General features: G+C 61.4%; 44 protein-coding genes, 3 tRNA genes and 1 riboswitch (1 of these 48 cut by a window edge). Of the genes, 21 read left to right on the plus strand and 26 right to left on the minus strand.

What is annotated here, in order from left to right:
* The first annotated feature begins 237 nt into the window (after nt 1-237).
* Both ACYVGC_RS15330 and ACYVGC_RS15335 read left to right on the plus strand, forming a co-directional pair.
* Entirely contained in the window at nt 238-1,407 is a 1,170-nt protein-coding gene (locus ACYVGC_RS15330; protein ID WP_460584717.1) for a pyridoxal phosphate-dependent aspartate aminotransferase family protein, read from the plus strand.
* Between the two features lie 90 nt (nt 1,408-1,497).
* The gene (locus ACYVGC_RS15335) at nt 1,498-2,295 is read left to right on the plus strand and encodes a nitrilase family protein (RefSeq protein WP_460584718.1); all 798 of its coding nucleotides are present in this window, start codon (nt 1,498-1,500) and stop codon (nt 2,293-2,295) included.
* Nucleotides 2,296-2,508: 213 nt separating this feature from the next.
* On the opposite strand, the gene ACYVGC_RS15340 is transcribed toward ACYVGC_RS15335, so the two are convergent.
* Nucleotides 2,509-4,854: a T9SS type A sorting domain-containing protein gene (locus ACYVGC_RS15340; RefSeq protein ID WP_460584719.1), complete on the minus strand. Its 2,346-nt coding sequence runs from the start codon at nt 4,852-4,854 to the stop codon at nt 2,509-2,511.
* A gap of 236 nt (nt 4,855-5,090) precedes the next feature.
* Here ACYVGC_RS15340 and ACYVGC_RS15345 point away from each other — a divergent pair, with 236 nt between their 5' ends.
* Entirely contained in the window at nt 5,091-6,380 is a 1,290-nt protein-coding gene (locus ACYVGC_RS15345; RefSeq protein ID WP_460584720.1) for a UDP-N-acetylmuramoyl-tripeptide--D-alanyl-D-alanine ligase, read from the plus strand.
* A 75-nt stretch (nt 6,381-6,455) separates the two neighbouring features.
* Here the strand turns inward: ACYVGC_RS15345 and rfbC are convergent, their stop codons facing one another.
* Both rfbC and ACYVGC_RS15355 read right to left on the minus strand, forming a co-directional pair.
* Nucleotides 6,456-7,004: a dTDP-4-dehydrorhamnose 3,5-epimerase gene (gene rfbC / locus ACYVGC_RS15350; protein WP_460584721.1), complete on the minus strand. Its 549-nt coding sequence runs from the start codon at nt 7,002-7,004 to the stop codon at nt 6,456-6,458.
* Between the two features lie 84 nt (nt 7,005-7,088).
* A complete protein-coding gene (locus ACYVGC_RS15355) occupies nt 7,089-8,222 on the minus strand; it encodes a glycosyltransferase family 4 protein (RefSeq protein WP_460584722.1) in 1,134 nt (377 codons plus the stop codon).
* A gap of 173 nt (nt 8,223-8,395) precedes the next feature.
* On the opposite strand from ACYVGC_RS15355, the gene ACYVGC_RS15360 reads away from it, so the two are divergent.
* Both ACYVGC_RS15360 and hflX read left to right on the plus strand, forming a co-directional pair.
* A complete protein-coding gene (locus tag ACYVGC_RS15360; RefSeq protein ID WP_460584723.1) occupies nt 8,396-8,710 on the plus strand; it encodes a c-type cytochrome in 315 nt (104 codons plus the stop codon).
* A gap of 17 nt (nt 8,711-8,727) precedes the next feature.
* On the plus strand, nt 8,728-10,095 hold the full coding sequence (hflX, locus tag ACYVGC_RS15365; RefSeq protein WP_460584724.1) for an HflX GTPase family protein: 1,368 nt from the start codon (nt 8,728-8,730) through the stop codon (nt 10,093-10,095).
* A gap of 337 nt (nt 10,096-10,432) precedes the next feature.
* Here the strand turns inward: hflX and ACYVGC_RS15370 are convergent, their stop codons facing one another.
* Nucleotides 10,433-11,599 (minus strand): redoxin domain-containing protein, encoded by a 1,167-nt coding sequence (locus ACYVGC_RS15370; protein ID WP_460584725.1) that lies wholly within the window; start codon nt 11,597-11,599, stop codon nt 10,433-10,435.
* A 173-nt stretch (nt 11,600-11,772) separates the two neighbouring features.
* Between ACYVGC_RS15370 and ACYVGC_RS15375 the strand changes: the two genes are divergently transcribed.
* Together ACYVGC_RS15375 and ppk1 are read left to right on the plus strand one after the other, a co-directional pair.
* Entirely contained in the window at nt 11,773-12,267 is a 495-nt protein-coding gene (locus ACYVGC_RS15375) for a SixA phosphatase family protein (RefSeq protein ID WP_460584726.1), read from the plus strand.
* 159 nt (nt 12,268-12,426) lie between these two features.
* The gene (gene ppk1, locus ACYVGC_RS15380; RefSeq protein WP_460584727.1) at nt 12,427-14,523 is read left to right on the plus strand and encodes a polyphosphate kinase; all 2,097 of its coding nucleotides are present in this window, start codon (nt 12,427-12,429) and stop codon (nt 14,521-14,523) included.
* Nucleotides 14,524-14,653: 130 nt separating this feature from the next.
* On the opposite strand, the gene ACYVGC_RS15385 is transcribed toward ppk1, so the two are convergent.
* The gene (locus ACYVGC_RS15385; RefSeq protein WP_460584728.1) at nt 14,654-15,784 is read right to left on the minus strand and encodes a DUF6268 family outer membrane beta-barrel protein; all 1,131 of its coding nucleotides are present in this window, start codon (nt 15,782-15,784) and stop codon (nt 14,654-14,656) included.
* Between the two features lie 309 nt (nt 15,785-16,093).
* Between ACYVGC_RS15385 and ACYVGC_RS15390 the strand changes: the two genes are divergently transcribed.
* The 5 genes from ACYVGC_RS15390 (at nt 16,094) to ACYVGC_RS15410 (ending at nt 22,569) form a co-directional block, all read left to right on the plus strand.
* Nucleotides 16,094-17,158 carry a Fic family protein gene (locus ACYVGC_RS15390; protein ID WP_460584729.1) on the plus strand — a complete coding sequence of 355 codons (1,065 nt, stop codon included), beginning with the start codon at nt 16,094-16,096 and terminating at the stop codon, nt 17,156-17,158.
* A gap of 64 nt (nt 17,159-17,222) precedes the next feature.
* Entirely contained in the window at nt 17,223-17,972 is a 750-nt protein-coding gene (locus tag ACYVGC_RS15395; RefSeq protein WP_460584730.1) for a toll/interleukin-1 receptor domain-containing protein, read from the plus strand.
* Between the two features lie 9 nt (nt 17,973-17,981).
* Nucleotides 17,982-18,299 carry a hypothetical protein gene (locus ACYVGC_RS15400; RefSeq protein WP_460584731.1) on the plus strand — a complete coding sequence of 106 codons (318 nt, stop codon included), beginning with the start codon at nt 17,982-17,984 and terminating at the stop codon, nt 18,297-18,299.
* Nucleotides 18,241-19,965, plus strand: a complete 1,725-nt coding sequence (locus ACYVGC_RS15405; RefSeq protein WP_460584732.1) for a DNA methyltransferase — start codon at nt 18,241-18,243, stop codon at nt 19,963-19,965. Before ACYVGC_RS15400 ends, ACYVGC_RS15405 begins: the two co-directional genes overlap by 59 nt.
* Nucleotides 19,966-19,968: 3 nt before the next feature.
* On the plus strand, nt 19,969-22,569 hold the full coding sequence (locus ACYVGC_RS15410) for a DEAD/DEAH box helicase family protein (protein ID WP_460584733.1): 2,601 nt from the start codon (nt 19,969-19,971) through the stop codon (nt 22,567-22,569).
* A gap of 130 nt (nt 22,570-22,699) precedes the next feature.
* On the opposite strand, the gene ACYVGC_RS15415 is transcribed toward ACYVGC_RS15410, so the two are convergent.
* Entirely contained in the window at nt 22,700-26,743 is a 4,044-nt protein-coding gene (locus ACYVGC_RS15415) for a metallophosphoesterase (RefSeq protein ID WP_460584734.1), read from the minus strand.
* A 171-nt stretch (nt 26,744-26,914) separates the two neighbouring features.
* On the opposite strand from ACYVGC_RS15415, the gene ACYVGC_RS15420 reads away from it, so the two are divergent.
* Together ACYVGC_RS15420 and ACYVGC_RS15425 are read left to right on the plus strand one after the other, a co-directional pair.
* Nucleotides 26,915-28,231, plus strand: a complete 1,317-nt coding sequence (locus ACYVGC_RS15420) for a Pycsar system effector family protein (RefSeq protein WP_460584735.1) — start codon at nt 26,915-26,917, stop codon at nt 28,229-28,231.
* 31 nt (nt 28,232-28,262) lie between these two features.
* Nucleotides 28,263-28,336, plus strand: a tRNA-Arg gene (locus ACYVGC_RS15425).
* Here ACYVGC_RS15425 and ACYVGC_RS15430 read toward each other — a convergent pair.
* Nucleotides 28,305-28,805 (minus strand): HNH endonuclease, encoded by a 501-nt coding sequence (locus tag ACYVGC_RS15430; RefSeq protein WP_460584901.1) that lies wholly within the window; start codon nt 28,803-28,805, stop codon nt 28,305-28,307. The genes ACYVGC_RS15425 and ACYVGC_RS15430 overlap by 32 nt on opposite strands.
* A gap of 256 nt (nt 28,806-29,061) precedes the next feature.
* Here ACYVGC_RS15430 and ACYVGC_RS15435 point away from each other — a divergent pair, with 256 nt between their 5' ends.
* Nucleotides 29,062-30,510 (plus strand): hydrolase, encoded by a 1,449-nt coding sequence (locus ACYVGC_RS15435; protein ID WP_460584736.1) that lies wholly within the window; start codon nt 29,062-29,064, stop codon nt 30,508-30,510.
* An 87-nt stretch (nt 30,511-30,597) separates the two neighbouring features.
* On the opposite strand, the gene ACYVGC_RS15440 is transcribed toward ACYVGC_RS15435, so the two are convergent.
* The 5 genes from ACYVGC_RS15440 to ACYVGC_RS15460 all read right to left on the minus strand — a co-directional run bounded on the left by ACYVGC_RS15440 (nt 30,598) and on the right by ACYVGC_RS15460 (nt 38,163).
* Nucleotides 30,598-33,192 (minus strand): DUF5686 and carboxypeptidase-like regulatory domain-containing protein, encoded by a 2,595-nt coding sequence (locus ACYVGC_RS15440; protein WP_460584737.1) that lies wholly within the window; start codon nt 33,190-33,192, stop codon nt 30,598-30,600.
* A 238-nt stretch (nt 33,193-33,430) separates the two neighbouring features.
* Complete coding sequence (locus ACYVGC_RS15445; protein ID WP_460584738.1) at nt 33,431-34,765, minus strand: family 1 glycosylhydrolase; 1,335 nt, start codon at nt 34,763-34,765, stop codon at nt 33,431-33,433.
* Between the two features lie 70 nt (nt 34,766-34,835).
* A complete protein-coding gene (locus ACYVGC_RS15450) occupies nt 34,836-36,512 on the minus strand; it encodes a GMC family oxidoreductase (RefSeq protein ID WP_460584739.1) in 1,677 nt (558 codons plus the stop codon).
* 105 nt (nt 36,513-36,617) lie between these two features.
* Nucleotides 36,618-37,187 carry a gluconate 2-dehydrogenase subunit 3 family protein gene (locus ACYVGC_RS15455; RefSeq protein ID WP_460584740.1) on the minus strand — a complete coding sequence of 190 codons (570 nt, stop codon included), beginning with the start codon at nt 37,185-37,187 and terminating at the stop codon, nt 36,618-36,620.
* Nucleotides 37,188-37,269: 82 nt separating this feature from the next.
* Nucleotides 37,270-38,163: a Rossmann-fold NAD(P)-binding domain-containing protein gene (locus ACYVGC_RS15460; RefSeq protein WP_460584741.1), complete on the minus strand. Its 894-nt coding sequence runs from the start codon at nt 38,161-38,163 to the stop codon at nt 37,270-37,272.
* 253 nt (nt 38,164-38,416) lie between these two features.
* Between ACYVGC_RS15460 and ACYVGC_RS15465 the strand changes: the two genes are divergently transcribed.
* Nucleotides 38,417-39,910 carry an alpha/beta hydrolase family protein gene (locus ACYVGC_RS15465; RefSeq protein ID WP_460584742.1) on the plus strand — a complete coding sequence of 498 codons (1,494 nt, stop codon included), beginning with the start codon at nt 38,417-38,419 and terminating at the stop codon, nt 39,908-39,910.
* 110 nt (nt 39,911-40,020) lie between these two features.
* Here the strand turns inward: ACYVGC_RS15465 and ACYVGC_RS15470 are convergent, their stop codons facing one another.
* The 5 genes from ACYVGC_RS15470 to ACYVGC_RS15490 all read right to left on the minus strand — a co-directional run bounded on the left by ACYVGC_RS15470 (nt 40,021) and on the right by ACYVGC_RS15490 (nt 43,163).
* Nucleotides 40,021-40,737, minus strand: coding sequence for an SDR family oxidoreductase (locus ACYVGC_RS15470; protein WP_460584743.1), 717 nt, complete (start codon nt 40,735-40,737; stop codon nt 40,021-40,023).
* Between the two features lie 52 nt (nt 40,738-40,789).
* The gene (locus tag ACYVGC_RS15475) at nt 40,790-41,242 is read right to left on the minus strand and encodes a putative signal transducing protein (protein ID WP_460584744.1); all 453 of its coding nucleotides are present in this window, start codon (nt 41,240-41,242) and stop codon (nt 40,790-40,792) included.
* A 72-nt stretch (nt 41,243-41,314) separates the two neighbouring features.
* Complete coding sequence (locus tag ACYVGC_RS15480; protein WP_460584745.1) at nt 41,315-41,848, minus strand: hypothetical protein; 534 nt, start codon at nt 41,846-41,848, stop codon at nt 41,315-41,317.
* 27 nt (nt 41,849-41,875) lie between these two features.
* Nucleotides 41,876-42,412, minus strand: coding sequence for an energy transducer TonB (locus tag ACYVGC_RS15485; protein ID WP_460584746.1), 537 nt, complete (start codon nt 42,410-42,412; stop codon nt 41,876-41,878).
* Between the two features lie 187 nt (nt 42,413-42,599).
* A complete protein-coding gene (locus tag ACYVGC_RS15490; protein WP_460584747.1) occupies nt 42,600-43,163 on the minus strand; it encodes a fasciclin domain-containing protein in 564 nt (187 codons plus the stop codon).
* A gap of 310 nt (nt 43,164-43,473) precedes the next feature.
* On the opposite strand from ACYVGC_RS15490, the gene ACYVGC_RS15495 reads away from it, so the two are divergent.
* From ACYVGC_RS15495 to ACYVGC_RS15505, 3 genes are all read left to right on the plus strand, one after another.
* Nucleotides 43,474-43,549, plus strand: a tRNA-Gly gene (locus ACYVGC_RS15495).
* A 50-nt stretch (nt 43,550-43,599) separates the two neighbouring features.
* Entirely contained in the window at nt 43,600-44,046 is a 447-nt protein-coding gene (locus tag ACYVGC_RS15500; protein ID WP_460584748.1) for an HNH endonuclease, read from the plus strand.
* Between the two features lie 39 nt (nt 44,047-44,085).
* Nucleotides 44,086-44,168 (plus strand) — tRNA-Leu (locus tag ACYVGC_RS15505).
* A gap of 54 nt (nt 44,169-44,222) precedes the next feature.
* Here ACYVGC_RS15505 and ACYVGC_RS15510 read toward each other — a convergent pair.
* The 3 genes from ACYVGC_RS15510 to crtD form a co-directional block, all read right to left on the minus strand.
* On the minus strand, nt 44,223-44,807 hold the full coding sequence (locus tag ACYVGC_RS15510) for an arylesterase (RefSeq protein WP_460584749.1): 585 nt from the start codon (nt 44,805-44,807) through the stop codon (nt 44,223-44,225).
* Nucleotides 44,808-44,964: 157 nt separating this feature from the next.
* On the minus strand, nt 44,965-45,633 hold the full coding sequence (locus tag ACYVGC_RS15515; protein ID WP_460584750.1) for a carotenoid biosynthesis protein: 669 nt from the start codon (nt 45,631-45,633) through the stop codon (nt 44,965-44,967).
* An 87-nt stretch (nt 45,634-45,720) separates the two neighbouring features.
* Nucleotides 45,721-47,220 (minus strand): phytoene desaturase family protein, encoded by a 1,500-nt coding sequence (crtD, locus tag ACYVGC_RS15520; protein WP_460584751.1) that lies wholly within the window; start codon nt 47,218-47,220, stop codon nt 45,721-45,723.
* 96 nt (nt 47,221-47,316) lie between these two features.
* A riboswitch (cobalamin riboswitch) is annotated at nt 47,317-47,514 on the plus strand.
* Between the two features lie 167 nt (nt 47,515-47,681).
* Between crtD and ACYVGC_RS15525 the strand changes: the two genes are divergently transcribed.
* Complete coding sequence (locus tag ACYVGC_RS15525; RefSeq protein ID WP_460584752.1) at nt 47,682-48,086, plus strand: acyl-CoA thioesterase; 405 nt, start codon at nt 47,682-47,684, stop codon at nt 48,084-48,086.
* Nucleotides 48,087-48,214: 128 nt separating this feature from the next.
* Here ACYVGC_RS15525 and ACYVGC_RS15530 read toward each other — a convergent pair whose 3' ends face one another.
* Together ACYVGC_RS15530 and ACYVGC_RS15535 are read right to left on the minus strand one after the other, a co-directional pair.
* Nucleotides 48,215-49,408, minus strand: a complete 1,194-nt coding sequence (locus ACYVGC_RS15530; RefSeq protein WP_460584753.1) for a class I SAM-dependent rRNA methyltransferase — start codon at nt 49,406-49,408, stop codon at nt 48,215-48,217.
* Between the two features lie 147 nt (nt 49,409-49,555).
* Nucleotides 49,556-49,996, minus strand: coding sequence for an SRPBCC family protein (locus ACYVGC_RS15535; RefSeq protein WP_460584754.1), 441 nt, complete (start codon nt 49,994-49,996; stop codon nt 49,556-49,558).
* 121 nt (nt 49,997-50,117) lie between these two features.
* Here ACYVGC_RS15535 and ACYVGC_RS15540 point away from each other — a divergent pair, with 121 nt between their 5' ends.
* Nucleotides 50,118-51,485 carry a hypothetical protein gene (locus ACYVGC_RS15540; RefSeq protein ID WP_460584755.1) on the plus strand — a complete coding sequence of 456 codons (1,368 nt, stop codon included), beginning with the start codon at nt 50,118-50,120 and terminating at the stop codon, nt 51,483-51,485.
* Between the two features lie 89 nt (nt 51,486-51,574).
* On the opposite strand, the gene ACYVGC_RS15545 is transcribed toward ACYVGC_RS15540, so the two are convergent.
* The 4 genes in view from ACYVGC_RS15545 to ACYVGC_RS15560 are tightly spaced (at most 18 nt apart) and all read right to left on the minus strand, a layout consistent with a single transcriptional unit that may run on beyond the window.
* On the minus strand, nt 51,575-52,243 hold the full coding sequence (locus ACYVGC_RS15545; RefSeq protein ID WP_460584757.1) for an OmpA family protein: 669 nt from the start codon (nt 52,241-52,243) through the stop codon (nt 51,575-51,577).
* 18 nt (nt 52,244-52,261) lie between these two features.
* On the minus strand, nt 52,262-53,680 hold the full coding sequence (locus tag ACYVGC_RS15550; RefSeq protein ID WP_460584758.1) for a hypothetical protein: 1,419 nt from the start codon (nt 53,678-53,680) through the stop codon (nt 52,262-52,264).
* Nucleotides 53,681-53,689: 9 nt separating this feature from the next.
* Nucleotides 53,690-55,087 carry a hypothetical protein gene (locus ACYVGC_RS15555; RefSeq protein WP_460584759.1) on the minus strand — a complete coding sequence of 466 codons (1,398 nt, stop codon included), beginning with the start codon at nt 55,085-55,087 and terminating at the stop codon, nt 53,690-53,692.
* On the minus strand, nt 55,068-57,055 hold the 3' portion of the coding sequence (locus ACYVGC_RS15560) for a hypothetical protein (protein ID WP_460584760.1). Its footprint extends 1,573 nt past the window's final position; only the last 1,988 of its 3,561 coding nucleotides appear in the window; the start codon falls outside the window, past its right edge; its stop codon occupies nt 55,068-55,070. The genes ACYVGC_RS15555 and ACYVGC_RS15560 overlap by 20 nt, the downstream gene beginning before the upstream one ends.

A 57,055-nucleotide genomic window follows, 5' to 3' on the forward strand; every position in this document is an offset into this window, starting at 1 on the left:
CCCGAAAACTACCTCGCCATGCTCCATTTTGCCTGCGCTCGAATCACTTGGTATAATTGCCTATTTGGATAGCCTCTTAATAAATGAAGTACGGTAGATAACAGGCATACGCAGAATAAAAGGAGCCCCGAAAGGAGGCGGATAGGTACTTTCCCCAAAATTACCATCCGAGTCGTGAATTCTTCGTTAAATACAAACAGTAATCTGCACTGAGTATCACGCTCTTTCTCCTTTTCCATGCTGCAATCCAAGCTGCCCGATGTGGGCGTCAGCATCTTTTCGCAAATGACTTCGCTGGCCCAGCAAACCGGGGCCATCAACCTGGCCCAGGGCTTTCCGGACTATGACCCGCCGCTGGCCCTGCGCGAGGCGCTGGCCCGGCACGCGCTGGCCCCCGGCAGCCACCAGTACGCACCCATGCCGGGGCTGCCGCGCCTGCGGGCGGCCGTGGCGGCGCAGGTGGGCCGCCTGCAACCCGATGCCCCCGCGCCCGACCCCGATACGGAGGTGACCATCACGGCCGGGGCCACCGAGGCGCTGTATGGGGTGCTGGCAGCCGTGGTGCAACCCGGCGACGAGGTCATCATCCTGGAGCCGGCCTACGACCTTTACGGGCCGGCCGTGCGGCTGCAAGGCGGCGTGCCGCGCTACGTGCGCCTGCCGGCCCCCGGCTTCCGGCCCGACTGGGCGGCGGTGCGGGCGGCGATGTCGCCGCGCACCCGGCTCATTATGGTCAACTCGCCGCACAACCCCAGCGGGGCCGTGTTCAGCGCTGCCGATTGGGATGCCCTGGCCACGCTCGTGGAGGGCACCGACGTGCTGGTGCTGTCCGACGAAGTGTATGAGCACCTGGTGTTTGACGGGGTGCCGCCGCGCAGTGCGCGCCAGCACCCAGCGCTGCGGGCGCGCAGCTTCGTGCTCTCCTCATTTGGCAAAACCTACCACGCCACCGGCTGGAAGGTGGGCTACTGCCTGGCCCCGCCGGCCCTGAGCACCGAGCTGCGCCGGGTGCACCAGTTCGTGACGTTTGCCGTGAGCACACCCACCCAGCACGCGCTGGCCGACGTGCTCGAAGCCGACACCACTGACGCTCACGCCCGCGGGCTGGCCGGCTTTTACCAAGCCAAGCGCGACGAGTTTGCGGGCCTGCTAGCCGGCACTGGCTGGGACTTGCTGCCCGTGCCCGGTGGCTATTTCCAGCTGGCCGGCTACGAACGGCTCTCTACCAAGGGCGACCTACATCTGGCGGAGGAATTAGCTCGTACGTGGGGGGTGGCGGTAGTGCCGGTATCGGCCTTCTACCACGATGGCTACGACGCGGGCCTGGTTCGTTTTTGCTTTGCCAAAGGCTCCGCTACCCTGCGGGCGGCGGCGGCTTGCCTGGGCCAGCTGCCGGTTCAGCTGTGAAAAAGGTGATTGGCAAGTAGCCGTAGTAGTACTAAATTAGCCCACCAAGCTGCTGGTAGATTTTGGTAACAAACGATTTATTAGCAATTTATGACCAGAGATTTTACCGTTTCGTTGGTGCAGGCCAATTTACATTGGCATGACCCGGCCGCCAACCTGGTGCAGCTTACCGACCTATTGGCCTCGGGCCTGCCGGGCCCCGGCCTCACCGACCTCATCGTGCTGCCCGAGATGTTTACCACCGGCTTCAGCATGGAGGCCGCCGCCCAGGCCGAGGTGTACCCCGGCCCCACCCTGGCCTGGATGCAGGCGCAGTCCGCCCACTACGACGCCGTGGTGACGGGCAGCGTGCTCACCCAGGATGGCGCCGGCTACTACAACCGCCTGCTGTGGGTGCGCCCCGATGGCACGCACAGCAGCTACGACAAGCGCCACCTGTTTCGGCTGGCTGGCGAGCATGAAGTGTACACCGCCGGCACCGGGCGGCTGCTGGAGGAGTGGCGCGGCTGGCGGATCCGGCCGCTCATCTGCTACGATTTGCGCTTTCCGGTTTGGAGCCGCAACGACCAGCACGACCCCTACGACCTGCTCCTCTACGTGGCCAACTGGCCCCAGGTGCGGGCCGAAATCTGGAAGGCGCTGCTGCGCGCCCGCGGCATCGAAAACCTGGCCTACGTGGCTGGCGTCAACCGCCTGGGTACCGATGGTCTGGGCCACGATTACGCCGGCCACTCGGCCCTGCTCAATATGTATGGCGAGTACGTGGCCCAGGCCGGCAACATGCAAACCGTGCTCACCCACACCCTGCAAGCCGCCCCTCTGCTAGCCTGCCGTGAGAAAATGCCTTTCTTGCAGGATGCGGATGAGTTTAGCCTAATAAAATGTTGATTGATAGGTATTAAAGGGTAGGGGGGTAGGGGGGTAGGAGGGTAGGAAGGTAGGAAGAACGTCATGCTCATCTGTCGGCCACGCAGTGAAGCATCTCGCTTACATCGTTGGATGGGGTTGGTAACCCACGCGAGATGCTTCACTGCGTGGCCGACAGATGAGCATGACGTTCTTCCTACCCTCCTACCCCTTACCCTCCTACCCCTTACCCTCCTATAACCCACTCACCGCCAGTCGCTGGCTGGTGGCGGTGCCATCGGCGGCGGTGGCCTGCACCACGTAGAGGCCGGGCGCCAGGCCGCTCAGGTCGAGGCTGTGGGTGCGCAGCAGGGCGCTTTCAGTCCGCACCAGGCGGCCGGCCAGGTCAAACACCCGCACGCGGGTGGGCTGGGCAGTTTGGGCGGTGGCGGTTTGGGCGGCGGGGTTGGGGTAGAGACTGAGGGCCAGCGTGCTAGCCGCGCTGGGGCGAGCGGCCAGCACCGTGCGGTTGCGGCCCAGGAAGCTGATGACGCCCCCCGTTTCGGTGCCAATGTAGAGCTCGGGGCTGCCGTCCTGGTTGAGGTCGGCGGCGGCGGCGGCAAAGCGCAGTACGTAGCCGTGGCCTAGCCGCGCCGGCTCGTACTGGCTGCTGAACGCATTGTAGAACAGCTCATTACTGCCAATGAAGGTGCCGCCCTGCGCGCGAAAATCGTTGTAGAAGCTCACCGTGCCGCGGCCCGTGAGGGTCAGCAAATCGGGGCGGCCGTCGCCGTTGAAGTCGGCCACCACCGGGGCCAGGTAGGGCGGGCGGCTGCCCTGGTCCAGCAGCCGGCCGTAGTCGGCATTGGCCAGCACAAACAGGTTGTCCACGTTGCCACCCGCCGCCGGGCCCTGGTTGCGGAAGTAGCGCAGGCTGCCGCCCGCCTCCGCCAGGTCGTTGGTGCCCAGTAGCAGGTCCACGTAGCCATCGCCGTCCACGTCAAAAAAGCACGGTGTGTCGCCCTGCCGGGCCGGTAGCACGCCACTACCCGCCGCGCCCTGCGGCTTGAAGTAGCTGGCCCGGGCCGGGCTAAAGCTAGCCGTTTGGTTGGCTAATGAGCTGTTTAAAATGTAGTTAAGTCGATTAGTGGTGCCATTGTACACCGAGTATACCAGGTCGAGGGCGCCGTCGCGGTTGAGGTCGACCAGCGCCGGGCGCAGGCTCTCAAACCGGATGCTCGGCGTGCGGGCCGCCGCGGCGGCCAAACCCAGGTAGTCGTCGGTCACGAGCCGAAACACTGGGCGGCGGGCCGTGCCCACGTTGCGGTAGTAGTAAAGGCTGGCGCGGTAGTAGCCGCCCACCAGGTCGCCCTGGTTGCCCACCAGCATGTCGGCCAGGCCATCGCCGTCGAGGTCGCCGAAGGCCGGCGCGCTGCCCTCGCTGGCGTCGAGCATGTCGCCTTGCAAAAAACTGTCGTTGACGAGGCTGAAGCTGGGCACTGCCGTGGCGTTGGCCGCCGCGTTCTGATACAGCCGGATGCTGCGCCGCATGCTCACCAAGTCGAGCGAGTTGTCGCTCATGTTGGGGGCCACCACCAGGTCGGGCACGCCGTCGAAGTTGGCATCGAACGAATAGGCGGCCGGAAACACCGGCAAATTTACCGGCGCGGCCGCCGACGGAAACGCGCTGCTGGCTCCGTTGGCTATCAGCTGCGCATCGGTGGTGGAGGTGCCCGTGTTGAGTAAACGGCTGAGCTGCGGGCAGTTATCGCGCCCATCGAGCAGGTCGAGCTTGCCGTCGCCGTTGAGGTCGATGAGTAGCACGTTGTGGCCCATGCTGTGCAGCGGGCGGTAGGCCTGGCAGGCCGAGGTGCCCGCCAGCTGGTACGAGGCGCAGTCGGTGCAGGCCACCAGCTGGCCCCAGAAGTTGGAGCTTTGGGCGAACGAAGCCACGCCGCCGCAACTGCCGGGGCTGGAGTTGAGGTAGAGCTGGAGCGTAGTATTGCCCACAAAATCGTAGGTCAGGATATCGAGCTTGCCATCGCCATTGACGTCCTGAATGGACGGCGTATTATACGAGCCGATGTTGAGGTTGCTGATGTAGCCGTTGCTAATCGGAAAGCTCAACTGGTTGTTAGCCAGCGTAAAAGAAGGCCGGCCCGCCGCATCGGCCACGTTGCGAAACACCCGGATGTCGCCGCCGTTGGCAAACGTGAACAGGTCGGCGCGGCCGTCGCAGTCGTAGTCGCGCAGCAGCACCCAGCTGGCCAGGTCGCTGGGGAAAAGCGCCTCGTAGTCGGGCGCGTACTGCCAGCGCCGCCCCGCGCCGCCCGCGCCCGCCACGCTCAAAAAGGTGTAGCTGCGCGCCGTTTCGCGGTCGAAGGCGTAGAGGTCGGCTTGCCCGTCGCCGTTGAGGTCGATAGTGCTGAACTGCGGCGTGTTGAGGCCGCCCGCCCAGGCCTGGGTGAGGGTATCGGTGCCCTGCACAATTTTGGCCACGCTCCCGAAGGCAAAGCCAAACTGCGCGCCCGGCGTTTGGGCCCGCGCTGTACCTAGCGCTACCCATAACCCGCACATTACCAAGAGAAAACAACGCCGCATAAGCTAAATCAGGAAAGTCAGTACCCGCTAACAACGCCGGCCCGACCGTAAGTTGCACACGTAATTATTAATGAGCCATAAGCTAATTAGTGATGAACACATCCCGGTTGTCATTGCGAGCATAGCGAAGCAATCGCACTAGAACGAGTCGTGCGGCTATCGTATCAAGTGCGATTGCTTCGCTGGGCTCGCAATGACAATCGCGGAGCCCACCTGATGCTTGATACTTGAAAAAGATGTCCCTCTACGACCACTACCTCGCCGCCCACGGCCAGGTGAGCACCGATTCGCGCCAACCCCAGCCCGGCACCCTGTTTTTCGCCCTCAACGGCCCCAGCTTCCGCGGGGCTGATTTTGCCGCCGGCGCGCTGGCCGCTGGGGCCCGCCACGCCGTGGTAGACGATGAAAAGCTAGCTGCCCAGGACCCCGCCCGCTACACCTACGCCCCCGACCCGCTGGCCGCCTTGCAAGCCCTGGCCCAGGAGCACCGCGGCCACTTCCGCGGGCCCGTGCTAGCCGTCACGGGTTCCAACGGCAAAACCACTACCAAGGAACTGCTGACGGTGGTATTAGCGCAGAAATACAAGGTGTTAGCCACCATCGGTAACCTCAACAACCACATTGGGGTGCCGCTCACGCTGCTACGCCTGCGGCCCGAGGAGCACGACTTTGCCGTGATTGAGATGGGGGCCAACCACCGGGGCGAAATCGCCGATTACTGCCAGTGGGCTGCCCCCACGCACGGCCTCATCACCAATATCGGCAAGGCCCACCTCGAAGGCTTTGGCGGCGAAGAGGGTATTGCGCTGGGCAAAGGCGAACTATTTGACTACTTGCAATTTAACAACGGAGTCGTTTTTGTCAATAGCCTTGATGCTAAGCTCCCGGCCCTGGCCGCCGCCGTGGCGCAGCGTATCAATTACCCTGGCCCCGACGACACGTACCCCGCCACGCTCCTCGCCGCCGACCCCCAGCTGCACCTGCGCCTCTGGGACGGCACCGCGGTAGCCGCCCAACTCACCGGCGAGTATAATTTTCCCAACATGGCTGCCGCCGCCGCCGTGGGGGCTTTTTTTGGGGTGCCCGCCGCCCAGGTGGCTGCTGCGCTGGCCAGCTACAACCCCCAAAATAACCGCTCGCAGCTCGTGCGCACCGCCCACGGCAACGACCTGATTCTGGACGCCTACAACGCCAACCCCAGTAGCATGGCCGCTGCCCTACGCAGCTTCGCGCAGCGGCCCGAAGCGCACAAGCTAGTGGTGCTGGGCGACATGTTTGAGTTGGGTGAAACCGCCGCCGCCGAGCACCAAGCCATCGGGGAACTGCTGGTTGAGTTGGGGCTGCACAACGCCTTGCTCATTGGCTCGCTGATGCAGGCCGCCGCCGCCGCGCAGCCGGCCGCCCACTACTGCGCCGACAAGGCCGCCGCCGCCGACTGGCTGGCCCAGCACCCAGTAGCCGGGCAGCTGGTACTATTGAAAGGCTCGCGCGGCATGGGCCTGGAAACGCTGTTGCCGCTGCTGTAGCTGCTTCTAAATCAAAAAAAGAACGTCATGCTGAACGCAGTGAAGCATGACGTTCTTTTTACCTAAACCTCTGGCTTAAAACGGATTCTCCAGCTCCGCCAGCGTGGGTAGAATCTCGTCTTTGGGCGACACCAGCGCCTCGCCCGCAAAGTCCCAGTCGATGCCCAGCGCTGGGTCGTTCCAGCGCACGCCGCCTTCGGCGACCGGCGTGTAGTAGTCCGAGCACTTGTAGAGAAACAGCGTGTTATCCTCCAGCGCCACGAAGCCGTGGGCGAAGCCTTCGGGCACGTAGAACGCGTTGCCCAGCTCGGCGGTGAGCAGCACTTTGGCGTGCTGGCCGAAGGTGGGCGAGCGGTGGCGCAGGTCCACTACCACGTCGAGGGCGCGGCCCTGGGCCACGCGCACCAGCTTGGCTTGGGCGTGGGGCGGGCGCTGAAAGTGCAGCCCGCGTAGCGTGCCAGCCTTAGAGTTGCTCTGGTTGTCCTGCACCCAGTGGTGGCGGGGCAAGCCAAGGCCTTCCATGGTGCGGGCGCTGAACGACTCAAAAAAGGCACCGCGGGGGTCACCAAAAATGCGGGGCCGAAACTCAAGGAGGCCCGGTAGGGCGTGGGTAATTATTTCCATAGGGCAAATGAGTGAAATGGCAAATGAGTAGGTGAGTAAATGAGTAGGTGGGTAAATGAGTAAAGTGCTCATTTACCCACCTACTCATTTACCAGTTTCTCCAGCCTCGGCCACGGCGGCCAAGTACTGGCGCAGCACTAGTTGCTCGTCAAACTTTTCGGTGGCCAGTTCGCGGCTGGCGGCCCCCAGGGCGGCCAGGCGGGCGGGGGGCAATTGGGCCATGGTGAGGAGCTTATCGGCCAGGTCGGCGGCGTCGCGCACCTGGCAAAGGTAACCGTTGCGGCCGTTTTGCACGGTTTCGCGGCAGCCGGGTACATCGGTGGTTATCAGGGGTTTACCGCAGGCGGCCGCTTCGAGTAGGGTTTTGGGGGTGCCTTCGCGGTAGCTGGGTAGCACTACGCAGTCGGCGCGGTGCAGGTGGGCGGCCACGTCGTCGGAGGTGCCCAAGTAGTCGATGTTGCCCTCCTTCAACCACTGCTCGAAGGTGGCGCGGGGCACGCCCACGCCGCCGGCTTCGTCGAGGCCACCCAGCAGCTGAAAGCGTATTTGCCCCGTCGGCAGCGCCGCCCGCACCTGCCGCGCCGCCTCAAAGTATTCGACAATGCCCTTCTCGTAGAGCACCCGCGCCACCATCAGAAACGTGAAGGGCTCGCCGAGTGCCTTTCCGGCGGCCGGCTGGGGCCGGAAGCGCGCCAAATCGACGCCCGAGCCGGGCACCAGGCCCGTGAGCGCCGGCTTGATGAGCCCGTAGCGGATAAATAATTCGCGGTCGTCGTTGTTCTGAAAAAATACCTTGTGCGGAAACCGAAACGCCAGCCGGTACAGCCCGCGCGCCACCTTGCTCACCAGGTTTTCCACAATGAACACCGTGCCCAGCCCGCTCACGTTGTTGATGCTGGGCACGCCCGCCAGCCGCGCCGCCAGCGTGCCATAAATGTTGGGCTTAATGGTAAAGTGCAGCACCACATCGGGCCGCTCGCGCCGGTACACCGCCACGAAGCGCCGCGTAAGCTGGGCATCCTTAATGGGGTTGGTGCCCTTGTTTTCCATCACGATGGGCACGAAGCGACAGCCCAATTCGCTCTCCAGACGGCTGGAATACGCATCGGGCGGCGCAATAGCCAGCACCTCGTGGCCCGCGGCCTGCAAGGCTGCTACCAGCCCGCGCCGAAAGTTCCAGATGTTCCAGGAGGTATTGATAACTAAGGCAACGCGCACGAGGTAAATGAGTAAGTGAGCAGGTGAGTAAATGAGTGGTAATAAGGGCACATGCAAGAGGAAGGCCCCTTACTCAGCTACTCATTTACTCACTTACCATTCGCAAAGGTCGGGCCGGATGCCGGGCCGCTCGCTATATTAAGTGGGCGCGCCGGTTACTTTCGGGGTGGTTTTTGCGTTATGCTCCCGTAATGAAGCTTTTTAATTCTGCCGGCCTGGCGCTGGCGCTGCTGGCGGCCCCGGGCGCGGCGCGGGCCGCGCCGCCTGCCCCCGGCCAGCTGCTTTTTCAACAAAACTGCCAGCGCTGCCACGGCAAAGACGGCCGCCTGGGCCTCAACGGGGCCCACGACCTCACCAAGAGCAACCTCAATGCCTTTGGGCGCACTTACTTGGTTACCAAGGGGATGCGTAAAATGCCGGCTTTTGCCAAAACCCTCACCGCCGCCCAAATAGAGCAAGTGGTGGGCTACTCTCTCACACTCAAGTAACTGCTGGTTACCTATTTATGTCAAAATCTAAAGACAACAACGGCCAGGGCAGCACCCGCCACATCGGCGCTACCGATAGCACGCCCGCCCGCCGCGATACCAAGCTGCCCAAGCACCTGCTCAAAAACGTGGACAAAACCTACGCCACGGCCAAGGAAATCGAAACCGCCGTGCTCGTGAGCGTGCCCCCGCGTCGGCAGTCCGATGCGCAGACCACCGAGTACCTCGACGAGTTGGCCTTTCTCATTGAAACCGCCGGGGCCCAGGCCACTAAGCGCTTTGTGCAGAAGCTCGACAAGCCCGACCTGCGCAGCTACGTGGGCGAGGGCAAGCTGGCCGAAATCAAGGCCTGGGTGAAGCACGAAAACACCAGCATGGTCGTCTTCGATGATGAGCTGCTGCCCTCGCAGCTCCGCAACCTAGAGGCCGAGCTGGGCGTCAAAATTGTGGACCGGTCGCTGCTTATTCTCGATATTTTTGCGCTGCGGGCCAAGTCGGCCACCTCGCGCACGCAGGTCGAACTAGCTCAGTACCAATACTTACTGCCTCGCCTCACCGGCCTCTGGACCCACTTGGACAAGCAGCGCGGTGGCGTGGGTATGAAGGGCCCCGGCGAGACCGAAATCGAGACCGACCGACGCATCGTGCGCGACCGCATCGCGTTCCTCAAGGAGAAGCTCGAAGACTTGGACAAGCAAGCGCATACCCAGCGCAAAACGCGCCAAAATTCCATTCGGGTGGCGCTGGTGGGCTACACCAACGTGGGCAAAAGCACCATTATGAACCTGCTGGGCAAGGCCGAAGTCTTTGCCGAAAACAAACTCTTCGCCACCGTCGATGCCACTACCCGCAAGGTGGTGCTCGACAACCACGTGCCGTTCCTACTCTCTGATACCGTGGGGTTTATCCGCAAGCTGCCCACCAAGCTCATCGAGAGCTTTAAGAGCACGCTGGACGAAATTAGGGAGGCCGACCTGCTCATTCACGTGGTGGATATTTCGCACCCAGCCTTTGAGGAGCAGATTGAGGTGGTGAACGAAACGCTGCGCGAAATCGGCGCGGCCGATAAGCCCGCGCTGCTGGTTTTCAACAAGATAGACCAGTACAAGCCCGACGTGGACCCGGCCCCCGTGTTCGAAGACGACGACCCGGACGTGGAATTCCCCACCGATTTTGCCGAGCCCGCGCCGCGCCCGCCGCTGGAGCAATTGCAGGAAACCTACATGGCCCGCATGCACGACCCGGTAGTGTTTATTTCGGCCCAGGACAAGGACAATATCGAGGCCCTGCGCGAGCTGCTAGGCCGCCGCGTGGGCGAGTTGGCCGCCAAGCGCTTCCCGCACTTTCAGCACGGCTACGACCAGGAGTACAGCCAGGAGTCTTAGCGTGTTGTGCGGGTGGGCGCCTCACGGGACCCCTATGGGGCTCATGCGCTGGCTGGTACGCACCTACTCCAACCCCGGGTGGGCGCCTCACGGGACCCCTATGGGGCCGGCCCCCTCTCCGAAAAGGAGAGGGGGAGCCATGGCGGATTTAAACCAACCAGTTTTTTAACGCAAAAGGCTGATAAACAAAAGAATAAAAAAGCCAACCCAAAAGGGTTGGCTTTTTTATATGCAGCAAATTATTGTTTAGCTTAAAGTCGACTGGCTCCCCCTCTCCTTTTCGGAGAGGGGGCCGGCCCCATAGGGGTCCCGTGAGGCGCTCGCCAGAACGACGACCCTATTGTGCCCCGCCAGCCACCGGCAACACAGCCGCCAGCTTCTTGCCCAGCTCTTCGCCGCGCACGTTCTTGGCCACAATGCGGCCGTCGGGGCCCACGAGGAAGTTTTGGGGGATGGACTGGATGCCGTAGAGTTGCGCCACGTCGTTTTTCCAGAACTTGAGGTCCGATACCTGGGTCCAGGCTAGGCCGTCGGTGGCAATGGCTTTGAGCCAGGCGTCGCGGCCGTTGGCGCGGTCGAGCGACACGCCCAGCACCGTGAAGTTGCGGCCCTTGTACTGGTTGAAATTGGCGACCACGTTGGGGTTTTCCTGGCGGCAGGGGCCGCACCAGCTGGCCCAGAAATCGACCAGTACGTACTTGCCCCGGAAGTCGCTCAGCTTCACGGGCTTGCCATTGGCATCGTTTTGGGTGAACTCGGGGGCTAGGGCACCCACGCCGGTGAGCTTGGCGGTGGTGATTTTGGCGGCGTACTCCTGGCCGGCTTTGCTGGTGCGCACGGCCGGGACCAGGCCGTTGAAGAGTGGCTCAACTTCATTCGCATCAAGCGAGTAGCCAGCGTAGCGGCTTAGCGCGCTCAGGCTCACTTGGCTTTGGGGCGCAGTTTTGATGAAAGAGGCCAGCACCAGCTTTTGGGCGGCGTCGATGGCTTCCTCCTGTTTGTCGAGGGCATCGCTAAAGGCTTTGTCCTTGCGCTGCTCGGGCGTGGCGGCGCGGTACTTGTCCATCAGCTGGCTCATCTGCGCGGTGGTGGGCAGCAGCATAGCCGTGAGGCGGGTGTTGTCGGCGTTGAGGGGCGTGCCCAGCGCCGTGGCGTGGGTCAGCGAGTCGGGGCTGGCTACCTTGATGGTGCCGGGCTCCAGGTAGAGCCGCACGTTTTGGAGTGGCTTATTGGTGACGAAGTGCCCGGTGGGCTTCACCACAAACAGCGTGGCCACGGTGGGGTCGGCCACGGTGCCCTTGAAGGCGAAGGTGCCGTTTTTGACTACCGCCGAGTCGAGCTTCATATCGTTTCCTACTGGGTAGCGCAGGTAGGCCTTGGCCGGCAGCTTATTGCCGAGGCGGCCCTGCACCGAGTAGGTGCCGCTTTGGGCCCAGGCCAGCGCGGGGCTAAGGAGCAGGGTGAGCGCCACCGGCAGCGGGCGCAAAGAGGCAAGTGCATTCATAACAAAAGGAAGATGTGAAAGGGAACAAGGTTGGTAACTCGCATCTGGCGTGCAAGATAGGCCGCGCCACTGCCGCCGCAATAGTTGGTTTAGATTAAGTGCCGGCCGCCTTGGCAGGGGCCTGCCGCCGCCAGCGACTACCCCCCTAACGCGTAATCGCCTAGCTTCGCGCTATGAAAACGCTGTATCTAATGCGCCACGCCAAGTCGAGCTGGAGCTTCGACGAGCTCAACGACCAGGAGCGCCCGCTCAACGACCGCGGCCGCGACGATGCGCCCCGCATGGGCCAGGCCCTGGCCAAGCGCCAGATTGTGCCCGACCTGCTGGTGAGCTCGCCCGCCGTGCGCGCCCTGAGCACGGCCGTGCTGGTGGCCCGTGAGCTGAAGTACCCGCACGATAAAATTGTGGTGGAGCCCGCCATCTACCAGGCCGACCTCGACACGCTGCTGGCCGTGGTGCGCAACCTGCCCGACGGAGCCAGTGCGGTGGTCCTCACCGGCCACAACCCCACCATCACCGACGTAGCCAACTACCTGCTGCCCACGCCCCTGAGCGGCGAAATGCCCACGGCCGCCGTGCTCTGCCTGCACTTTGCCACCGACCGCTGGGCCGAGGCCGCGCCCACCAACACCGAGTTTTATTTCTACGACTACCCGAAAAGTAATTAGCAATGAGCAGTGAGCAGTTAACAAAGGTATGGTTATTGAAACTGCCCGCCTGGCTTAGCTGCCTACTAGGTTAGGTGCCCGAGAATAGTTAGCTTAAAAACTGACTTTCAAAAGGTTAACCTAAAAATTGCTCATTGCTCACTGTTCCTTGCTAACTGAATGAAGACCCTGCCCCGCGACCTGAGCTGGCTGCGCTTTAACGCCCGCGTGCTGCAAGAAGCGCAGTGCCCTGAGGTGCCGCTGCTGGAACGCCTCAAGTTTCTGGCCATCTTTTCGGCCAACCTGGATGAGTTTTTCAAGGTGCGGGTGGCTACGCTGCGGCGGCTAGTGAAGCTCAAGAAAAAAACCCGCGCCCAGCTGCCCCACGAGCGCCCCAAGCGCCTGCTGGCCGAGGTGCTGGCCGAGGTGCACCGCCAGCAGGAGCTATTCGGGCGCACCTTCCGCGAGCAGGTGCTGCCGGCTTTGCAGGAGGCAGGCATTTGCCTGCTCAGCGCCGAGCAACTCACGGACGACCAGCGCGAATGGACGCAGCACTACTTCGAGAAAAACGTACGCGACCTGCTCTCGCCAGTGGTGCTGGACGATACCTTGCACCAGCTTTTTCTGAAAGACCAGGCCGTGTACCTCACCTTCTGGCTGACCCAGCCCGTGGCCGAGCAGCGGCCCAAGGGCACCAAAAAGAAAACCCACACCGAGCGCGTCGTCATCATGGAACTGCCCACCAAGCGCCACGGCAGCCGCTTTGTGGCGCTGCCTGGCGGCGCGGGCACCCCCACCGACCCCCACTGCGTGCTGTTTCTGGACGATGTGGTGCGGGTGGGCGCACCGGCGCTCTTTCCGGGCTATAAGGAGGTGACGGTCAATGCGATTAAGCTGAGCCGCGATGCGGAGCTGGACATTGAGGAAGAGGTGTCGGGCGACTTGCTGGCCAAGATTCGCAGTAGCCTGGCCAAGCGTGCCACCGGCTACCCGGCCCGCCTGCTCTTCGACCCCGCCACGCCCCAGGAAGTGCTGCGGGCCATCAAGCAAAAAACCGGCATCGCCGATGAGGAGCTGGTGGAGGGCAGCCGCTACCATAATTTCCGCGACTTTTTCGGCTTCCCCACCTTCGGCCGCACCGACCTGCTCAACCCGGCTTGGCCCGAACTGCCGCACCCCACGCTGCCGCGTACCGGGCCACTGCTGCCCGCCATTGCCCGGCGCGACCACCTACTGCACCCGCCCTACCAATCCTTCGACGCCGTGCCGCGCCTGCTGCGCGAGGCCGCCCTCGACCCGCGCGTGAGCGCCATCAGCATCACGCTCTACCGGGTGGCCCCCAAGAGCGCAGTGGCCAAGGCACTCATCAAGGCCGTGAAAAATGGCAAGCAGGTGACGGTAGTAGTGGAGTTGAAAGCCCGTTTCGATGAGGAAAGCAACCTCTATTGGTCCGAAAAATTGCAGCGCGCCGGGGCGCACGTCATCTTCACGCCGCCCGAGCTCAAGTGCCACGCCAAGCTGCTGCTCATCACGCGCCGCGACGAGGATACCGACCAGCCGCGCCGCTACGCCTACCTCAGCTCGGGCAACTTCAACGAAGCCACCGCCGGCCTCTACGCCGACCACGGCCTGTTCACGGCCAACGCCGAGCTCACGGCCGAGGTAGACCAGGTGTTCCGCTACTTCGTGACGGGCGAGGAGCCGGCCAATCTGCACCACTTGCTGGTGGCCCCCTTCACGCTGCGCACCCAGCTGCTGAAGTTGATAGCCACCGAAGCCGCCCACGCCAAAAAAGGCAAGCCGGCATCTATCATTCTTAAAGTGAACTCGTTGGAAGACCCCGGCATGATAGCCGCGCTCTACGCGGCCAGCCAGGCGGGAGTGCACATCGAGCTGCTAATCAGGGGCATTGGCTGCCTAGTGCCGGGCGAGCCGGGCCTAAGCGAAACCATCAGCCAGCGCGGCTTGCTGGACCGCTACCTGGAGCACGCCCGCATCTACGTCTTTGGCCCGCCCGACGCGGAAAAGGTCTACGTATCGTCGGCCGACTGGATGGGCCGCAACCTCGACCGCCGCGTGGAAGTTGCCTTCCCCATCCTCGACGAAGCCATGCGTGCCGAAGTGCGCCACCTGCTCGACCTGGAGCGCGCCGACAACGTGAAGGCCCGCGACTTCGACAATAATTACGTGCAGCCCGCCCCCGGCGAACCGCGCGTGCGGGCGCAAGAGGTCGAATATCAGTATCTTAAGAAGCTGGCGGGGCGGAAGCGGAAGTAGCTGTTCAGCGCGTCTGTCATTGCGAGCACAGCGAAGCAATCGCACCAGAACGTTACCCACGCCGCCGCTTCGTTCTAGTGCGATTGCCGCGCTCCACTGCGTTGCGCTCGCAATGACAGGCTTATTCCTACTACCGCCGCACGCCCGCCTTCTCCATGAGCTTGCGCGGGGGCACGGCAAACAGCTCCAGGCTGGCGTAGGGGGCCAGCGCGAGCTTGGTACGAATGATGCGCTCGCGGTCGGCGTTGGTGCGGTCGAAGGCGTCGAAAGCGTAGTTGTAGCGGTAGCCGGCCTCGGCCCCCAGCCACAGGAAGGAGAGCAGCTCGCGCTCCCAGCGCAGCCGGAATTTCACTTCTACCTCGCGCAGCTCCAGGGTGTTGAGGGGCAGCTTATCGGGCTGGTTTTGGCGCACCAGGGGCACGCGCAGGTTCACGAGGTAGTTGAGGCCATCGACCGAGTAGCCCGCGTAGAAGAGCGAACGCTCGGAGGCGTTGTAGCGCGCCGTTACGCGGGCCGGAAACAGCGCCTCCACGCCCCAGCGGTCGTTAAAGGTGCGGTTGTAGATGATGGCCGGGTAAAAGCTCAGCTTGCCAAACGTGTAGCCGTACTGAAAGCCCACGCCCCACGAAAACCGCGGGCTGCGCTTCCAGCCGTAAAACGCCTCGGCCGACATGCGCAGGTAGTTGGTGCTGCGCAGGTCGCCGCCTGAGTTGTAGTCGCCGGCCAGCTCGCCCTTTACCCGCGCCAGGTACCAGTGCACGGCATCTACGGGCCGGATTACGGCCACCTGCACGCCGGTGCTTTTTAGGCCCTTATTCTCAATGTTATCGAGCAGCGCGTAGTTGTTGGGCACCTGCCGAAACTTGAATTCCTCCCGGTCATAGTTGAGCCCGATAATCACCTTGAGGTGCGGGTGATTGAGGGCCGGAATGTAGCCCTTGATGGTGAGGCGGGCGTTTTTGGTGGCCTCCGTGTCGTAGTTGCCCACACCCGCCACCTTGCCCGTAGCTTGCACGCCAAAGCTGGGCATGCGCTCGTAGCGCACAATAATGCCTTTGCTTGGCCCCATGCCCAGCACCGAAGGGTTGGCAAACTGCTGCTTGTCTTTCAGGTTGGGCGCGCCGCGCGCCGAGTCGATAGCGGTAGGAGCGGGCGCCGGAAAAATGCGCGGCACGTCCTGGGCCCGGACCGTAGCCGCGAGCGTAAGCAGGCCGGGCACCAGGTACTTTTTGGCAGAGAATAGGACAGTGGGTGACCACATAAGCGAGTACAGGGCCAGCTAAAAAAACGGGGCCGGGCTGCTTACGTGAATTTCTGGTGAATGGCTGTGGTCTGGGGGTGAGTTGGCCGGTTGGCTACGTCATTGCTTTATCCCGTTGGCGCATGTGCAGACTCAATTACTGGCAGTTACGTCTGTCCTGTTAGTAGCGCCACAGCTATTGCTGGCTAGCAGCATCTGTAAAGAAAAAGCGCTTTTCTTTACAGATGCTGCTAGCCTTTATAAAGAAAAAGCGCTTTTCTTTATAAAGCGAAATAAGGCTGCTAGATTCTTCTGCTGATTTCGCATCTTATGAATCCTGTTTGGCAACCCGAATTATTACCTCCTGCCGTCGAATTAGAAACGCGCGCAGTGCTTAAAAAGCTAACTACTGCGCGGGCCGCCCTGGCTGAATTAAAGGGTATTACTGCGACTATTCCCAACGAAAGCATTCTGCTGGATACCCTGCCTTTACAGGAAGCAAAGGACAGCTCGGCCGTTGAAAACATCATCACCACCCACGACGAGCTGTTTCAGGCCGAAGTGCAGGTAGCCGAAAGCCAGGTAGCGAAAGAGGTGCAGCGCTACGTGGCCGCCCTGCGGCTGGGCGTGGCACTGGTGCAGCAGTATGGGTTTCTGAGTGTGAACCACCTGGCTCAGATTCAGCAGGCTTTAGAGCAGAATAATGCTGGCTACCGCCGCCAACCGGGTACTACGCTCAAAAACCAGCGTGGCGAAGTGGTGTACACCCCACCGCAGGATAATGATACCATTATGCGGCTAATGGGCAACCTGGAGCAGTATCTCAACGATGACACGCTCAGCGATGCCGACCCATTGGTGAAGATGGCCGTGCTACATCTGCAATTTGAAAGTATCCATCCTTTTTACGACGGCAACGGCCGCACCGGGCGCATTCTGAATATCGTGTACTTGGTATTGAAAGGCTTACTCGACATTCCAGCACTCTACCTAAGTCGCTTTATCATTCGCAATAAGGCTGACTACTACCAGCATCTCCAGAAGGTGCGCGATACGGGCAATTGGGAGCCGTGGCTGCTGTATCTGCTGGACGGCGTGGAGCAAACTGCCCGCGAGAGCATTGTGCTCATTGCTGAAATGCGCCAACTCATGCAGGATACCAAGCAGCGGTTGCGGGGCTACAAATTCTACAGCCAGGATTTGCTCAACAACCTGTTTCGCCACCCCTACACGCGCATCGAGTTCTTGCAGACCGAACTGAAAGTGAGCCGCCCCACGGCCGCCTCCTACCTCAACCAACTGGCCGCCGATGGCGTGCTGGTAAAACACCGGCTGGTTACGGCTAATTATTACGTCAACCAGCCGCTGTTTGAGCTGCTGGCGCGGCTGGGGTAGCAATCGATATTTATTGCCGAAAATGTTGCTAGTTTGCTTAGTAGTTGGCGCGTAATTTCGCCGTATGCCCACCGCCCGCACCAGTGTTTTTATTAGCTACAGCCACGCCGATAGCCAATGGCTGCGGCTGCTGAATACGCACCTCAAGCCACTGACCCGTGACCAGAAAGTGGAAATCTGGAGCGACCAGAAAATTCGGAAGGGGGAGCGGTGGCGCGACCGTATTCGTAAACAACTGGCGATGGCGCGGGTAGGCATCTTTCTGGTTAGTGCCGATTTCCTAGCCTCTGATTTTATCCATGCCGAGGAGTTGCCGCCCTTGCTACGCGCTGCGGAGAAGGAAGGCGCAACGCTGCTCACGGTTATTGTGCGGCCTTGCACCGGGGCCTTTCAGGATTCGCCCCTGAGCCAGCTGCAAGCCATGAACGGCCCGCACGCGCCCCTTTCGGGCATGAGCAAGACCCAGCGTGAGCAGGTGATGGATAGCCTGTACAGCGAGTTGCGCGGCCTTTTTCGAGCGCCGGCCGCGCTAACCAGTAAGGCGGCCGCGAAGCCAAAACTACCCTTAGCTGCGCCTAAACCCACCTCGGCCAAAGCCAGCCCAGCTGCCCCCCAAATGCCCCGGCGCGTGTCGGCTGCCATTGCAGAAAAAACGGCAGCCGATGAAGCCGCCGCAAAAGCCAAAGAAATTGCTAAGCGAAAAGCAATAGCCAAAAAGGTAGCTGACGCGAAAAAACTGGCCGTCGAAAAGTCTGCCGCGCCACCCAAAAGGCCTGCTGCCAAGCCCACCACCACCCGAGCCAAAAAGAAATAACCCTACTGCATGACCGAACTAACCTGGGGCGGCAAATACCTGCCTGATGGCCGCCGCGCTACCCCGTTGCGCTTGGCGCTTCCCTTCCAAACCGTCGAAACCGTTAACGAAAGTGCCCAGCTGCGGCAAGACCAGTATTCCCTTTTTTCACAGGGCAAGCCCACCGAGTGGCGCAACCGCCTGATATGGGGCGACAAGAAATACGTGCTGCCCGCCCTGCTGCCCGAGCTGGCCGGCAAGGTGCGCCTCATCTATATCGACCCGCCTTTTGATACCGGGGCCAACTTCTCCTTTACGGCTACCGTACCCCCCCCCTCAAAACGCTGAAATAGAAGAAGATGAGCCGGTTTCAGGGACTTCGTTTGTAAAGCAGCCTTCTATTTTAGAGCAGGTTGCTTATCGTGACACCTGGGGCAAAGGGCTGGATAGCTACCTGCAATGGTTTTACGAAACGGTAGTCATCCTGCGGGATTTGTTGACTGAGGATGGGTCCATTTATGTGCATTTGGATTGGCACGTTGGTCACTATGCGAAAGCTATATTAGATGAAGTTTTTGGATATGATAACTTCCGGAATGAAATTGTTTGGAAGAGAACATCTGGCCATTCAGATTCCGGGCGTTACGGCAATGTTCATGATGTGATTTTCTATTATGCAAAATCCTCAGATAACTTAGTTTGGAATCAAATTTATCAAGAATACGACCCTGATTACGTCACCCAATATTATCGTTATTCTGATAAGGACGGTCGTAAGTGGATGTCTGATAATCTAAGTGCTGCGGGTCTAAAAGGCGGTGGCTACACTTACACCTGGCGAGGTATAAAAAGAACTTGGCGTTGTCCCGAATCAACAATGCAGAGGCTGGAAGATGAAGGGAAGATATTTTACACCAAGAATGGCATTCCTCGTTTTAAGCGTTATTTAGACGAAGCGAAGGGCTTGCCCGCACAAGATTTATGGTCTGATGTTGAGTCATTGCGTTCATGGCATGGAGAGAAAGCAGGTTACGATACCCAAAAGCCCGAAGCACTGCTAGAGCGCATTATCAAAGCCAGCAGCAACGAGGGCGACCTGGTACTAGACTGCTTTTGCGGCAGCGGCACCACGGCGGCCACGGCCGAGAAGCTGGGTCGCCGCTGGGTCACCTGCGACCTGGGGCGCTTCGCCATTCACACGGCCCGCAAGCGGCTGCTGGGTATTGAAGGCGTGCAGCCCTTCGCGGTGCAAAACCTGGGCAAGTACGAGCGGCAGCAGTGGCTGGCCCACCAGTTTAGCGAGCCGCAGCAACGCATGGCGCAGGAAGAAGCCTACCGCACCTTTATGCTGGCGCTCTACCACGCCGAGGCCCTGCCCGGCTACGCCTGGCTGCACGGCCGCAAAGGCAAGGCCCTCGTGCACATCGGCAGTGTGGATGCGCCCGTGACGGAAGGCGATGTGAAGGCGGCCCTCAAGGAGTTTTGGCAGGCCGTGGGCCAGCCCGGCGGCCCCCAAACCGCCACTTTGCACATTCTAGGCTGGGAGTTTGCCTTCGACCTCAACGACACGGCTAGCCGCATGGCCGCCCAGCACAAGGTGCAGCTCAGCTTCTACCAGATTCCGCGCGAAGTGCTGGAGAAAAAGGCGGTGGACCAGGGTGACATCACGTTTGCCGAGCTGGCCTACGTGGACGTGCAGGTGAACAAGAAGGCCCGCGCCGTGAGCCTGCGCCTGAGCAACTTCGTGATGAATCCCGACGATGTGCCCGAGCAGGCCCGCCAGGCTATCAGCCACTGGAGCCAGTACGTGGACTACTGGGCCGTGGACTGGGATTTTCGGGGCGATACCTTTCATAACCAATGGCAAAGCTACCGCACCCGCCGCCAGCCGCAGCTAGCCCTCGAAACGCCCGCGCACCAGTATACCCAGCCTGGTACCTACCGCGTGATGGTAAAGGTGATTGATATTCTGGGCAACGACACCACTAAGCAGTTCGACCTCGAAATCAAGTAAGCGATGGCTGGCAAAAAGAAAGCAACCGACCCCAACGTGGCCCAGCTAGACCTGCTGGATGTGCGCGACCAACTCAAGACCGCGCCCTGCGTCCCGGCCATCCGCACGGCGGTAGAGGCGTGGCGGCGCAGTGGCTACCCCGGTATTACCGACGTAACGCAGGCCTTGCTGAGCCATTGGTTTGGCACCGACCACCGCCTGCCCGACGGCCGCCGCTTTCAGTACCATACCGGCCAGCAGGAAGCGGTGGAAACGATGATTTACCTGTACGAGGTGGCCGGCATCCGCAAGCGGGCCACCCTGCTCGAAACCTACGCCCGCCCGGTAAAAGGCCAGGAAATGCGCTTGCCGCCCTACGACGACTTTGGCCGCTACGCCATCAAAATGGCCACCGGCAGCGGCAAAACCAAGGTAATGGCGCTGGCCGTGGCCTGGCACTACCTCAACGCCGTGCGCTACCCCAACGACCCGCGCTGGGCCAAAACATTTCTGCTGCTGGCCCCCAACGTGATTGTGCTGGAGCGCCTGCGTACCGACTTCGCCAACAACTTCACCTTTCTCAACGACCCGGTGCTGCCGATGGACTACCGCTGGCTGTGGGATGAGTTTCGGGGTTTCATGCGTGGCGACTCCGAGGCGGGCGGTTCGGATGGGGGCTTGTACCTCACTAATATTCAGCAGCTCTACGAGCGGCCCCCGGCCGCGTCGGCTATGCCCGTCCCGCTGGCCACGCTACTGGGCGTGGGGCCGCCGCCTTCGCTGGGGGCCAGCGCCAACGGGGCCGATGATTTTCTGAGCCGCATCGAAGCCCGTCCCGGCCCGGTGCTGGTGCTCAACGATGAGGCCCACCACACCCACGACGAGGAAAGCGAGTGGAACCAGACCATTCGCCGCCTGCACGCCCGCCGCCCGGTAGCCTTGCAACTCGATGTGTCGGCTACGCCCCGCTTCAACAGCGGGGCGCTCTTCCCGTGGACTATTTCCGACTACCCGCTGCGCCAAGCCATCATCGACCGGCTGGTGAAGCGTCCCATTAAGGGGCTCTCGCGCATTCAGGAAGTCAATTCGGACATTGCCAGCGTGCGCTATGAGGGCTTTCTGGTGGCTGGTGTGGAGCGCTGGCGCGAGTACCGCGCGCAGCTAAAGCCGCTGGGCAAAAAGCCGGTGCTGTTCGTGATGATGAACAGTACCAAGGAAGCCGACGATGTGGCGCATTGGCTGCAAACCAAATACCCCGCCGACTTTGCCGGCGAGGGTACCCTCACCATTCACACCGACCGCAGCGGCGACGTATCGACAAAGGACCTGGAAGAAGCCCGCTGCGCCGCCCGCGAGATTGACGACAACCAGTCGCCAGTCAACGCTGTAGTATCGGTGCTGATGCTGCGCGAAGGCTGGGACGTGCAAAACGTAACCGTCGTAGTGGGCCTGCGCCCCTACACGTCCAAGGCCAATATTCTGCCCGAGCAAGCCATCGGGCGCGGCCTGCGCCTGATGTTCCGTAGCCTCACGCAGAGCGGTTTCACCGAGCGGGTAGACATTATCGGCAATAAGAAATTTCTGGAGTTTATCGATGACCTGGAAAAGTCGGAAGGCCTGAAATTCGACACCTTCGAAGTTGGCAAGGACAAGCTGCGCATTGTCACGATTGAGCCGGTGCCCGCGAAAGTGGCCGCCGACATTGGCCTGCCCGACCTTTCGCCGCTGTTGGTGCGCAAGAAGTCGTTGCGCGATGAAATTGAAGCGCTGGACGTAACCAACTTTCCGCTGAGTTCCTTGCGCGTAAAAAACAAGCCCGGCCAGGCCAACCAGAAATTCACCTACGAGGCCACCGATATTGTAACCAAGGAAAAGCTGTTTGAGCGCGAGTACGAACTTTCGCCTCCGGCCACGGCCGAAGAGGTGATTGGCTACTACGCTAAGCGTATTACTGAAAATATCAAGCTGCCTTCGCAATTCCCCGCGTTGGTGCCCAAGATTCGCCAGTATATGACCGAACGTCTATTTCGCGAAACGGTGGACTTAACCGACCCTAACGTTATCCGCGCTTTGACTACGGACCAGGTTAGATATGTGGTGACCAAGACTTTTGAGCAAGTGCTGCTCCCGATGGTAGTGGAGGCCAAAGAACCAGAACTACTACACTTAGCCCGGCTGCTATCGGGCACCGCACATTTTCCTACTTCCCGCCAGCTATTCGAGTCAGCCCGCACCATCTTCAATTACGTCGTCTGCGACAATAATTTTGAGGAAGCCTTCGCTAAGTTCTTGGATAAGGCCCCCGACGTAGCTGCCTTTGCCAAGCTACCCGAAAACTTCGGCTTCTCCGTGGCCTACACCGACACCCGCACCAACCTGCGCCACTACTACCCCGATTTTGTAGTGCGCCAGCCCGACGGCACCCATTGGCTGGTCGAAACCAAAGGCCGCGAAGATGTGGACGTAGCCCACAAAGACGAGGCCGCCCGCGCTTGGTGCTCCCGCGCCACTGAGCTAACGCAGGTACAGTGGAAATACCTCAAAGTGATGCAGACTGAGTTTGAACGAATGCAGCCCGACGACTTCGAAGATTTGCTGAATGGTAGTTCTGACTGGTTTAATTAGATAACCCAAAAGCACCAAAAAGCCCCGACTACCACACTGGCGGTCGGGGCTTTTTGGTGCACTGCGTTTTCCGTAAGGAGCCCCGGCTACCCACGCAACCGGGGCCCCTCACTACTCAAAAACTACCCCGTTAAAATAGGAAGTCGAACCCCACAAATACCAGCCGCTCTTCGCCCACCGAATAGGTGACGTTGATAACCGCCTGGTCGAGCAGGTTCACGAACGCGCCGCCACCAAAGCCGCTGTGCAAGGCGCTGAAACCCTTGCGGGTATCCACATCCGAGTACACGCGGCCGGCGTCGGCCAAGCCCATGATGCCGAAGGTGCCGGGGAAGAGGTAGGCGTTGAACTTGAACAGGTGCAGGCGGGCCTCAAAGTTGGCGTAGAGGCTGCTACGGCCCGCAAAGCGGGTGCGCCGGTAGCCGCGCAGGTTGGTGGTGCCGCCCAGCGTGTTGGCTTGGTAAAAGCGGTAGTCGCCGATGTTGTGCTGCACCCCGATGCGGCCCGCGTAGGTGATGCGAAACGGGAAATTGGGCGTGAGGTAGGCCTTAATTTCGGACGAGAGGCGGCCGTAGGTCAGCTTCTCATTGTTGAGCTGGAAGTTGTACTGCGCCTCGTTATGCCACTGAATGCCGATGCGCGGGTCCTTGGGGCTCGACTGCGCGCCGAAGTCCAGGTACACCAGCGCGCCGAGGTAGGTATTAGCCCGGAAGTCGGAGCTGCGAATGCCGAAGCGGCGGTTTTCGAGGTCCGACCCGATACTATCTTTGATGACAGTGCCAATCTGGTCGTTCTCCACCCGGAAGCGCTCGTACTGCGGCCCAAAGCCGATTTTACCAAAGGTGAAGAGCTGGCGCTCCAGCGTGGGCGCCACGTAGAGGCGGTTGAAGCGGATGCGGTAGGCGCCGTTTACCGAGCGGTTGGTGGCCTGGTCCTGGTTCTCAACGGCGTAGTTCTGGGTGTTGTTGCCGATGCCGAAGAAGTTATAAAGCAGCTGCGGGCCGTAGTACTGGGCGGCCACATGCAGGTTGGTTTTGCCGCCAAACACGCTCGTGAACTGCCCCACGTAGCGCAGGTTATACGCCTCACGGGCGGGGGCAAAGTTGGCCGTCAGGCTCTGCTCCGAGCTGAAGGGCTCGCGCCGGAAGGCGTAGCGCCGGTGCGTGATGCCGCCGCCCAGCAGCACGCCATCATCAATGTTGTACCCAAAAAACAGTGCCGGCCCAGTGTAGTTGAGGCGGTAGTCCTTGAGGTCGAAGCGGTGGGGGTGGTCGTAGCGGCTTACGTCGATGCCGGGCTCCAGGCGCAGGCGGGCTTCGCCGCGCTGGTTGACGATGACATTGCCGGTGTCGGCATCGTATACCTGGGTGCGGTGGCGCACGCCATACACCCGCGAGTTGTCCACGATGGTATCGCGGCCAGTGCCCCCGATAATGCGGATTTTGTGGCCCTGGCGCTCGTCGCCGGTCAGGTCGTACACGTCCTGGCCGCTGATGCCGTAGAGACGAATCTCGTCCGTTACGCGGTCAAACGTGCGGTCGTACAGCACTTTGCTCAGCTTACCCTTCTTGCTGATTTTCTGCATCACCACGTGGGTCTTGTGGTCGGGCAGGCGCGTCACGGTGAATTTCTCGCGCTTCTGCGAGCCGCGCACCTCCACAATGTCGGCCATGAGGTCAGCATATTTAGCGGCCACGTCGGGCAGCAGGTCGCGGCGGCTCTTGAGCTTGGCCACAATCTCGGGGCCGTGCTCGGCGTATATCTGCTTGGGCCACTTATCGGCAAACGCCTTTTCGATAACGGCATCCGTGAGCTGGGCCTTCATGACGTTGGCCTGCTTCACCCACTCCTCGCGGCTCACGCCGCTCAGGTACAGGCGGTCGTTGCTTAATCCCGTCTGGTTCAAACCTTTATAATCGCCGTAATCGTAGCCGAAGTTCTGGAAGTTGCGCACCGCAAACTTCTTCGAGATGAGGCTCGGCAGCACGCCATCGCCCTTGAAGAAGGCAATGTCGCGGTCTTCGGGCACGGCGGTGTATACCTTGTCGCCGTCGTCGGTTTTGCGCTGGGCCCAGCGCCACTGGTCCTCGTGGCGGTCCCAGTCGCCAATCCACATATCAAACAGGCGCGAGCGGGCAAAGGCCGGCTGGTCCACCTGGTTGTCGTTGTCCTGCAAGAGCTCCTCCAGCATCTTGTCGGTGCTCACCAGCTTCTTCGAAAAGCCCAGCTCCGCGTCGTTGTCCTGGCTGCCCTTGGCATCTTCCTCCAACGCGGCGGGCGTGTTGGCAAACTTCTGTTGGTACTGGCCCAGGGCGGGGTCGTTGGGGATGTACACGTACTCGGGGCTGGTGTACAGGATGTCGGCGGCCTTAGCCAGCGGCGGCAGCACAAACGAGGCGTAGGGGTGCTGCGCCGATATCTGGTCTTGCAGCACGGCCAGCGCCAGGCCGGTGCGGAAGCCCTCGGGCAGCACGGCGGTAGGGTCTTTGTCGATACCCCGGATAGTGAAGTAGTAGCCGTCCTCGTTGCGCACCTTCAGCGAGGCGGTTTGCTTGCCGCCGCCCGTTTTGTAAGGTACCAGGCCGCCCTCGGCCGTCTTGATGTCGAGCACCGGGAAGGCCACCGGCGTGGCCCACTCGCGGCGGTAATGCTCGCCCAGCAGCCAGTTGTGAAACTTGCCGTGCTGGTTGTAGCTCGGGTTCACGGCCACCGTCACGGTGCTGTCTTTGTAGCTGGGCCGCTTGGCGGTGGAGGTGACTACGGGCGCGCCGTTGGGCTGGCCGGCGGCGGTAGTGGTGGCCGCGTCGGCGCGGTCTTCCTTGTTTTGCTTGTCCTTGGCCTTGTCTTTTTTGCTCACCTTGCCGCCGGGGCCGGCGGTGCTGGCCGTGGCTGCGCCGCGGCCCAGGGTGGCGTACACCCGCTGGCGATACACGCGCCGGGCGGTTTTGCCCTGGTCAGCATCGCTCGGGATGAAGTACTCGACCCATACCTGGCCATCGTCGTAGTAGTTGAGGCGGGCAAAGCCTTTTTCCTTGTCCGAAAACAGGGCCGTGCCGCCCGCGCCGGGTTTCACGTGCTGGGTTTTGCAGCCCGAGCCGCTGGTGATGAAGTGGGCCTTGGTTTTCAGGTCGTCGTAGTACTGCAAGTTGTGCTCATGGCCGTTGGCATACACCACGTTGGGGTAGCGGCTGAACAGGGCGAGCAGGTTCTGCTTATAGTCCTGGTAGGCCGGGTAGGCCAAATCCTGCGAGATGCCGCCGTACTTGCGCGCCAGCGGGTAGATGGAACCGATAATGGGCAGCGGCAGAAACGCATACTTCGCCACAATGCTGAGCGGAAACACGTGGTCGGCAAACGTGAAGTAGCCGCCGTGAATGCCGTCCGAGAACAGTGGGTGGTGCGTCACAATGAGGATGTGCTTGTCCTGGTTGCGCCGAATCACCTCTTCCAGCTGGGCGTATACTTCCTGCTCATTATCAGCCCCGCAGGCATCGCCGAAGGGCCGGTTGGCCTGCTCCGTAATAAACCACTGCGAGTTGAGGGCAATCATCACCAGGTCGTCGCGCAGCCGGATTTCGTAGGGACCGGGGCAGCCGTTGCGCGGCACTAAGAAGTCACCGGTGTAGGAGAACTGGGTGGAGTCCTGGGCCAGGTAGTGCTCGGCGTAGGCCTGCTCGCGGTTCACCTGGGCCAACCCGCCCTGGTAGCCCTGAATCCAGTCGTGGTTGCCGGGCGTCATGTATTTCTCGCCCTTGTAGCCTTTCAATATATCAAGCTGCTCGTTGAGACGGCTTTCGGCAACCTTGCGGTCGTAGGCCCCTTCGGGCGGCATACCCTGGTTGTAGATGTTGTCGCCCAAAAACACGACGGCGCTCTTGCTGCCCGCTTGCAGCATCTGGCGGCGCATGAAGTTGAGCGACGGCTCGCCGCCCCTGGCCGACGAAATGGGGCTGCCCACGTCGCCAATCAAAAACACCGAGTACCGGATGCGGGCCGAGTCGGGCGGCAGACTTTTCTCCCAGCCCACGGCCGTGCGCCGGTAGTTGGGCTTGGGGTTCACGGGGTTGAAATCCGACTCGCCGGCTTCGCCCAGCTCTTCCAGCTGGGCGTGGGCGATGTGGGGCAGCGTGGCTAGTAAACTTAGGCAGCAGAAAAGGCGGAGCAGTAGCTTCATAAAGTAAAATTACGCATCGGTAACCCGGCCAGCGCAGTGGCCGCCGGCCGCTGCCTACGCAAAGGCCAGGCCTGTGGTTGAGCTTACCTTAACCCCTGGCGGGCTCTTCGCGTAGCAGGTGGCGGCGCTAAGCTAAAATTGGGCCCGTTTCTTGCCGTTTCTTGCATCCTTATGGCTACCCCCACCTCTACTATGCCTGCCGAAGCCACTTCCGCCGACGCCGACGCGCCCGAGCTGCCGGCTGCCGCCACTACCAAGCCGCCCAAGCCCCCCAAGTCGGAGGTGTCGGCGCTGGTGCAGCAGGCCGAGGCCTTCGTCGAGCCCCTGCTCACGGCCCTCGACCCGCGCCTCACCTACCACACCCTCTCCCACACTGCCTACGTGGCCAAACAGGCCCACGCCCTGGCCGACGCCGCCAAGCTGCCCGCCTCCGATGCCGAAGCCCTGCTCATCGCCGCCTGGTTTCACGACCTGGGCTACCTCGATACCTACGACGGCCACGAGTACCAGAGCATGGCCCGCGCCGAAGCCTGGTTGAAAGGCAAAGGCTACGACCTGGCGCGCATTGAGGTGATTAAGAGCATGATACGGGCCACGCATCGCGATGAACCCGCCAACACGGAGCTGGAAAAAATGCTCTCCGACGCCGATATGAGCAACCTCGCCGCCGATGATTACCGCTCGCGCGCCGAGCTCATCCGCACCGAGTGGGAACTGGCCCTGAACAAGTCGTACACCACCCCCGACTGGGCCGAGCTGCAGCTCAACTTCATGCTGGCCCACAAGTACCAGTCGGAAGCCGGCAAGGAGCGCTACAAAAAGGACCTGAAAGCCAACATCGAAGACCAGCGCGACCACCTCAAGAAGGCCGCCAAAAAAGCCAAGAAGAAGGAAAAAGAGCAAACCGGCACCCTGGCCGAGCCCAAGCGCGGCATCGAAACGATGTTTCGCACCATGTACTCCAACCACATGAAGCTCTCGGACATGGCCGATAAAAAGGCCGGGATGATGATTCAGCTTAATGCGGTAATCCTTTCTATCATAATCACTTACCTGGGGGCCAAGTCGTCGATACTAGCGCCCACGGGTAGCGCCAGCTTCACCCGCAACCCCATTTTGGCCGTGCCCATGGCCGTGCTGCTCATCACGGCGCTGGGCTCGGTTACTACGGCCATTCTTTCGGCCCAGCCCGACGTGACGAGCTTCAAGTGGCTGAAAAAAAACCCCGAAATTGCCAGCAACCGGCGCGTTAACCTGCTGTTTTTCGGGCAGTTCACTAAGCTTAGCCTCCAGCACTTCCAAGAGGGGATGCGCGACCTCATGCGCCAGAAAGATGCCCTTTACAATAACATGGTCACCGACGTGTACTACCTCGGCGAGGTGCTCGACCGCAAGTACAAGCTGCTGCGCGTGAGCTACTCCATTTTCATGGTCGGGCTCATTCTTACGGCGCTCTCGTTCGGCATTGTGTTGGCGTATAAGATGTAGCTTTGCGCAGCCGTATCGCTGCTGCCGTACCGGACTCGTAGCTTAACTGCACAAAGCAAGCCTCTCCTAAGGGCTAGACTGCAGGTTGGAATCCTGCCGGGTCCACGCGCAACATGCCGTGGTCGTACTCCCAATGGCAATTGGGGCACAGTATGAAAATGTTGGCGGGGCCAGAAAGCTCCTGGATGGTAGTGGAAGGCGGAAATGCCTTCAGCAGCTGTATGTGGCAGTATTCCACATGCTTAGCATACCCACAGGCTTGGCACTTGCGCGGGCGATGGGCATTGAGCAAGCGCGTGAGCGTATTGAGATGGCCCCGGTAGTAACTGGGGTGTAGGTGGGCATTGCGGGCTTTGAATTCAGTTACAGTCAGGTCGTAGTATTCACTTCGGCTGGTTGCCCTTTTATGCGCGCTGCAATGTTGCCGATTAGCATGAATCGGGATTTGGCAAACCACACACTTTCCTTGTGGCTGGCGTTTTGGCACTGCCTTATTCGTGTGAATAGCAGCATGCGAACGGCTGCAATATTTTGGATTGGCGGTCAGCTCCCCACAGTGTAAACAGCTGTTCATGTTTGCAACAGGTTGATTAGGTGAGAATTGACTTGTAATAAGTTGCAAGATACTTAGGCGAGAAGCATTTATATGCACAGGCTTTCTTAATGCATTGATAAGTACTAACAGGATAACTAGGCAGATTTAATTAGCCGGTTGATTAACACTACGTTAATTGAACTAATCTCACCAATTCTTCATAATGGCAAGGAAAGAAGTACAGTAGCTTTGCCACGGCACAATTGCCTGCTAGTCTACTTCTTATTCCTTTTCCATGAACCAGATTCTCCGTTACCTGGCCGCGCCGCTGCTGGGAGCCACCTTGCTGGCCGCCTGCGCCCGCCAGGAGCCAGTGCCCAGCCCCACGGCTACCACCGCCGCCAGCCAAGAGGCTTCGGCCCCCAACTTTCCCGAGGGCTTCGAAACCGGCACCAAAACCGCCTACACCACGGGCACTGTCACGCTGGGCTCGGGCACCTGGACGCTCAACGACGCGCTGCTCGGCAACACCTCGGCCGATGCCCATACGGGTAACCAGTCGGCCCGCGTGCGCAACAGCGGCCTGCTAAGCATGAACTTCGACTTGAGCGGCGGGGCCGGCGTGGTCACAGTAGCGCACGCCCGCTACGGTACCGATGCCAATAGCACCTGGGAATTGTGGGCTTCCGGCAACGGCGGCTCCTCCTACGCCAAGGTGGGCAGCACCGTTACCAGCAGTAGCGCGACGCTTAGCACGGCTTCCTTCACCGTGAACCTGGCCGGCCCGGTGCGCCTGCAAGTGCGCAAAACCGACGGTAGCACCAACCGCCTCAATTTCGACAACATCACCGTGGAAAGCTACGGCACCTCGGGCGGCGGCACCACCCCGCCCCCCAACACCGGCGGCAAGAAATTTCTGTTTGACGCCAGCCACGCCGAAACGGCCGGCAATGCCGATTGGGTGCTCGATGTAGATGGCGGCGCGGTACCGCGCTATCCCACGCCGGCCGCCTCGGGCATTACGGCCAGCACCCCCGAAACGTACTGGACGGCCGGTCTCTCCTCCTGGGGCGTGGCCCTGGTGAAGCTGGGCAACTCGGTCGAGAACCTGCCCACTAGCACGGCCATCACCTACGGCAACGCCTCCAACCCGCAGGATTTGGCCAACTACAACGTGTTTGTGGTGGATGAGCCCAACACGCTGTTTTCGGCGGCGGAGAAAACGGCCATCCTCACCTTCGTGAAAAACGGCGGCGGCTTGTTCATGATTTCCGACCACGACGTGTCGGACCGCAACAGCGACGGCCAGGATTCGCCGGCCATCTGGAACGACCTGATGACCAACAACTCGGTGCAGGCCAACCCGTTTGGCTATAGCATTGCGCTCACCAACATCTCCGAAACCAGCAGCAACGTGCTGGCTAGCAGCACCAACGTCATCCTGCACGGCTCGCGGGGCAACGTGTCGCAGCTCAAGTTCTCGAACGGCGCCACCATCAGCAAAACCAGTGGCTCGCAGGCGGTGCCGCTAGTGTGGCAGGGTAGCTCGGCGCAGGGCAACAGCAACATCATGTGCGCCAGCAGTACTTTCGGCACGGGCCGCGTCTTCGTCATCACCGACTCATCGCCGGCCGACGATGGCACCGGTAGCCCCGGCAACACCGTGTACCCCGGCTGGACCGAAATCGCCAGCCACGCTCCCCTGCATATGAACGCCTCGCTCTGGCTGGCTAAGCAGCAGTAAGTAAGGAGTAAATGAGTAGGGGGTAGTTATCTAACTGTTTGCTAGATAATTACCCCCTACTCATTTACTCAATTATCCATTTACCAGCTAGAGCCGGAACTGCGCGCCGACCTTGATGCCGAAGTTGGGGGGCGCGGTGCCGTTGCGAGTGGTGGGGGCCGCGTTGCGATACGTGACTCGGTGAATGAAATCGACTCGAATGAACTTGAAGATATTCTCGATGCCGTAACCAGCCTCGATGTACGGTGCCTTGCCCAGCGAGGGCAGCAAAAACTGGTTGCCGCGGCTGTCGATGGGCGAGTACTGGTTGCCATCGGTGAGGCCGCCGTAGAGCAGGTTGCCGGTGGCTACCAGGCGCCAGTTGAGGGCCCGCACGCCCGGAATCATGTTTAAGATAACGCCTTCAAAGTGATGGTCGAGGCGCAGGGACACCGAGCGGTCGGTTACGAACTCAAAGTAATTGAGCAAGTTAAACGAGTTGGCGTTGTAGAACGGCGTCTGGTTGCCGAGCGGCGTTTTCAAAATCAGGTACACTACTTCCGACGGGATGTAGCTGCCCTCCACGCGGTAGTTGAGGCGGCCCAGGTGCCCAGCCGACACGCTGTGCGTCACGAGCAGGTTGTACTTGGAGTACGTGTTGTTACCTCGAAACCAGTCGAGCGTGCCAAACGTGTACCGAAACGAGAACACTGGCCAGCGCTTGAGGCCGATGGCGCGGCGGCGGTTTTCGGCCTGCACCAGGTTTTCATCGGGTGCGTAGCGCGATTCCAACACCAGCTCGGTTTGGCGGATGCGGTCGGGCGTGGCCTCACCGGGGTCGGGCACGCCCGGCCGGGGCTGCGTCTGTACCCGAAACTGAGGTACGCTGTTCTGGTACCGGATGGTAGCTGTTTGGGTGAAGCCGTGAAATAAATCACGCTGCACGCTCACCAGCGACAGGTCGCGCATGATGGGCAGGCCCTCCTTGAAGCGCCCCCAGCGCGAGGCCGCAGCAAAGAGGTTGTTATCCGTCAGAAAGTCGTTGTCGAGCAGCGCATACTGCTCAATATCATGCCGATACTCCCCGCTGAACACCAGCCAGTGCCGGCGCTCCGCAATGTAGATGCCGCGTAGGCCGTACTTAAAGCGCGTGTCGCGGGTGCCGTAGGCCAGGTAGGGCTGCAACACCCAATCGCGGCTGAAAAACGGCGTGGTGCGGAAGCCCACCCGTAGGCGTGCCCCCTCGAAGTTGTTGAAAGAGAAGGTATTAAGAATAGGCCCAACCTCAATCTTGCTGTTGTCGCCCACCCGCTTGTAGCCGTTGATAAACAGGTCAATCCAGTCGAGGGTACTGCGCACCGAAGGCAGGTCGCGGGCCGAGTCGAGCACGGCAAAGGTCTGGCGCTCGCTCAGGCTCAGAGTATCGGGCCGGTGCTGGTCGAAGTAGCCCGTGCCGCCGCTACCCGCCTGGGGTAGCGCGCCGCCCAGCAGATTGGGGGTGGCCTGGTCGGGGCCGGGGTCCATCACCGTCGATACCACGGGCAAGTCGTAAAAGCTGCCCTCGTGCGCCTCATTACGCACAAACCCAGTGTTCACGGTGGTGAAGCGCACGCGCATAGCCGCCTGCTTGTCGCCGGGGCTCACCGCCAGCACCAGCTTGGTACGCATGGGCAGGCCCGGCCCGGCCGAGGGCGGCGTCAGCTCCTGAAAAATACGCAAGTCGCTCACAAAGTTGAGGTTAGCCTGCTCGCTGGCTATCACATCAATGCGCCGCAGCGCGTACTTCTCCTTGGTAATCCAAACGGTGCCCGTGAAGGCCAGGTCGTGCGAGCGCTTGGGGGCGATGGCTATTTTGTAGCACACCTCATTGTCTACCAGCACCGAGTCTTGCAGCACGTAGTCGTAGGTGGCGCGCCCGGTCGACGAAATAGGTGAGATAAAGTCCTTACCCAGAATATTTTGCCAATTTGGGTAAAAGTCGAAATTCTGAAAGTTCGAGCCCAGCATCTGGCTCAGTACCGAGCCTTCGCGGGGGCCGGCTCCGCGCATCTGCTTGTGCAAAATATCCTCGCGGCGGCGCAATGGCGGGCCATATTTCAGGTACACCTTGGAGCCTACTTCGGAGGCAAACAGCGGTAGGGGGGCGTCGGGGTCGGCAGCGGCGGCGGCACCGCGGCGCACGGCCAGCGCCCGGATATCCTTGACTACCTTACGGTTAGCCAGTGCCTTCGGGATGTCGGTCATGCTCACCTCGATGCGGTTGTACGAGTCGAACTGCGACGAGTTGAGGGCAGTACGCTCGTTTTCGGGCTTGTGGCGCTGCACCTCGCGCAGAATGCGGAAGGCCGGGTTTTCGGGCTGCCGCGACGATACGAAAACCTCAGTCAGGGCTACGCCGCCGCCTTTTTTGAGACGAAAAAGCAGCGTTTGCTGCGCGGCTGCTGTGACCTTTTTGCGTTGCATCAAAAAGCCCAGCGCCGACACGGCCAGCGAGTCGGGCGCGTCGGCCAGGGCCAGCTTGAAGCGGCCTTCCACGTCGGCTGTAACCCCGGTGCTGGTTTTGGGTACAAAAATGGACGCAAACGGGACGGGCTCGCCCGACGCGGCCTCAATCACTTGCCCGGTGATGACAATTCGTTGGGCCACCGCGAGCCGACCGGTCAGTAGCAGACCAAGCAGCAGTAGCGAAACGGTAAATTTCATAGAATTAGCGCGATACGAAGGCCTTGAGTAGTAGATACACGTTCGCAAGTTACGCAAGGCGCGGCAGGCAGCAACTAGTTCCGGTGCACTATTTTACTAGGGTGGCTCTACTAGCGATACATTAGTCAATTACCTGATAATAAACAATTTGAATAAAATAATAGTCCTAAAAAAACGGCCCGAAAGTACTTTCGGGCCGTTGGGTAGTTCACTATTTAGTAATACGGGCTGCCTACGCTTACACCTCTACTTTGAGCGTGGCCGGCCGGGTAGTTACCTCAAACAGCTCGCCGTGGGGCACAATGGTAATTTGGCCATATTCCTGCAACAGCATTTTGTAGGCATCGGCCACCAAGCGGGGCTTGCGGTCGAGGTCGAAAAGACCGCAGGCGTTCACGGTGCCTTTTTTCTCGGCCAGGCCGGTTTCCCAGTCAATCTGGTCAATGAGCGAGTACCACGTGAAGCCCAGCACCGGCACGCCCTCCTTGCGCAGGCGCAGGATGTGCACCCACTGCTTCCAGAGCCAGGCGGGGGCCTCGTTGGCATCAAATACGTTAGTTTCGGTGTGCATCACCGGCTTTTTATAGCGCTGATAGTAGTCGTGGGTAATGGTGGCCCAGCCCAGCACGTCCATGCTGGTCTGCATTGTACCATCAGGCAGCAGTATTTTCTCGTTGCGGCCGTAATAGTCGTTGCCCATTACCTGGTATCCGGGAGGCTCGCCGGCCATAAACCAATCGTACTCCTGGCGGGTCATACCATTGTCGTACAAGTAGTTAACTACCTCGCCCTCGGGCTGATGCGCGTATAGCAAATCGAGCGACGTGAAGCGCAGCAGGTTTTCGAGCTGCACGGCGGGCGTGCGCTCGGCGCGCAGCTCGTGCGTAAACTCGGCCGACTCGCTCTGCACAATTACGCAGTCGGGGCGGTGCTTGGCAATTTTTTGGGTGCCCATGATGCTGGCCGCCGCTGCGTGCTTGAGCGCCGTCACGAAGCCCTTATCCGACTTCAATTGCTCGTTCCAAGCGCCGTCTTTAGCACTCATCTTGGCCGTCACGTAAATCTCGTTTACCGGCGTGTAGTAACGCACCCATGGGTAGCGCTTGGCCACTTCCTCGCAGTATTCGGCAAAAAATACCGGCAACTCGGGGTTCTGAAAATTACCCACCCAGTCGGGTACCCCAAAGTGCATTAAATCCAGAATGGGTGTGATGCCCAAGCGCTGGATTTCGGCCATGGCCAGGTCGGCAAATTCCCAATCGTATTTGCCAGGGCCCTTTTGAATGTTATAGTACGGCAGGCCGTAGCGCAACACCTTGAGACCCATTTCCTTCACCAAGCCCAGGTCTTCCTTATAGCGATTGTAATGGTCGCATTCGAGCAGCATGTCGCGGCGGGTTTTGCCCTGGTCGATGGTGGGGTAGCTGCACTCAATGCCGGTGGCAAACATGAAATTGTTGGCAAAGCCCGTGGGCAGGCCGTTGCCGTTGTGCCCGGTGGCACCCCCAAACTGGTCGCCCTCGTAGTTGCCGCTACCGAAGTTTTTCTTGATTTCGGTGAGAAAGGATTTCATGGTAGTGTGCGGCAAGCTTTAGCTTGCCGTAAAAAAATTAATAGTCAAGAACATAACGGCAAGCTAAAGCTTACCGCACACTCTCCAAAAACTTGTCGGCCGTGCGCAGGCTCAAGGCCATAATAGTAAGGGCCGGGTTAACGCTCAACGCACTCGGAAACACCGAGTTATCGCAGATATAGAGGTTGGGCACGTCGAAGGCCCGGCCGTCGCGGTCCACTACGGCATCGTCGCCGCTCAGGCCCATGCGGGCCGTGCCGATTACGTGGGCATAGCGCTGAAACGACCAGATATCGGTGGCCCCGGCGGCGGCCCAGATGTCGCGCATCATCTTTTCGGCATGCTTATTCATGCGGTGCTCGTTTTCCTGGGCCGTGAAGTGTAGGCGCGGCTTTTGCAGCTGCTTGCTATCCAGCTCATCGCTGAGCTCCAGATAGTTATCGGCATGAGGTAGGCAGTCGCCGAGGATGTTGATACCCGCAATATGGTTGAACTGCCGCATGTAGTCGCGCAGGGGTTGGCCCCACATTTTGCGGCCCCGCGCCACCTGGCCCGAAAACGTAACCGGCATCACGCCAATGCTTTGCAGCAGGTAGCCGCCCACAAAGTCAGCATCCTTGGGCCGGTGCGTGTCCTGCGAAATGAGGCCGCCGGGAATGCCTTTGTTAGGCCGTACTTCCTCGGGGAAGGTACCCCACACTTGCAGGCCGGGGTGAGCCATGAGGTTGCGACCAACCTGGCCGCTGTTCAGTGCCAACTCATTGAGCAGCAAGATGCGCGGGGTTTCAACCGAGCCGCCGCACAGAAACAGGTTCTTGCAGGCGAGGCGGTGCGTCTGGCCATTTTGGGTGTACACCACTGCCGCCACGTGTCCGCGCTCGTTGCGCTCAATCTCGGTCACGTAGCTGTTGGGCCGAATGTCGGCCCCGTGCTTCACGGCCAGCGGAATAAACGTGACATCCATACTCGACTTAGCCCCGTTGGAGCAGCCAGCCTGGCAAAAGCCGCGGTTGGTGCAGGCCTCGCGCCAGCCCACGCCCTCTTGGAAATAACGCGCCGACAGCGCTGCATTGGGTGCGGGTGAGGTACGAATACCCACCTTTTCGGCACCGCGCACCATCAGCTGGGCCGCGCTATTGAGGGGCAGCGGGGCCATGGGGTAGCCCGTGGGCCGCGCTGGCCCCCAGGGGTAAGGCGTGGGGCCCGATACGCCGATAAAGTGCTCTACCTCTGCGTAGTACGGGGCTAGGTCGTCGTAGGTCAGCGGCCAGTCTTCGCCCACCCCGAAGTCGGATTTGATGTGCAGGTCGTCGGGCAGGGGGCGGGGCGTGTAGGCCGTGTAGTGCAGTGTGGAGCCGCCCACGCCAGTGCCCGAGTTGTTTTTGCCCATGGCCAGCGGGTCACCGCCGGCCGCCAGCCGCTCGTCGTTCCAAAACAGGAAGTCCTGGGCGCGCTCGTCGGTGGCAAAGTCTTTCTCGGGGTTGTGCCAGGGGCCGGCCTCCAGGGCTACCACTTTCAGACCCGCCTGCGCTAGGCGGGCCAGTAGCGGCGCGCCACCCGCGCCCAAGCCAATAACGATGCAGTCCACCGCCTCGGTGGGCGCGGGTACGGGCTGGGGTCGTTCGCGGGGCGTTTCGGCGGTGGTGGGAATGGCGTTTTCGGCGAGCAGTTCGCGCAGCAAGGGGTCCTGAATGGCGGGCTCGGTAGGTGTCAGCAAGCCTTCTTCGGCGATTTCTTCGTCAGGCATAAGAGCAGTATAGGGTAAGCTTTAGCTTGCCGTATTAAATTTAAAAATCAAACAAAAACAGATGATAGCCAAGCATTAACCCGGCAAGCTAAAGCTTACCGCACATTACGCTTCGCGGGCTTCCTTCTCGTTGAGGCCGATTTTGGTCCAGGCGGGCAGGTCGGCGTAGCCGGTGTAGCCAATCTCGTCCTGCGCCCAGGGGTGGGCATAATAGATTTCGGTGATTTCGGCCAGCATTTCCTCAAAAAACCGCTCGGCCGGTAACTGCTGCCACACCGCGCCGGGCGGGTTGCCGCTGGCCAGGGCCTTGATAACCTCGTCCTGCTTACCTAACTCAAGCTGCTCAAAATCAGCGTGAAACAACGACTGCGCAATTTCCTGAATGCCGCCCAGGCCCATGCGATAGGCCTCGCGGTCGGGGGGCAGCGCGTCGTAGCGCCAGCCATCGGCCCGGCCTTCGGCCAGGCGCTGGTCTACGGACGGGGCCAGCGGGATGGGCACCGGCCGCTCGGGCTGCGGAAATAGCCGGGCCGCTACGGCTTCGAGCAGCCGAAAGGTTTCGGGGGCCAGAAACTGGGGTGCGTAGGCCGCGCCGGTTTCGGCCAGGCGCTGGGTGAGGGCAGCGCGGGTGGCGGCCGATACGTGCGCCGAGGGCAGCAGGTCCTGAGAAGTCATACTAGGATATAAGTGGGCGCGCCGCCAGCAAGCCAAGGCCTGCTGGCGGCGCTAATTCTCAACGGGTAAAGGGGCCAGATGTTTACTCGTCGCTGCTGAGCTTGCCGCCGGTTACGTGCAGCAGCGCGCCGGTCATAAACGAGCCGTCCTGCGAGGCTAGCAGCACATAGGCTGGCGCTAGTTCCTCGGGCTGGCCGGGGCGCTTGAGGGCTACCTCGTGGCCAAACTTGGCAATCTCCTCCATCGGCATGGTGCCGGGGATGTTGGGCGTCCAGACGGGGCCAGGCACCACGCAGTTCACCCGAATGTTGCGCTCGCCCAGGTACAGGGCTAGCGACTTGGTAAGGGCGTGAATACCAGCCTTCGTGCAGGCGTAATCGACGAGCAGTGGAATGCCCACAATGCCCACGATGCTGCCCGTGTTGATGATGCAGTCGCCGCTTTGCAGGTGCGGAATGGCGGCCTGCGCCATCCACATGTACCCCAAAATGTTGGTGTCAAACGTGCGCCGAATCTGGGCTTCCGGGATGTCCTCAAACTTCTCCTGCGCCATCTGGAAGGCGGCGTTATTCACCAGTATATTGAGGCCACCCAGCTCCTGGCGCACCAGGCGCACGGCCTGAAACGCCTGCTCGCGGTCGCGTACATCGAGCTGCAACACTTGGCACTTGCGGTTTTCCAACTCCACGAGGCGCTTGGTTTCCTGCGCATCCTCCTGGTTTTCATTGAATAAGATGGCCACGTCGGCTCCTTCTTTGGCAAAGGCAATGGCCACGGCCCGCCCAATGCCCGAGTCGGCCCCGGTGATGAGGGCCACCTTGCCTTCGAGCTTGCCGGCGGCGCGGTAGGCGGCCAGGCTGCTTTGGGGCTGAAACTTCATGTCGGCCTGCTTGGCGGGGTAGGGCAGCTTTTGGGCGTGCTCCTTCATGTCTTTGGCGGTGGGGCGCTTGGGGGCGGCGGGCTTCTTGGTAGGCATAGCGGAAAAACTAGGAAAAGGTCTTTCGGGATACGTAAAATCAGCCCTCGCGGCTAGTCATCTTACCGACGGTTGTTTATTACCTAAGCATTAGCTGATAAACAAAATACTGTTTGTCAGTTAAATAAGCAATGATATTAACTGTGGTAAGCGCCTGCCCGGCGCGGTTGGTGCGCGCCTGAGTGCGCGGTGGCCGGTATTTTGCGCAGTGTTGCGGCGGCCACATTTTAGGGTCTTCGCAGAATGACGTTTTATGCAGAAATTATTACTTTTCCTGATACTATTTATCGCTACCAACCTAGCCGCGCTGGGGGCCAGCCAAGCTCTGTTGGCCGGCGAGCCGCCCCGGCTCAGCGGCCAGTGGCAAGGGCCGCTGACGGTACCCGGCGGCACCCTCACGCTGCTTATTACCATTGTGCCGCTCAGCAACGGTACTTATTATGCGGCCCTCGACGTGCCCCAGCAGCACATCAACCGCATGCCCGTGGAGGTGGAAGTGAAGGGCGATAACCTGGTGCTGCGCATCGAGCAGGCCGGCAGCCACTTTGAGGGCAAGGTGCTGGCCGGCGGCGACCAACTGGTGGGCACCTGGCAGCAGGTGGGCCTCACGGCGCCGCTTACGCTGGCGCGCCGCGTGGCCCCGGCCGCCGCCCAGGCCACCCAAAAGCTGCGCCTCACGCCGCCCTACCGCGAGTCGGCCGTCACATTTTTCAACCCCACCGCTAAAGTCAAGCTCAGCGGTACGCTCACGATACCTAGCGGCGAAGGCCCGTTTGCGGCCGTGGCGCTGCTCTCCGATGCGGGCCCGCAGGACCGCGAGTCGGAGGTGCAGGGCTACCACCTGTTTGGGCTGCTGGCCGACTACCTCACCCGGCACGGCGTGGCCGTGCTGCGCTTCGACGACCGTGGGGTGGGCAAATCGGGTGGCGACTACCCCCGCGCCACCACCGCCAGCTTCGTAACCGATGCCCAGGCGGCGCTGGCTTTTTTGCGCAGCCAGCCGCTCGTGGCACCCCAGCAGGTGGGGCTGCTAGGCCACGGCGAGGGTGCCAACGTGGCGCTACTGGCTGCTACTGAGCCCAATACGCCCGCCTTTGTGGTGTCGCTGGCTGGCTATGGTCAATCGGGCCGCGAGGTACTACGCCGCCAGCAGTTGGAGATAATGCGCCTCATCGGGGCCGACGGCAGCCAGATAAAAGCCGCCCAGGGCCTCTACGACCAGCTGGTGGAGGCCGTACGCCAAACGCCCAACGTGACGGCTTCGCGCGCCAAAATCGTGACGCTGCTGCGCAGCAGCAACACGGCCCTCGACGAGCCCATGGCCCGCGCCCGCGCCGTGCAGCTCACCTCACCCTGGTCGCGCTACTACCTCGATTTTGACCCCGCGCTGCGCCTGCCGCAGGTGCAGTGCCCCGTGCTGCTGCTCAACGGCACCGCCGACCTGCAAGTGGCAGCCGGCCGCAATATGTCCTTGTTGCAGAAGGGGTTGCGGCAATCGAAGCAGCCCGTGCAGGCGCACCGCCTGGCGGGTGTCAACCACTGGTTTCAGCCCGACCCGGCGCAGTGGCCCATCGTGGCCGGCGAGCGCCAGGCCGCCTTCTCCCCCGAAGGCCTCGACTACTTGCGCGACTGGCTGCTCACCTATTCCCACCTAGCCAAAGCCCCCGTGCCCGTAACCGTGCGCCGCGCCGTGGCCCCCGCCCGCACCCCGCGGCGAGTGGGTAAGCAGCAGGTAGTAGCTAGGTAAGCTACTGATTAGTAGAATAGTATAGTACAGGAAAATTTTTCACATAAAAGCCAGCTGCCTCGTTAGAATCAGCTGGCTTTTATGTGCATAAACTACTGTTTAGTAGGTATTTACCAGGGCAGGTGCTCGGCGTTGTGAAAATAGCCGCCCGTGGGGCCATCGGCGGGCAGCAGGGCCAGGCGCACGGCAGTTTGGGCCCCTTCGGCCACGCCAAGCGGGGCTTCGGCACCGCCCAGGTCCGTTTGCACCCAGCCGGGGTGGGCAGCATTTACCTTGATGTTGGTATCAGCCAAGTGCTGCGCTAGCACCACGGTCAGCATATTGAGCGCGGCTTTGGAAGAGGTGTAGCCCGGCGTGGCCCACGTGCCGCCCTGCCCCTGGCTAATTGCCGTGAGCGACCCCAAAATGCTGCTCTGGTTCACGATGCGCCCCGCCGGGGCCTGCCGCAGCAGCGGCAGTAGCGCCTGCGTAATGGCGTAAGGCCCAATCACATTGGCTTCGTAGGTCTGGCGTAGCGTATCGGGGCTCACATCGAAACCGGTATCGAGCTGCACGCCCGCATTATTGACCAGCACATCGAGCCGGCCGAACTGCTCCTCCAAGAAGGCGGGTAGCGCCGCAATGTCGGCGGCGTTGGTTACGTCGAGCTCCACGGCGCGGGCGTCGAGGCCCTGGCTGCGCAGCTCGGCGGCGGGCGCAGCGGCTTTGCCGTGGCGGGCGGCCAGCACCACCACTAAGCCCTGCTGGCCCAGCTGGCGCGCTATTTCGAGGCCCAGCCCCTTATTAGCCCCCGTAATGAGCGCCACTTTTTTTGCATGTTTTTCCATGCTGGTTAAAAGCCGGGTACCAGGCAAAAAGTTAGCGCCGTGCTTCTGACTGCTAAAAATTCAGCCCGCAATGAAAGCAGTGGTAGGCACGCCCTTGCAGGGGGTAGCGCCGTAGCCGTGATAGTAGGGCCACAAACCAGTTGGCCGCGCCCGGCTGGGCCGCCGCGTCATACGTGACTTCGTGCGAGTGGCAGCGCGGGCAGGTCAGCGTGTCGGGGGTGGTGGCGTCCGGCTCGTCCTGGCCCCCGCGCGATGCCTGCATCACGGCCGGCTCGCGCAACACCTCGGCCGCCTTGGCCGCATCGCGCTGGTAGATGTGCAGCCGCACGCCCCCCGCCACGGGGCTATACATGCGGTTGAGCGACACCAGATTCTCATTGGTCAGGAAGCACGGAATACCCGCTGCCTCCAGCTTGGTACGCGCCAGATGCGCCGCCAGCGGCTCGTAGTACGAGTCGAAAACGATGATATTCTCCTGTTTAGGCGGGGTAGAATCGGGGGGCATAGCAGCGGGCGGCGCGTGGGGTGGTAGCTGTGGGGCAAGTCGGCACCTATATAACAGCTACGGTCCCAACAATTACTTTTTGGTAGCCGTGCGCAGGTCGGCGGCCGTGCGCTTGGCGCGCAGGGCCGTAAACTCGGTTTGCCAGGCCCGGATGCGCAGCTCGTCGCGCGCGGGCAGGTCCATGCGGATGCGCGCCAGCTGGGCATTGAGGCGGCGGTAAGTATCCTGGGCGTAGTCCCAGTCGCGGGCTACCCAGCCGGTTTGGCGCACGCGGGTAGCGCGCAGCAGCTCGCCGTAAGCTCCCGCAACGGTGCTTACCGTGAGGCGGTTAATACCGTCGGCGTAGCTGCCCAGCAGCTGCTGGTCCACTATTTTCTGCTTTTTGGTATCGAGCGGCACGGCGCGGCGGGCGCGGTTGGCCGCATCAAAGGTGACCGTTTGGTGGCCCAGCCGGCTCAGGGCGCGGCCCGAGTTGCGCGCCGCCGTGTCGAGCTTGGCCAGCTCCTGGCGCGCTACTTCCTGCCGCTCGCGCGGTGTCGAGTCGCAGCCCGTCAGCAAAAACACGCAACTTAAACCAACCAGCGGCCCCCAAAAAACAGTTTTCATAGGGCCAAAATACGGCTACCGCCGGCCTCAGGGTTGCGACAGCCGAAAATTGAGCGGCAACTCATACTCTACGGCCACGGCCCGGGCGCCCAGGCGCGCGGGCACCCACTGCGCAGGCACGGTGCGGGCCACGCGCAGGGCCTCCTCGTCGCAGCCACCCCCAATGCGCTGCACCAGGTGGTGGCCACTAATGTGCCCCAGGGTATCTATCAGAAAGGCTACCAGTACTTTACCCTGAATATTGCGCTCCTGGGCAGCGGCTGGGTACACAAGCCGCGAGGTGTACTCGGCCAGGGCCACGTCGCTGCCAATGAAGATGGGCGGCTGGTCGAGGCGCACGTAGCTCCACTTGCCGGGGCTCACCTCGGTGTGGCACGTCACGTCGGGCCCCGGCCGGAAATACACCAGCCGGTGCGCATCGTAATCGTAGCGCTGCACCACCACTTTCTCGCCCGACGGCGTGAAGCCGTAGTATTCCCAGACGCCGGTTTTCTGCCCTTTGTCGAGCATGCCTTTCTCAAACTTTGTTTCGCGCAGACGCTGCGCCCAGCTGTGCTTAGGCACCGCCAGACAAGCTAATATTAACCAAAAAGTACAAAAATAAGAACGAGTAGAAAGAAACATAGAGTGGGTGGGAAAAGAGGACAGCCATAGAACAGAGGGCTCCAATATAATGCCACTGGGCCACAAGAAAGCCGGCCACCTCCTGAGAGATAGCCGGCTTTTTTGCTATTTAGACTGGTGTTGCCAACTAGGGCATCAGCACTTTATTGATTACGTGAATCACGCCGTTGCTCTGTATCACATCGGCAATCGTAACCATGGCTACGCCGCCTTTTTCGTCCTTCAGCTCAATGCCTTTCGAGCCTTTCATCATGGCCGTCAGCTTTTCGCCTTGCACCGTGGTGAGGGTAGCCTTCCCGCCGCCAGCCTTGATGGCTTTCATCAGGTCGGAAGCAGTCATTTTGCCCGATACCACATGGTAGGTCAGGATTTTGGTGAGCGTCTCCTTGTTCTCCGGCTTCACTAAGGTTTCTACCGTGCCAGCGGGCAGGGCGTTGAAGGCCTCATTGGTAGGGGCAAACACGGTGAAGGGGCCGGGGCCCGACAGCGTCTCCACAAGGCCAGCGGCCTTCACGGCGGCTACCAGCGTGGTGTGGTCTTTCGAGTTAACCGCGTTTTCGATGATGTTTTTCGTGGGGTACATTGGGGCACCACCTACCATCACCGTTTTAGCTTTTTGGGCCGAAGCCGATTGAACGCCGGCCGTGCCGAGCAGTGCCACAATGGCGAGGGTTGCAAACGAGAATTTCATGTGAAAAGAAAAAATAAAAGAAAAAAGGGAATTGGTTTGAACTTAGCTTACCGGCATCTTTGCCTCCACTACAAGGAAAAGGTCAAATGGTTTAAACTTGGCTCACCTACGGCCTTACCCCAACGCCCGGATTTTATGGGCCGGAAAAAACTTCATAATCACTTGATTTGCGAAGGTGCCAAATCTTTTTCACCTTGAAAATGAAGCAACAACGTATCAGGAGCGGAAATAATAAGCACTGCCACTTGCTTGTTTGGCACTTTTGTCTACCTTTGTACCACCATTCGCCGCAACAGCAGCGAAACCTCAAGCGAGAGTAGCTCAGTTGGTAGAGCGCGACCTTGCCAAGGTCGAGGTCGCGAGTTCGAACCTCGTCTCCCGCTCCAAGTTTTAAACGCCACCCTAGGGTGGCGTTTTTTATTTTGCCCCTACCTCAATGGCTGTCACCCGCAAGTGCCTGAGCACGGACGAAGAATTTCGGCAGGCAGTAGCCGAGAGCCTGTCGGTGCGGCAGGTATTGGAGCGGATTGGCTTGGTGCCAGCGGGTGGCAACTATAAAACGGTGCACGCTAGGGTGCGGCAACTACAACTTGACACCAGTCATTGGACGGGCGTAGCCTGGAACCAAGGCGCATGCTACAAAGCATTTGGGGGCAAGGGCACACTGGAGAAAATCATGGTTGAAAATTCTCCTTATGATTTTACGCATGGCTTGCGCGGCCGCTTGCTCAAGGAGGGATGGAAACAGCATAAATGCGAGCACTGCGGGTTGGCAGAATGGCGCGGCCACCCCATCCCGTTGGAGCCTCATCATGGCAATAGCGTGAATAATGACCATCGCATTAGTAACTTGCAGTTGCTTTGCCCCAATTGCCACGCGTAGACTAAAAACTACCGGGGCAAAAACCAGCAAAAGAAGTAAGCCGGAGTGGTGGAATGGTATACACGAGTGACTTAAACTCACTTGCCTTCAGTGGCTTACGGGTTCGAGTCCCGTCTCTGGTACATGAAAAGCCCCGCTTGCAACATTTGCAAGCGGGGCTTTTTGCTTACAGACCACTATGCTTCTACTTGCAGCAGAGGCGCAAGCACCGCCCACACATTGGCGGCCAGCAGGCGCTGGCCGGCGGCGTTGGGGTGCACGCGGTCGGCTAGGTTGAGGTGCGGTTGGCCCAGCACGCCCGCCAGCAGCGAGGGCACCAGCACTGCACCCTCAGCGGTAGCGAGGCTGCGGAACAGGCCGGCAAACTCCTTCGCGTAGCGGCTGAGGCCGGGCAGGCCCAGCGGCCCCAAGTCGAAGGGCACTTCCAGGCCCGCCAGCACCAATTGCACCCCCGGGAACTGCCGCCGCACCTCGGCCATGATGGCGCGCAGGTTGGCCACCGTTTCGCGCACTGGCAGGCCGCGTAGGCCATCGTTGGCCCCCAGGGCCAGTACAAATACGTCGGGAGCCTGCCGGGCCAGCACGGAGGCCAGGCGCTGACGGCCGCCAGCGCTGGTTTCGCCGCTCACGCCGTAGTTGAGGGCGCGGTAGGGTAGGTGGGCTGCGTCGAGCTTTTCCTGGATGCGGGCCGGAAAGCTATCGGCAGCCGGCAGGCTGTAGCCCGCCGTGAGGCTGTCGCCAAAAAAAACAATGTTCTTCATATAAAGCCGCCCCGCCAGCCAGCCTCAGAGGCCAGTGACGGGGCGTTGTAAAAGCGGTGAAGCAAAGGGGTAAAAACCAACCGCTGACTACGCCAGCGTCCGGTTATCCGTCGAATCACTCAACAATAAAACGAGGTAGAAAATTTCGCTTTTTAGCTCAGGGAGCTAGCAGGCTCAGGCCAAAAAAGAAGAGTAGTTGCACCAGGTACACCAGCGGCACCAAGGGGTTGCGCTTGGGGAAGGGCGTGCGCACGAAGAGCACTTGCAGTAGCAGAGCTAGTAGTAGCCAGTCGCGGAAGTTGCTGAGCGGTATCAACTCGCCGGTCCAGTGCCAGAAATCGTAGCGGCCGGCCACGGGCTCCATGCATAGGTCGAAGCCCACCATGAGGGCGGCCCCCACCAGCACACGCACCACCCGCGAGGCCGGGAGGTAAGCTGCCAAGATACCTGCCAAATACGTGACTACCACCCAGTTGAGGCCAATGAGCCAGGGCGCGCCCATATACTGCGGCCCCAGCGTGGCCCCGTAAGTGTAGTGCCCAAACAGGATGCCCGTGTTGGTGCCCACTACCTCGGCCACCATGCCCAGTAAAAACACCTGCACCGTGAGCAGCCAGAACGATAGGTTGCGCTCGGGCTGAAAAGCCAGCAGCAGCCCCGCCGTGAGTAGCAGCGTCAGCGGCGTATACTTCAGGTAAAAGGACTTGTCCTGGCTGAAGGCCAGCCCCACGAAGCCCGTGACGTGAAACAGCAAAACCAACCCCTGCGCCAGGCGCAGCCGCAGGGTAGAAGCGGCCGGAGACGCGGGTGAATTTGAAAACTCCATTTTGAAGAGAATTAAAAATTATGAATTAAAAATTAAAAATTTGGTAGGCCAAATGGCATAGAATTTTTAATTCTTAATTCATAATTTTTAATTGGAAATTAGCTCAGCTACTATTTTGGCCGAAAGTAAGCACAGCGGAATGCCGCCGCCCGGGTGCACCGAGCCGCCGCAAAAGTACAGCCCCGGCAGCCGGCCCGAAAAGTTGGGGTGCCGCAAAAAAGCCGCCAGCGCATTGTTGCTGGAGCTGCCATAGAGCGCACCGCCAAACGACGACGTATCGGCTGCGATACCGGGCGGCGTCCACACTTTTTCGGCCTTGATAAGTGGCTCTAGGTCAGTGCCCAGCGTGCGGCTGAGCTTGGCCAGTACCACGCGGCGGGTGTGGGCGGCGAGGGCCACCCAGTCCTGGCCCTCGTCGTGGGGCACGTTCACCATCACAAACCAGTTTTCGTGGCCGGCGGGGGCGTCGGCGGGCGTTTTTTTGGAGGTGATGTTGACGTAGATGGTCACGTCATCAGCCACGGTTTTCTCCTGAAAAATGGCGTCGAACTCGGCCTTATAATCGGCCGAGAAGAAGATATTGTGCAGGTCTAGCTCTGCAAATTCGCGGGCTATGCCCCAGTAAAAAATGAGTGCCGACGATGAGCGCGGCTGGCTCAGGGTGCGCTCGGGGGCTGGCTGGCTGGGTAGCAGGCGGCGGTAGGTGGGCACCACGTCCATGTTGCTGACCACCTGCGTGAAGTCGTAAATATCGAGGTCGGTGCGCAGGCCGGTGATGAGGGGGCCGGCCGTGAGAATCTCGCGCACCGGCTCGTTGAACCGAAATTTCACCCCAAACTCCTCGGCCAGCCGGTGCAGGCTGCTGGCAATGGCGTAGATGCCACCCTCGGGGTAAAACGCGCCAATGCCGTGCTCCAGGTGCGGAATGAGCGAAAGCGTGGCCGGGGCCTGGTAGGGGTCGGAGCCATTGTAAGTAGCGTAACGGTCAAAGAGTTGCACTAAGCGCGCGTCCTGACCAAAGGCCTTTTCGTGGCGGGCGTGCATGGTGCCGGTGAGGCCCAGGCTGGGCAGGGCGGCCACGGCCTTCAGCGTTTCGGAGCTGAGGTAGGTGCCCGCTTTATGCAGCGACTTGTGCAAAAAGGTGCCCGCCGTGGCATTGTAGGCCCGGCCGCTACGGGCCAGAAACTGCGCCACGGCGGCGGCCGGTGTACCCAGCTTTTGCTCGACCTCGGCGGCAAACTTCGCCGCGTCGGCCCAGGCGGTGAGGCGCGTGCCGTCGGCAAAGAAGTAGTTGGTGATGGGGTCGAGGCGCTCGTAGCGGAAGTAGTCGGCCGGGTCGCAGTGGGCCAGCCGGAAGACATCGTCCACCAGCTGCGGCAGCGTGAACAGCGACGGCCCCGCGTCGAAGCGGTAGCCGCCGGGCAGTTCAAACTGGTGCATTTTGCCCCCAAACGAACTGCTGGCCTCAAATACCGTGACCGGGTGCCCGGCCACCGCTAGCCGCGCCGCGGCGGCCAGCCCCGCCACGCCCGCCCCAATAATGGCCACGGGCTGACGGGTGGGCGAAAGTTTCTTTTTCGTAAACACTACGCTGCTAACCGCTAGTCCGGGGTGATAAGTTTGCCTCGGCCCGCCGAAAATACGCGCTACCTTCGCGGCGGTTTACTGCTGCTTCGATTTTTTATAAATCAACCAGCGGCCGGTTTTCGACTGCCCGCCTGGGCCATCGGAATGAAAAGGGAAGCGGGTGAAACTCCCGCACAGACGCGCTACTGTAAGTACCCACCCAGTGCCACCCCGCAAGTTTCCATTGGCTTCGGCCGAGAAGGAGGGGGTGGCATGGTACAAAGTCAGGAGACCTGCCGGCCGCCATTTGATGCTTCCTCCGCGCTTTGGGGCTCCGCATCAGGTTTGGCACGCTGGCGGCCCGGCTATTGCGTGTGCGGTGGCCGGGGCGGGCGTAGCTGGGTCTGAATGAGTGCTTTAGCAAGTTGGGAGAAGATGAAAAAACGAGCGCCGTGGACGCGTCATTTTTTCTTTTCAGCCCTATGATAGCCCTCGCCGACCAGATTGCCCGCGCCGAAACGCGCATCTTCAAAGCCGTATTTCCGAACACGACTAACCACTACGACACGCTCTTCGGCGGGGCCACGCTCATGCTGATGGACGAGGTGGCCTTCATCACGGCTACCCGCTTTTCGCGCCTCAAAATGGTGACGGTATCCTCCGATAAAGTGGATTTTACGCACCCCATCCCCGGCGGCACGCTGGTCGAACTCATTGGTAATGTGGTGCATGTGGGCCGTACTAGCCTGCAAGTGCGCGTCGAGCTATTTGTAGAGCAGATGTACGCGGAGGGTCGGCTGCTAGCCGTGACTGGCTCGTTCACGTTCGTGGCCGTGGACGACCAGCGCCGCCCCACGCCACTTAGGCCGGTGGAAGCGACAGTGTAAAGTGTGGGTAAAAAAAACGTCATGCTGAACGCAGTGAAGCACCTCGCTTACGCCGCTAGAGTTATTAATCCAGCGGCGCGAGCGAGGTGCTTCACTGCGTTCAGCATGACGTTCTGATTTTCTGCGAGTTACTCCACAGCCAGCACCAGGCCCTTCAAGTACGCGCCCTCGGGGTGAAAGAGGCTTACCGGGTGGTCGGCGGGCTGGGTGAGGCGGTGCAGGATGCGCGCCGGCCGGCCAGCCTCAATAGCGGCGGCCAGTACGGCGCCCTCAAACAACTCAGGGCTAACTACTTGCGAGCACGAGAACGTGAACAGCAGACCGCCCGGTGCGAGGTGGGCAATGCCGGCCGCGTTGAGGCGCTTGTAGCCCATGAGGGCGGCGTGGCGGGCGCTGAGGTGCTTAGCAAACGCGGGCGGGTCGAGCACCAGCAGGTCGTACTCGGCCGAGTGGCTTTTGAGGAAGGTGAGCACGTCGTCGGGGTAGGCGGCGTGGCGGTCAGCGTGGTGCGAAAGCTCGGCATTGCGCTCAGTTAAAGCAATAGCTTTCTTACTGCTATCGACGGAGTGCACCAACTCGGCGCCGGCTTCGAGGGCGTACACCGAGAAGCCGCCGGTGTAGCAAAACGTATTGAGCACGCGGCGACCGGGCGAGTAGCGGGCCAGCAGGGCGCGGTTGTCGCGCTGGTCGATGAAGAAACCGGTTTTCTGGCCCGTTTCCCAGTCCACGGCAAACTGGTGGCCGTTTTCGTGCACCAAGTGCTCTTGGCCGGTGCTTTCACCGAAGAGGTAGCCATTCTTGTTGTCGCCTACGGCGTGGCCGGGCGTGGTTTCGGCGCTCTTGTCGTAGATGGCGCGCAGCTTGTCGCCAAACACAACTTGCAGGGCATCAGCTATTTCGGGGCGGGCGCGGTACATGCCCACGCTGTGCGCCTGCACCACGGCCACGTCGCCATACACGTCGATGATGAGGCCCGGTAGGCCGTCGCCCTCGGCGTGCACCAGCCGGAAAACGTTGGTATCGGCCGTGCCCGTGAGGGCTAGGCGCTGGCGCAGCGCGTAGGCATTGGCCAGGCGCTTCACCCAGAAATCAGCGGTTGGCATTTCCGCTTCCGGCCCAAAATCCAGCATGCGCACCGCGATGGAGCCGCTGCCCGAGTAGTGGCCCACGCCCAGTAATTCACCCGCCTGGGTCTCTACGCGCACGGCCGCGCCCTCGGCCGGCTCGCCCAGGGCGCGGGCAATGGCCCCCGAAAATACCCAGGGGTGGCGGCGGCGCAGGGAGTGGTCTTTTCCGTTTTTGAGGACGATGGTGGCGGGCATGAGCTTGGTACTTGAGTGTTGCTAATTAGTACAAAGGTCGTCTGTCATGGCGAGCCTGCGAAGCAATCGCACCAGAACGGGCTGCTCGGGTGTCGTTCGAATGCGATTGCTTCGTCGTTCCTCCTCGCAATGACAAGCTTGCGGGTGCTACTTAAACCACCTCCTATACACCGGCCCGCGTAGCCGGAACTGCGCCCACATGGCGGGATAAATCAGGAAGTCGAGCCAGCGGCGGCCGGTGCTGAAGGTGATATCCTCCACGATGAGGCTGCCGCCGCCGGGGGCGGGCTGAATGAGGTGGCGGTGCCGCCACTGCCGTAGCGGGGCGGGCACTACCTGGCCTTCGTCCACGAAGTAGTGGGTGCCGTCGGGCAGCTGGCCGTTGTCGGTGATGAGGGAGGTCCAGCGCCAGCGCTTGGGGCCGGCTTGCAGCTCGATAATCACCGTGTCGCCGGTGTTGGAGCCGTCGTAGCGAATGAGATTCAGCTTGGGGAAGGGTGGGGCCAGCGCCACAAACAGCTCGCGGGTGAAGCCGGCCAGCACGGCGGCCGGCGGCTGGGCCACGGGGAAACGGAGAAGCAGGTGCATAAGAAAAAGGGCGGGTAGCCAGCCGCGTTGGGAACCGGAGCGGTAATTTGGCGGGCCGGCCAGCTTCTTACGTACGCACGAGCGTCGGAAAAGTAAGCCGGCCCCCACCGGCAACCCCCGTATGTCAGACGAACGCCCGCCTAGCTCCTCGCCCGGCAACCCTTCCGAACTCCAGCAGCTGGAAGCAGCCCTGGCGGCCGGCCACCTCACGCCCGCGCTATTTGCCACGCTGAGCGCGCAGCTGCGGGCCGCCGCGCCAATGGCACCGGCTGCGCCTACCGCCCCCGCCGCGCCGAAAGCAAGCGCGTTTTCGCCCAGCGGCACCGACGAAGAATTGCCGTCGCTGCTGGATATGTTTAATAAGTCGCCCGCCGCGCCGGTTAGTCCGCCGCCCCCGGTTTCGCCCGCGCCGCCCGCTGCCCGCCCGGTGCCCGTTAGCCCGCCCCCGCTCGCCGCCAGCGACGTGGCGGCCCGCCGGCTCATTGAGGAGCGGCTGGCGCAAATTCGCCAGCAGCCGGCCGTGGAGCCCACTCCGCCCGCGCCTGCGCCAAGGCCCGCACCAACTTTCTTTCCGGAGCCGCCCGCGCCTACGTTCTACCCCACCAACCCGGTGCCGGAGGTGGCTAGCCCGCCGCCACCCCGGCCTACGCCGCCCCAACCCACATCGCCCCGGCCTGGTGCACCGGCGTCGCCCCGGCCCAATGCGCCAATCGCTAAGCCAGCCTCTGGCAAGGCCGGCGGGTGGATATTACTACTCTTGCTGGGCCTGGCTTTAGCGGGGGGAGCAGCGTATTTCTTTATTCAAAGCAGCCACCCCGATGAAACCCTGTCCAGCCCTAGTCTGCCCGCGGTTGACACCGCCCCGAAGGAAGTTGCCGCACCCAGGCCAGCCAAAAAGACGAAGAAGAGCACCAAAAAGAAGCTCAAGAAGAAAGCAGTTGCCCCCGTAGCGGCTGCCAGCGAAAGCGCAGCTACGCCCGAGGAGGAGAGCGGAAGCGTGGCAGCCAACCAGCCGGCCACCGCGCCGCTGGCCAGCGAAGCACCCGCTACCACCCAACGCTCGCCGCCCGCCGCGCCCGAACCCGGCGACGACGCGGCCACCATCAAAATTCGCACGGTGATGGCCGCCTACTACGCCGACTTATTCACGCCGCCGCTGCACGCCAGCCAGCACTTTGCCCCGCAGGTCGAGCGGCTCTACATCCAGCAAAACCTGACGCCCACCGCCATCGATGCCGAGCTGGCCCGCAGTTTCTTCCCCGAAAACCAGCAGGCTATTGCGCGCATTGAGCCCGGCACGCTGCGCGTGAGCGCGCCCGCCGCCGACGGCAGCCGCACCGCCACCTTCACCGAAACCATGCGCCTCTACCGGGTGTCGCTGCAAAAAAGACAGCAGCTACGCACGCAAGTGCGCGTGCGCTTCAATGCGGATAACAAGATTGTGTACATGCGGCAGGAAAAGCTGCTGGCCAACACGTTTGAGGAATAGCTACTTGTAGCGTGGACTCTGTGAGTCCGCGCGTGGGTCGTTCTCTCCTCGTTCCACGCGCGGACTCGCAGAGTCCACGCTACAAGCGGTTACTTGCCCAGCGAGCCGATTTTGGGCTGAATCTGGATGATAAAGCGCTTGTTTTTAGCTTCTTCGCTAAAGCCGGTGTAGCGGCCTACTCCTTTGAAACCGCTACCAGCGGCCACCAGCTCCAGGTTGGCGGGGAAGCGCAGGCCGGCGCTTTCCCAGAGGCGGATGACCTCCATGGCGCGGTTGTAGCTGAGCTGGCGCACGGCCGCGCCGTCGAGGTTGCGCGGGTCGGCGTCGGGCAAGGTGGGGTTTTTGGCGGCGCGGCCCTCCACCACTACCAGGTACTGCACGTTATCGGCGCGGTCGAGGGCCTGCATCTGGTGCAAGAGAAAGCGCCCGGCCTCAATGAGCGGCTGGCGCGCCTCGGCCGGCAGGTCGTAGCGCTGGGGCTGAAACTCGACCGGAAAATTGAGCTCGTAGCGCTTATAGCGCTGGTTATAAGCAAAATAGCGCGGGTCTTCGAGGCGCTTGAGGGCGGCCCGGATTTCGTCGATTTTCTTCTTCTCCTCCAGCTGCACTTCGAGCCGGGCCTTGGCCTGCTCCAGGCTGGCGTTTTTGTCCTGAAACCGCTTGTAGCTGAGCACAAACAGCACGAGCATGACTAGGAACAGGGCCGTCATCAGGTCCACGTAGCTGGGCCAAAAAAAGTCGCGGCGGTTGGGGTTCATGCGCGGGGCCGCGGGGGCTTATTGCTTGTTCAGGCCCAGCGCTTTCTGGAGCCAGCTGCGCTGGGTAAGCTGCTCCAGCACCACATTGGTGCGCGTAACCTGCTGCAATAGTTGCTGTTGCAAAGCCGTGTCACTGGCCAGCCGGTCTTGCAGGTTGTGGAGGGCCAGGGCCGTTTGCTGGGCCTGGCGCTCTTGCAACTGGTTGAGTAGCTTCTGCTGCGCCGGCAGCTCACTAAACGGGCTGAGGTACTGTACGATGCGCTCGTACACGTTGTCTTTGTTGAGCGCCTGGAAGTGGTCTTCCAGCACCTGCGCCGCCTGGTCGGCTTCCTGGGTGAGCACGGCCATGCGCTGGCGCATCACGGCCGACAACTCGTGGTACTGGGTGTCCATAAACACCTCCGACTGCCGGGCCAGCCGGTCAAGCTCCGTCTGGTTTTGGCGGAAAAAGCTGAGCTGCGCCTGCACCGTGCCCGCGTGTTGCTGCACCAGCGCCGGCACCTGGTTGAGGCCGGTTTCGAGGCCGGTGAGGCGGCCAAGCAGCGCTGTAATCTGACCGGCCACCTCGCCGCCGTTGCGCAGCATCTGGTTCAACTCCTGCTGGTAAGCAATGAAATGCTCGAAGTGGTGCGCGCTCTGCGCCACCTTGTCGAATACCCGGATGCTGGCGTCGGCCATCTGGGTATAGCCCACTTTCTGGAGCTGCTCCAGAAAGTCTTTCTGGGTGCTGATGTTCTCGTTGAGGGCCCGCACAATGGGCCCGAACTCATAAATCTTGCTCAGGAATTCCTGATTAAAAGCGTCGAGCACGGCCTTGAGGTTGCCCAGGCTGCCGGCCATGTCGGAGTGCAGAATGGGCAACAGCTCCACCTGCAAAAACGTGTAGTAGTCGTTGCGGCGCTCGTCGGCCTGGCGATGCGCTTTCTTATATAACGCATTGCCCCATAGCGTGAGGCCTAGCCCGCAGAGGCTGCCAATCATGGCCACTGTCACGCCCCGCAAAAAGCCCTGGATGCCCACCTCGTCAAACTTGCCGCTGCCAGCCAGCAGCCCGGCCAGGCCCAGAATGGCCCCTAAAAAGGTGCCCATCAGCCCGATGTAGAGTGGGGCCGAGGTGCCGCTTTGCACCTCGGCATCGAGGGCCACGGCGCGGCGCTCGGCAATGCTTTGCAGAATGTCGAAGTCGGCCGTGCCCTTGTTTTTGAGGATGTAGGCGTTGGTATCGCGCTCAATGAGGGCGAAGTCGGGCGTGGCCCCGGTGGCTAGCAGCACGTCTACCGACTGGCCGGTGGCCGCGTCCTGGTGGCGCGTGAGGCGCAGGGTGCTACTAGCCGGAAACAGGGCCGCCAGCTGCGCGCTGGCCAGCCGGCCCTGCCAGAAAGCCCGCGCCTGAAACCCGATAATCGCCAGCAGCGCGAGCCATTCTAGTGCCTCCATGCCGCGAAGTTACTCAAAGTGAATCTGCGCTTTTTTGCTGATTTGCCAATCGCCATTGGCCGTACGCTGCGCCACGCCCGGCGCGTCGGTGATGATGCGCGACACGCTGCCCTTCGGAAACGGGTACTCGCAGGCCCCACCCAGAATGTTTTGGTGGCTACCAATGTAGCCCGCGTGGCCGGCCGGGTTGCCCGTCACCACAAACCGCGCCTGGTCGGGCGTATCGGCGGCCGTAATCAACTCAAAAATGGTGTAGGAAGCCGGAGCCTCCGCCAGCATGTTGCGCTGAAAAATACCGTCGATGGGCTGCTGGTTGGCGTACAGCGTGCGCGTAGGCGCGGCAGCTGGCGGCGCTGCTACTGCTTCAGCAGCAACGGGATAATTATCAGTAAAAAAGGTGTCTGCCTCGGTTGGAGTGGCGGTTACCGGCGCGGCGGGAACCGGAGCCGCGACGGGCGCGGCAGATACTGCCAGAGCTGACGGCTGGGCGGGTAGCTGCGGGGCCGACGTCGCTTTGGCGGTGGGAGCCTGGGCCGGCTTGGCGGCTGCCGAAGCAGCGGCCTGCGGCTTGGTGGGCGGCGTAGTGGCGGGCGCGGGGGCAGGGCGGGCTCCGGGTACCTTGTTGCTCACCTCGCGCTGCACAATGGTGCGCACTTCGGCCCGCATCTCGTCGGTGAGAGTGGCGAGACTAGGCGAGGCCGAATCGTGGTGGCGATGCCGCTTCTTCGAGTTGCCCTTCAGCAACGATACCAGCAGGCTTATGACGGAAAGCGCTAGCGCTAAGTAAGTAAGCATGGGGTTGGGAGCGGAGTTGGTGATGGTGAAGTCTTTGGCCGGGGGCATAACCGCGGCCATGCGCGAAGCGGACTCCGCCGTAGTATCGGAGCCGGCGGGCAGGATTGCGGCGGTCGCCACTGGCGTAGGCACGGGCGCGTTGGGGTCAGCCAGGGCGTGCAGCGCCTGGCGCAACTGCCCGAAGGCAGCCTGGTTTTGGCGCTCGGGCTTGTTGTCGCGCAGCCGGTTGGCAATACTGGTGGCTAGTGCGGCCGGCTGCTCATTCTTCGCGCTAATGGTCTTGAAATCACCCTGAAACTTGAGCACGTGCTCCAACTGGGGCAGACTCTTATTTTCCAGCTTCACGGCATCTTCCAGGTGGCGGCCGAAGGCCTTCACGCTGCCGCTGTCGATGGTTTGGCGCAGCTGCGGGCGCAGGCTGGCCAGGGTGGGGTCGTCGCCATACACGAAGCGGGCCGTGGCGGCCCACATGCGGGCCCGCACATCGGGCGGCGCGATGTTGGTGGCGGGGGCTGCCACCGTAGGGTTTTGGGCTGCGGCAGGCAAGCCGGGCAGGCTAGCCAAGGCCAGCCCACCCACTAAAACCCCTAGCTTAACTGGATTGCGAAGCATAATAGCGCTTGAAAAGCTCGCGGCCCAGCTGGAACAGCGCGTCGCGGAAGGGGAAGAAAAACAGCGTCTCGGGCAGGCGGTCATCGGCGTTGGTACCGCTGTCGCGCAGCGAGTTGAGGCCCGCCCGCAGGCTGTCCTTTAGCTTGCCATCGAGGAAGTTGTACACGAAGTCGGGGTCGATTTCCACGTTCAACTCATCGAGCAGGCTGCGAATATCTGACGAGTCGTGGGTGATGAAGCGCACCAGACGGCGGGCGTTGGCAATTACCTCATCCTCAATGGTATCGTTCTCTGCTTCGGCCAGGGTGAAGGCGCGGGGCGGGCCTTCGGGCGCATCGGCCGGGAGCACGCCGGGCAGCACAAATTCGGCCGGGGCTTTAGCCTGGGCGGCGTCGCCGCCGGCCAGCTTCCACAGCACCGCGCCGTTGGCAGTGGCCTCCTTGGGCTGGTTCACCAGCGTGAGGCGGAAATCGGAAGGCGCGGGCTGGCCCGAGGCAAACTCCAGAATCAGCTTGCCGATTTCGGTGAGCGTGCCCAGGTTCGAATCGAGGTCAAGCATCCGCAAGTAGGTGCTGCCCTTGCCGCTGAAGCACAAGTGGCGCGGCACCGCCAGCTGCCGGGCCTGGCAGGCCTGCCCCACGTGGTACACCACGGCCGCGTAGTGCAGCAGCAGCACAATGCGCAGGTGCCGCGCGCTGCGCAGCTCGCGGCTGAATTCCAGCTGCTTATCAAAATTAAAGAGCAGGCTAACCACATCGGCCGAGCTAGCTTTGCTTTCGAGGGCGGCGCGCACTACCTCGCGGGCGGCCTGGGCCTCCTGGCTCACGGGCTTGTTGGCGGTGCGGGCCACGTAGTAGTAGAGCAGGCCGTTTTGCTGGCGCGCGCCACCAAAGGCACCATCGCCCCACAGCACATCGCCGGCAAAGCGGAACGAGATAGTGGCCTCGGGCTTTTTGCCGCGCAGCAGCAGCACGTCGGTGGTGCCGCCGCCGATGTCGATGTTCACCACGTTGTCGCGCTCGGAGGGCACGATGCCGCCGTCGGTGTGGCGGTCGGTGAGGTAGAGGTACGGCGCCCACGACTCGCTGAGGTCGGCCAGGCGCTGGCCCGGCTCCTCACCAAATACGCGCTCAAACTCACTCTGCCAGATGTCCTGGAAGTCGCGGCGGGCCACGGTTTTCATGCTCAGCGGTCGCGACCACACCACTTGCGTGGCGCGCACATCGCCTTCATTCAACGCCACTTTGTGCTTGATGAGCAGCAGCAGCTCACGGATGTAGGCCCGGATGCGCTCGACGCCGGCGGCGCGCTCGCCGCCCTCGGTGTTCCACTTGAGGTTGGTGCGGTAGCGGCCGTCCTCGGGGTGGTTGTAGAGGAAGCCGTCGCGGCTGAGGTAGAAGCCGATGTTGATGCTGCCAAACAGCAGCGGGTTGCCCTCGCTGATAAAGGCCGGCGACTCGCAGGTGGCCGTGCGAATGGGGAAGGCCGATTCAGCTCCCTCAATACCGATGAAGGCGGGCACAAACTCGCGGTTACGCAGCGTGTCGGCCAGCGGCATCATGCCGAACGAGTCGGGGCCGTAGCGCTTGGGCAGCACAAAGTCGGTAGAAGGCAGCGGGCGGTTCAGCATCACCACTTCCATTTCGCGCTCGGTGCCGATGCGGAACGGCTGCGGCTCGGGCCGCTCGGCCGTGGCGAACGAGACGTGAGTATTGGTGGTGCCAAAGTCCACGGCAAACGTATAGCGCTGGGCCCCAGGGTTTACTATGTGCCAGCGCGGCACGAGCAAGCCAGTGGCCGGCGCCGAAAGCTGCCCACTCACCGGCGACTCCACTTCCATAAAATCGAAGTGCGTGCCCACCACTTCGTAGTAGGTGCTGGCCGGGCCGCGCGGGTTGCGGCCCATGCGCTGGCGGGCGCGCACGCCCCGCGTGCCGCCGGGCACCAGCACCGGCAGCGGCTGCCCGC

The organism is Hymenobacter arcticus (assembly GCF_054779975.1).

Excerpts from the sequence above, each read along its gene's own strand:
- ACYVGC_RS15430 (WP_460584901.1), bottom strand. The coding sequence starts at position 28,805 with ATGAACAGCTGTTTACACTGTGGGGAGCTGACCGCCAATCCAAAATAT.
- ACYVGC_RS15525 (WP_460584752.1), top strand. The coding sequence starts at position 47,682 with ATGATAGCCCTCGCCGACCAGATTGCCCGCGCCGAAACGCGCATCTTC.
- ACYVGC_RS15435 (WP_460584736.1), top strand. The coding sequence starts at position 29,062 with ATGAACCAGATTCTCCGTTACCTGGCCGCGCCGCTGCTGGGAGCCACC.
- ACYVGC_RS15395 (WP_460584730.1), top strand. The coding sequence starts at position 17,223 with ATGCCCACCGCCCGCACCAGTGTTTTTATTAGCTACAGCCACGCCGAT.
- ACYVGC_RS15440 (WP_460584737.1), bottom strand. The coding sequence starts at position 33,192 with ATGAAATTTACCGTTTCGCTACTGCTGCTTGGTCTGCTACTGACCGGT.
- ACYVGC_RS15530 (WP_460584753.1), bottom strand. The coding sequence starts at position 49,408 with ATGCCCGCCACCATCGTCCTCAAAAACGGAAAAGACCACTCCCTGCGC.
- ACYVGC_RS15540 (WP_460584755.1), top strand. The coding sequence starts at position 50,118 with ATGTCAGACGAACGCCCGCCTAGCTCCTCGCCCGGCAACCCTTCCGAA.
- ACYVGC_RS15515 (WP_460584750.1), bottom strand. The coding sequence starts at position 45,633 with ATGGAGTTTTCAAATTCACCCGCGTCTCCGGCCGCTTCTACCCTGCGG.
- ACYVGC_RS15510 (WP_460584749.1), bottom strand. The coding sequence starts at position 44,807 with ATGAAGAACATTGTTTTTTTTGGCGACAGCCTCACGGCGGGCTACAGC.
- ACYVGC_RS15420 (WP_460584735.1), top strand. The coding sequence starts at position 26,915 with ATGGCTACCCCCACCTCTACTATGCCTGCCGAAGCCACTTCCGCCGAC.
- ACYVGC_RS15450 (WP_460584739.1), bottom strand. The coding sequence starts at position 36,512 with ATGCCTGACGAAGAAATCGCCGAAGAAGGCTTGCTGACACCTACCGAG.
- ppk1 (WP_460584727.1), top strand. The coding sequence starts at position 12,427 with ATGAAGACCCTGCCCCGCGACCTGAGCTGGCTGCGCTTTAACGCCCGC.
- hflX (WP_460584724.1), top strand. The coding sequence starts at position 8,728 with ATGTCAAAATCTAAAGACAACAACGGCCAGGGCAGCACCCGCCACATC.
- ACYVGC_RS15330 (WP_460584717.1), top strand. The coding sequence starts at position 238 with ATGCTGCAATCCAAGCTGCCCGATGTGGGCGTCAGCATCTTTTCGCAA.
- ACYVGC_RS15375 (WP_460584726.1), top strand. The coding sequence starts at position 11,773 with ATGAAAACGCTGTATCTAATGCGCCACGCCAAGTCGAGCTGGAGCTTC.
- ACYVGC_RS15370 (WP_460584725.1), bottom strand. The coding sequence starts at position 11,599 with ATGAATGCACTTGCCTCTTTGCGCCCGCTGCCGGTGGCGCTCACCCTG.
- ACYVGC_RS15445 (WP_460584738.1), bottom strand. The coding sequence starts at position 34,765 with ATGAAATCCTTTCTCACCGAAATCAAGAAAAACTTCGGTAGCGGCAAC.
- ACYVGC_RS15410 (WP_460584733.1), top strand. The coding sequence starts at position 19,969 with ATGGCTGGCAAAAAGAAAGCAACCGACCCCAACGTGGCCCAGCTAGAC.
- ACYVGC_RS15400 (WP_460584731.1), top strand. The coding sequence starts at position 17,982 with ATGACCGAACTAACCTGGGGCGGCAAATACCTGCCTGATGGCCGCCGC.
- ACYVGC_RS15385 (WP_460584728.1), bottom strand. The coding sequence starts at position 15,784 with ATGTGGTCACCCACTGTCCTATTCTCTGCCAAAAAGTACCTGGTGCCC.
- ACYVGC_RS15480 (WP_460584745.1), bottom strand. The coding sequence starts at position 41,848 with ATGAAAACTGTTTTTTGGGGGCCGCTGGTTGGTTTAAGTTGCGTGTTT.
- ACYVGC_RS15555 (WP_460584759.1), bottom strand. The coding sequence starts at position 55,087 with ATGCTTCGCAATCCAGTTAAGCTAGGGGTTTTAGTGGGTGGGCTGGCC.
- ACYVGC_RS15490 (WP_460584747.1), bottom strand. The coding sequence starts at position 43,163 with ATGAAATTCTCGTTTGCAACCCTCGCCATTGTGGCACTGCTCGGCACG.
- ACYVGC_RS15550 (WP_460584758.1), bottom strand. The coding sequence starts at position 53,680 with ATGGAGGCACTAGAATGGCTCGCGCTGCTGGCGATTATCGGGTTTCAG.
- ACYVGC_RS15390 (WP_460584729.1), top strand. The coding sequence starts at position 16,094 with ATGAATCCTGTTTGGCAACCCGAATTATTACCTCCTGCCGTCGAATTA.
- ACYVGC_RS15345 (WP_460584720.1), top strand. The coding sequence starts at position 5,091 with ATGTCCCTCTACGACCACTACCTCGCCGCCCACGGCCAGGTGAGCACC.
- ACYVGC_RS15535 (WP_460584754.1), bottom strand. The coding sequence starts at position 49,996 with ATGCACCTGCTTCTCCGTTTCCCCGTGGCCCAGCCGCCGGCCGCCGTG.
- ACYVGC_RS15415 (WP_460584734.1), bottom strand. The coding sequence starts at position 26,743 with ATGAAGCTACTGCTCCGCCTTTTCTGCTGCCTAAGTTTACTAGCCACG.
- ACYVGC_RS15460 (WP_460584741.1), bottom strand. The coding sequence starts at position 38,163 with ATGCCTACCAAGAAGCCCGCCGCCCCCAAGCGCCCCACCGCCAAAGAC.
- rfbC (WP_460584721.1), bottom strand. The coding sequence starts at position 7,004 with ATGGAAATAATTACCCACGCCCTACCGGGCCTCCTTGAGTTTCGGCCC.
- ACYVGC_RS15470 (WP_460584743.1), bottom strand. The coding sequence starts at position 40,737 with ATGGAAAAACATGCAAAAAAAGTGGCGCTCATTACGGGGGCTAATAAG.
- ACYVGC_RS15465 (WP_460584742.1), top strand. The coding sequence starts at position 38,417 with ATGCAGAAATTATTACTTTTCCTGATACTATTTATCGCTACCAACCTA.
- ACYVGC_RS15335 (WP_460584718.1), top strand. The coding sequence starts at position 1,498 with ATGACCAGAGATTTTACCGTTTCGTTGGTGCAGGCCAATTTACATTGG.
- ACYVGC_RS15545 (WP_460584757.1), bottom strand. The coding sequence starts at position 52,243 with ATGAACCCCAACCGCCGCGACTTTTTTTGGCCCAGCTACGTGGACCTG.
- ACYVGC_RS15340 (WP_460584719.1), bottom strand. The coding sequence starts at position 4,854 with ATGCGGCGTTGTTTTCTCTTGGTAATGTGCGGGTTATGGGTAGCGCTA.
- ACYVGC_RS15455 (WP_460584740.1), bottom strand. The coding sequence starts at position 37,187 with ATGACTTCTCAGGACCTGCTGCCCTCGGCGCACGTATCGGCCGCCACC.
- ACYVGC_RS15500 (WP_460584748.1), top strand. The coding sequence starts at position 43,600 with ATGGCTGTCACCCGCAAGTGCCTGAGCACGGACGAAGAATTTCGGCAG.
- ACYVGC_RS15475 (WP_460584744.1), bottom strand. The coding sequence starts at position 41,242 with ATGCCCCCCGATTCTACCCCGCCTAAACAGGAGAATATCATCGTTTTC.